Source organism: Microbacterium hanjuni (genome assembly GCF_043556395.1).
Lineage (GTDB): Bacteria > Actinomycetota > Actinomycetes > Actinomycetales > Microbacteriaceae > Microbacterium.
This window is the reverse complement of the sequence record NZ_JBIGIK010000003.1, coordinates 169,985-226,437: the sequence shown is the minus strand read 5'-3', so window position 1 is coordinate 226,437 and position 56,453 is coordinate 169,985. Positions and strand designations below refer to the sequence as shown.

The 56,453-nt window shown below is 69.9% G+C and carries 53 protein-coding genes and 1 tRNA gene (2 of these 54 running past the window's edge); 34 read left to right on the top strand and 20 right to left on the bottom strand.

The window, feature by feature from the left end; translation table 11 throughout:
- From ACFXP5_RS13285 to ACFXP5_RS13270, 4 genes are all read left to right on the top strand, one after another.
- A protein-coding gene (locus tag ACFXP5_RS13285) for a TMEM175 family protein (RefSeq protein WP_394544963.1) crosses the window boundary here: on the top strand, positions 1-109 show its 3' end. It extends 500 nt beyond the left edge of the window; 109 of the gene's 609 nt are visible here — the last part of the coding sequence; its start codon lies beyond the left edge, outside the window; it ends in the stop codon at positions 107-109.
- A gap of 251 nt (positions 110-360) precedes the next feature.
- Entirely contained in the window at positions 361-825 is a 465-nt protein-coding gene (locus ACFXP5_RS13280; protein ID WP_394544962.1) for a DUF3817 domain-containing protein, read from the top strand.
- A 52-nt stretch (positions 826-877) separates the two neighbouring features.
- Positions 878-2,368: an HNH endonuclease signature motif containing protein gene (locus tag ACFXP5_RS13275; RefSeq protein WP_394544961.1), complete on the top strand. Its 1,491-nt coding sequence runs from the start codon at positions 878-880 to the stop codon at positions 2,366-2,368.
- A 194-nt stretch (positions 2,369-2,562) separates the two neighbouring features.
- Positions 2,563-2,967: a hypothetical protein gene (locus ACFXP5_RS13270; protein ID WP_394544960.1), complete on the top strand. Its 405-nt coding sequence runs from the start codon at positions 2,563-2,565 to the stop codon at positions 2,965-2,967.
- Between the two features lie 5 nt (positions 2,968-2,972).
- On the opposite strand, the gene ACFXP5_RS13265 is transcribed toward ACFXP5_RS13270, so the two are convergent.
- Positions 2,973-3,137 carry a hypothetical protein gene (locus ACFXP5_RS13265; RefSeq protein WP_394528888.1) on the bottom strand — a complete coding sequence of 55 codons (165 nt, stop codon included), beginning with the start codon at positions 3,135-3,137 and terminating at the stop codon, positions 2,973-2,975.
- A 117-nt stretch (positions 3,138-3,254) separates the two neighbouring features.
- On the opposite strand from ACFXP5_RS13265, the gene nhaA reads away from it, so the two are divergent.
- Complete coding sequence (gene nhaA / locus ACFXP5_RS13260) at positions 3,255-5,165, top strand: Na+/H+ antiporter NhaA (protein WP_394544959.1); 1,911 nt, start codon at positions 3,255-3,257, stop codon at positions 5,163-5,165.
- Here nhaA and ACFXP5_RS13255 read toward each other — a convergent pair.
- Positions 5,149-5,904, bottom strand: coding sequence for an EI24 domain-containing protein (locus ACFXP5_RS13255; RefSeq protein ID WP_394544958.1), 756 nt, complete (start codon positions 5,902-5,904; stop codon positions 5,149-5,151). The two genes, nhaA and ACFXP5_RS13255, sit on opposite strands and share 17 nt — an antisense overlap.
- A gap of 62 nt (positions 5,905-5,966) precedes the next feature.
- Positions 5,967-6,344 carry a VOC family protein gene (locus ACFXP5_RS13250; RefSeq protein WP_394544957.1) on the bottom strand — a complete coding sequence of 126 codons (378 nt, stop codon included), beginning with the start codon at positions 6,342-6,344 and terminating at the stop codon, positions 5,967-5,969.
- A gap of 121 nt (positions 6,345-6,465) precedes the next feature.
- On the opposite strand from ACFXP5_RS13250, the gene ACFXP5_RS13245 reads away from it, so the two are divergent.
- Positions 6,466-7,326, top strand: a complete 861-nt coding sequence (locus ACFXP5_RS13245) for a hypothetical protein (RefSeq protein ID WP_394544956.1) — start codon at positions 6,466-6,468, stop codon at positions 7,324-7,326.
- A gap of 9 nt (positions 7,327-7,335) precedes the next feature.
- Here ACFXP5_RS13245 and ACFXP5_RS13240 read toward each other — a convergent pair whose 3' ends face one another.
- Entirely contained in the window at positions 7,336-8,460 is a 1,125-nt protein-coding gene (locus tag ACFXP5_RS13240) for a class I SAM-dependent methyltransferase (protein WP_394544955.1), read from the bottom strand.
- A 158-nt stretch (positions 8,461-8,618) separates the two neighbouring features.
- Between ACFXP5_RS13240 and ACFXP5_RS13235 the strand changes: the two genes are divergently transcribed.
- The 6 genes from ACFXP5_RS13235 (at position 8,619) to ACFXP5_RS13210 (ending at position 15,929) form a co-directional block, all read left to right on the top strand.
- Positions 8,619-11,183: an ATP-dependent Clp protease ATP-binding subunit gene (locus ACFXP5_RS13235; RefSeq protein WP_394544954.1), complete on the top strand. Its 2,565-nt coding sequence runs from the start codon at positions 8,619-8,621 to the stop codon at positions 11,181-11,183.
- 144 nt (positions 11,184-11,327) lie between these two features.
- Positions 11,328-12,308: an aldo/keto reductase gene (locus ACFXP5_RS13230; RefSeq protein ID WP_394544953.1), complete on the top strand. Its 981-nt coding sequence runs from the start codon at positions 11,328-11,330 to the stop codon at positions 12,306-12,308.
- The gene (locus ACFXP5_RS13225) at positions 12,305-12,745 is read left to right on the top strand and encodes a DoxX family protein (RefSeq protein ID WP_394528880.1); all 441 of its coding nucleotides are present in this window, start codon (positions 12,305-12,307) and stop codon (positions 12,743-12,745) included. The genes ACFXP5_RS13230 and ACFXP5_RS13225 overlap by 4 nt, the downstream gene beginning before the upstream one ends.
- Positions 12,742-13,713: an epimerase gene (locus ACFXP5_RS13220; RefSeq protein ID WP_394544952.1), complete on the top strand. Its 972-nt coding sequence runs from the start codon at positions 12,742-12,744 to the stop codon at positions 13,711-13,713. The genes ACFXP5_RS13225 and ACFXP5_RS13220 overlap by 4 nt, the downstream gene beginning before the upstream one ends.
- Positions 13,714-13,752: 39 nt before the next feature.
- On the top strand, positions 13,753-15,276 hold the full coding sequence (locus ACFXP5_RS13215; protein ID WP_394544951.1) for an ATP-dependent DNA ligase: 1,524 nt from the start codon (positions 13,753-13,755) through the stop codon (positions 15,274-15,276).
- Between the two features lie 29 nt (positions 15,277-15,305).
- Complete coding sequence (locus tag ACFXP5_RS13210; protein WP_394544950.1) at positions 15,306-15,929, top strand: alpha/beta fold hydrolase; 624 nt, start codon at positions 15,306-15,308, stop codon at positions 15,927-15,929.
- Positions 15,930-16,156: 227 nt separating this feature from the next.
- Here ACFXP5_RS13210 and ACFXP5_RS13205 read toward each other — a convergent pair whose 3' ends face one another.
- The gene (locus ACFXP5_RS13205) at positions 16,157-17,020 is read right to left on the bottom strand and encodes an NYN domain-containing protein (protein WP_394528876.1); all 864 of its coding nucleotides are present in this window, start codon (positions 17,018-17,020) and stop codon (positions 16,157-16,159) included.
- Between the two features lie 18 nt (positions 17,021-17,038).
- Positions 17,039-18,022: a Gfo/Idh/MocA family protein gene (locus tag ACFXP5_RS13200; protein WP_394544949.1), complete on the bottom strand. Its 984-nt coding sequence runs from the start codon at positions 18,020-18,022 to the stop codon at positions 17,039-17,041.
- A 34-nt stretch (positions 18,023-18,056) separates the two neighbouring features.
- On the opposite strand from ACFXP5_RS13200, the gene ACFXP5_RS13195 reads away from it, so the two are divergent.
- A complete protein-coding gene (locus ACFXP5_RS13195) occupies positions 18,057-19,385 on the top strand; it encodes a M20/M25/M40 family metallo-hydrolase (protein WP_394544948.1) in 1,329 nt (442 codons plus the stop codon).
- Here the strand turns inward: ACFXP5_RS13195 and ACFXP5_RS13190 are convergent.
- A complete protein-coding gene (locus ACFXP5_RS13190; protein ID WP_394544947.1) occupies positions 19,372-19,941 on the bottom strand; it encodes a hypothetical protein in 570 nt (189 codons plus the stop codon). The genes ACFXP5_RS13195 and ACFXP5_RS13190 overlap by 14 nt on opposite strands.
- Before the next feature lie 163 nt (positions 19,942-20,104).
- Here ACFXP5_RS13190 and ACFXP5_RS13185 point away from each other — a divergent pair, with 163 nt between their 5' ends.
- From ACFXP5_RS13185 to mmsB, 5 genes are all read left to right on the top strand, one after another.
- Positions 20,105-21,124: a LacI family DNA-binding transcriptional regulator gene (locus ACFXP5_RS13185; protein ID WP_394528872.1), complete on the top strand. Its 1,020-nt coding sequence runs from the start codon at positions 20,105-20,107 to the stop codon at positions 21,122-21,124.
- A 115-nt stretch (positions 21,125-21,239) separates the two neighbouring features.
- Positions 21,240-22,037 carry an L-ribulose-5-phosphate 4-epimerase gene (locus tag ACFXP5_RS13180; protein ID WP_394528871.1) on the top strand — a complete coding sequence of 266 codons (798 nt, stop codon included), beginning with the start codon at positions 21,240-21,242 and terminating at the stop codon, positions 22,035-22,037.
- Positions 22,038-22,132: 95 nt separating this feature from the next.
- Positions 22,133-23,212 carry a multiple monosaccharide ABC transporter substrate-binding protein gene (chvE, locus tag ACFXP5_RS13175; protein ID WP_394528870.1) on the top strand — a complete coding sequence of 360 codons (1,080 nt, stop codon included), beginning with the start codon at positions 22,133-22,135 and terminating at the stop codon, positions 23,210-23,212.
- A gap of 73 nt (positions 23,213-23,285) precedes the next feature.
- Entirely contained in the window at positions 23,286-24,812 is a 1,527-nt protein-coding gene (mmsA, locus tag ACFXP5_RS13170) for a multiple monosaccharide ABC transporter ATP-binding protein (protein ID WP_394528869.1), read from the top strand.
- Positions 24,813-24,832: 20 nt separating this feature from the next.
- Entirely contained in the window at positions 24,833-26,053 is a 1,221-nt protein-coding gene (gene mmsB / locus ACFXP5_RS13165; protein WP_394528868.1) for a multiple monosaccharide ABC transporter permease, read from the top strand.
- A gap of 57 nt (positions 26,054-26,110) precedes the next feature.
- On the opposite strand, the gene ACFXP5_RS13160 is transcribed toward mmsB, so the two are convergent.
- Together ACFXP5_RS13160 and ACFXP5_RS13155 are read right to left on the bottom strand one after the other, a co-directional pair.
- Positions 26,111-27,403, bottom strand: a complete 1,293-nt coding sequence (locus tag ACFXP5_RS13160) for a glycoside hydrolase family 76 protein (RefSeq protein ID WP_394544946.1) — start codon at positions 27,401-27,403, stop codon at positions 26,111-26,113.
- 11 nt (positions 27,404-27,414) lie between these two features.
- On the bottom strand, positions 27,415-31,437 hold the full coding sequence (locus tag ACFXP5_RS13155; RefSeq protein ID WP_394544945.1) for a DUF3418 domain-containing protein: 4,023 nt from the start codon (positions 31,435-31,437) through the stop codon (positions 27,415-27,417).
- A gap of 80 nt (positions 31,438-31,517) precedes the next feature.
- Between ACFXP5_RS13155 and ACFXP5_RS13150 the strand changes: the two genes are divergently transcribed.
- Positions 31,518-32,354, top strand: a complete 837-nt coding sequence (locus ACFXP5_RS13150; protein WP_394544944.1) for an aldo/keto reductase — start codon at positions 31,518-31,520, stop codon at positions 32,352-32,354.
- Between the two features lies 1 nt (position 32,355).
- Positions 32,356-34,194, top strand: coding sequence for a thioredoxin domain-containing protein (locus ACFXP5_RS13145; protein WP_394545419.1), 1,839 nt, complete (start codon positions 32,356-32,358; stop codon positions 34,192-34,194).
- A 302-nt stretch (positions 34,195-34,496) separates the two neighbouring features.
- On the opposite strand, the gene ACFXP5_RS13140 is transcribed toward ACFXP5_RS13145, so the two are convergent.
- Both ACFXP5_RS13140 and ACFXP5_RS13135 read right to left on the bottom strand, forming a co-directional pair.
- On the bottom strand, positions 34,497-35,258 hold the full coding sequence (locus tag ACFXP5_RS13140) for an AAA family ATPase (protein ID WP_394544943.1): 762 nt from the start codon (positions 35,256-35,258) through the stop codon (positions 34,497-34,499).
- Positions 35,259-35,261: 3 nt separating this feature from the next.
- Positions 35,262-36,815 (bottom strand): dolichyl-phosphate-mannose--protein mannosyltransferase, encoded by a 1,554-nt coding sequence (locus ACFXP5_RS13135; RefSeq protein ID WP_394544942.1) that lies wholly within the window; start codon positions 36,813-36,815, stop codon positions 35,262-35,264.
- A gap of 80 nt (positions 36,816-36,895) precedes the next feature.
- On the opposite strand from ACFXP5_RS13135, the gene rsmI reads away from it, so the two are divergent.
- From rsmI to ACFXP5_RS13120, 3 genes are all read left to right on the top strand, one after another.
- A complete protein-coding gene (gene rsmI / locus ACFXP5_RS13130) occupies positions 36,896-37,714 on the top strand; it encodes a 16S rRNA (cytidine(1402)-2'-O)-methyltransferase (RefSeq protein ID WP_394544941.1) in 819 nt (272 codons plus the stop codon).
- 387 nt (positions 37,715-38,101) lie between these two features.
- Positions 38,102-39,673, top strand: coding sequence for a methionine--tRNA ligase (gene metG, locus ACFXP5_RS13125; protein WP_394544940.1), 1,572 nt, complete (start codon positions 38,102-38,104; stop codon positions 39,671-39,673).
- 22 nt (positions 39,674-39,695) lie between these two features.
- A complete protein-coding gene (locus tag ACFXP5_RS13120) occupies positions 39,696-40,577 on the top strand; it encodes a TatD family hydrolase (protein ID WP_394544939.1) in 882 nt (293 codons plus the stop codon).
- Positions 40,578-40,635: 58 nt separating this feature from the next.
- Here the strand turns inward: ACFXP5_RS13120 and ACFXP5_RS13115 are convergent, their stop codons facing one another.
- On the bottom strand, positions 40,636-41,388 hold the full coding sequence (locus tag ACFXP5_RS13115) for a PspA/IM30 family protein (RefSeq protein WP_394528859.1): 753 nt from the start codon (positions 41,386-41,388) through the stop codon (positions 40,636-40,638).
- Positions 41,389-41,467: 79 nt separating this feature from the next.
- On the bottom strand, positions 41,468-43,573 hold the full coding sequence (locus ACFXP5_RS13110) for a TPM domain-containing protein (RefSeq protein ID WP_394544938.1): 2,106 nt from the start codon (positions 43,571-43,573) through the stop codon (positions 41,468-41,470).
- A gap of 111 nt (positions 43,574-43,684) precedes the next feature.
- Between ACFXP5_RS13110 and ACFXP5_RS13105 the strand changes: the two genes are divergently transcribed.
- The 4 genes from ACFXP5_RS13105 (at position 43,685) to ACFXP5_RS13090 (ending at position 47,646) form a co-directional block, all read left to right on the top strand.
- Positions 43,685-44,521, top strand: a complete 837-nt coding sequence (locus ACFXP5_RS13105) for a DUF3097 domain-containing protein (RefSeq protein ID WP_394544937.1) — start codon at positions 43,685-43,687, stop codon at positions 44,519-44,521.
- 47 nt (positions 44,522-44,568) lie between these two features.
- Positions 44,569-45,369, top strand: coding sequence for a tRNA (guanosine(46)-N7)-methyltransferase TrmB (gene trmB, locus ACFXP5_RS13100; protein WP_394544936.1), 801 nt, complete (start codon positions 44,569-44,571; stop codon positions 45,367-45,369).
- Entirely contained in the window at positions 45,366-46,226 is an 861-nt protein-coding gene (locus tag ACFXP5_RS13095; RefSeq protein WP_394544935.1) for a CPBP family intramembrane glutamic endopeptidase, read from the top strand. The genes trmB and ACFXP5_RS13095 overlap by 4 nt, the downstream gene beginning before the upstream one ends.
- 130 nt (positions 46,227-46,356) lie before the next feature.
- Entirely contained in the window at positions 46,357-47,646 is a 1,290-nt protein-coding gene (locus ACFXP5_RS13090) for a glycosyltransferase family protein (protein ID WP_394544934.1), read from the top strand.
- Between the two features lie 51 nt (positions 47,647-47,697).
- On the opposite strand, the gene corA is transcribed toward ACFXP5_RS13090, so the two are convergent.
- Complete coding sequence (gene corA / locus ACFXP5_RS13085) at positions 47,698-48,696, bottom strand: magnesium/cobalt transporter CorA (RefSeq protein ID WP_394528853.1); 999 nt, start codon at positions 48,694-48,696, stop codon at positions 47,698-47,700.
- 140 nt (positions 48,697-48,836) lie between these two features.
- Between corA and ACFXP5_RS13080 the strand changes: the two genes are divergently transcribed.
- Positions 48,837-49,685, top strand: coding sequence for a phosphatase PAP2 family protein (locus tag ACFXP5_RS13080; protein ID WP_394544933.1), 849 nt, complete (start codon positions 48,837-48,839; stop codon positions 49,683-49,685).
- Here the strand turns inward: ACFXP5_RS13080 and ACFXP5_RS13075 are convergent.
- On the bottom strand, positions 49,668-50,591 hold the full coding sequence (locus ACFXP5_RS13075) for a DUF5996 family protein (protein ID WP_394544932.1): 924 nt from the start codon (positions 50,589-50,591) through the stop codon (positions 49,668-49,670). The genes ACFXP5_RS13080 and ACFXP5_RS13075 overlap by 18 nt on opposite strands.
- A gap of 95 nt (positions 50,592-50,686) precedes the next feature.
- Here ACFXP5_RS13075 and ACFXP5_RS13070 point away from each other — a divergent pair, with 95 nt between their 5' ends.
- The gene (locus ACFXP5_RS13070; protein ID WP_394528850.1) at positions 50,687-51,862 is read left to right on the top strand and encodes a sensor histidine kinase; all 1,176 of its coding nucleotides are present in this window, start codon (positions 50,687-50,689) and stop codon (positions 51,860-51,862) included.
- Here ACFXP5_RS13070 and ACFXP5_RS13065 read toward each other — a convergent pair whose 3' ends face one another.
- Both ACFXP5_RS13065 and ACFXP5_RS13060 read right to left on the bottom strand, forming a co-directional pair.
- Positions 51,863-52,531 (bottom strand): pyridoxal 5'-phosphate synthase, encoded by a 669-nt coding sequence (locus ACFXP5_RS13065; RefSeq protein ID WP_394544931.1) that lies wholly within the window; start codon positions 52,529-52,531, stop codon positions 51,863-51,865.
- An 80-nt stretch (positions 52,532-52,611) separates the two neighbouring features.
- Positions 52,612-52,806 carry a hypothetical protein gene (locus tag ACFXP5_RS13060; protein ID WP_394544930.1) on the bottom strand — a complete coding sequence of 65 codons (195 nt, stop codon included), beginning with the start codon at positions 52,804-52,806 and terminating at the stop codon, positions 52,612-52,614.
- A gap of 122 nt (positions 52,807-52,928) precedes the next feature.
- Between ACFXP5_RS13060 and ACFXP5_RS13055 the strand changes: the two genes are divergently transcribed.
- From ACFXP5_RS13055 to ACFXP5_RS13045, 3 genes are all read left to right on the top strand, one after another.
- Complete coding sequence (locus ACFXP5_RS13055; RefSeq protein ID WP_394528847.1) at positions 52,929-53,468, top strand: YaeQ family protein; 540 nt, start codon at positions 52,929-52,931, stop codon at positions 53,466-53,468.
- A gap of 83 nt (positions 53,469-53,551) precedes the next feature.
- Positions 53,552-53,743, top strand: a complete 192-nt coding sequence (locus ACFXP5_RS13050) for a hypothetical protein (RefSeq protein ID WP_394544929.1) — start codon at positions 53,552-53,554, stop codon at positions 53,741-53,743.
- Positions 53,744-54,033: 290 nt separating this feature from the next.
- A complete protein-coding gene (locus ACFXP5_RS13045) occupies positions 54,034-54,765 on the top strand; it encodes an alpha/beta fold hydrolase (RefSeq protein WP_394544928.1) in 732 nt (243 codons plus the stop codon).
- Between the two features lie 10 nt (positions 54,766-54,775).
- Here ACFXP5_RS13045 and ACFXP5_RS13040 read toward each other — a convergent pair whose 3' ends face one another.
- Positions 54,776-55,453: a hypothetical protein gene (locus ACFXP5_RS13040; RefSeq protein ID WP_394544927.1), complete on the bottom strand. Its 678-nt coding sequence runs from the start codon at positions 55,451-55,453 to the stop codon at positions 54,776-54,778.
- 48 nt (positions 55,454-55,501) lie between these two features.
- On the opposite strand from ACFXP5_RS13040, the gene arr reads away from it, so the two are divergent.
- On the top strand, positions 55,502-55,912 hold the full coding sequence (gene arr / locus ACFXP5_RS13035) for an NAD(+)--rifampin ADP-ribosyltransferase (protein WP_394544926.1): 411 nt from the start codon (positions 55,502-55,504) through the stop codon (positions 55,910-55,912).
- A gap of 27 nt (positions 55,913-55,939) precedes the next feature.
- Here the strand turns inward: arr and ACFXP5_RS13030 are convergent.
- Positions 55,940-56,012: transfer RNA gene (locus tag ACFXP5_RS13030), tRNA-Arg, on the bottom strand.
- A gap of 64 nt (positions 56,013-56,076) precedes the next feature.
- On the bottom strand, positions 56,077-56,346 hold the full coding sequence (locus tag ACFXP5_RS13025) for a DUF2188 domain-containing protein (RefSeq protein WP_394544925.1): 270 nt from the start codon (positions 56,344-56,346) through the stop codon (positions 56,077-56,079).
- Positions 56,347-56,431: 85 nt separating this feature from the next.
- Between ACFXP5_RS13025 and ACFXP5_RS13020 the strand changes: the two genes are divergently transcribed.
- Positions 56,432-56,453: the 5' portion of a transglutaminase-like domain-containing protein gene (locus ACFXP5_RS13020; protein ID WP_394544924.1), read on the top strand. It continues 791 nt past the right edge of the window; the window shows 22 of its 813 coding nt (coding positions 1-22); it begins with the start codon at positions 56,432-56,434; its stop codon lies off the right edge, out of view.

Below are 56,453 nucleotides of genomic sequence, written 5' to 3'. Positions count from 1 at the left end.
GGTCATCTCCCTCCTGCTCTTCGTGGCGATCCCGGTCTATTTCCTCTACTCCACCTCACGTGCGCGCCCCGTCGCGGTAGAGGGTGCCCGGGGAGATCGCCCTGGGTGAGCTTGCGGCCATCGGGAGTTCATCCGGCTTTCTCTTCCGGCTGCGCCGGCCCGTCCCTAGGCTCGACGTATGGACCAGGAAACGTTCGAGGTGTACGCCTCCATGGTGGCCTTCGCCGGGCTGTTGATCCTGCTCGTTTCGATCGGGATCGCGGCCGCCCGCCGGCGTTGATGTCTCGACGGCACGGTAAACGGCTGGGCGCTGCCGCGCGCCCTTCGTAGGGTGGAATCTCCGAGCCTCCGAGGAGACCCGTGTTTCGCACCCCGATGTCCCTGTTTCGTATCCTCGCGATCGCGGAGATGATCTCGTGGACCTTGCTGATCGTGGGGCTGATCGCTCGGGCGCTGTTCGATGTGAGCCTTGCGGTGACGGTGGGCGGCAGCATCCACGGCTTCGTGTTCCTCGCGTACGGGGCGACCGCGCTCGTGGTCGCCCTCAACCAGCGGTGGGGCCTCGGAACGGCGTCGGTGGCGATCGGGAGCGCGATCGTTCCCTACGCGACCCTGCCCGTCGAGCGGTGGCTGCAGCGGACTGGTCGGCTGGGCGGCGAGTGGCGAGTGCGGGCATCGGACGACCCTCGTGATCAGCGTCCGGTCGACCGGGCGTTGCGCTTCCTTCTCGCCCGGCCCGGGGTCCTGGCAGCGGTGGTGATCGCCGCGGTGGCCGCGGTCTTCGTCGTCCTCCTGGTGATCGGACCGCCCGGCGGTCGCGGCTGAGGTCACCTCGGACATTCGAAGCAATGTCCGAGGTTGGTGAGAAGCTCTTCTCATGAGCGAAACCCCCTCCGACGCCCGCCATCCGGCGGTGGCGACCGACGCGGAACTGTCGGCTCTGCAATCGTTGGTCACGATCATCGAGGAGACGCAGCGAGGGATCGCTTCACTCGAGGCATTGCGCGTTCATGCTCTGGCAACGCTCGGCTCGCTCGCCGACCAGCAGCGCGACCGTCTCGGCGAACGGCGAGCAGTGCGCGAGATGCCGCTGCGTGAGATCTCAGCCGAGGTGGCGGCTGCCGTGCGCGTGAGCGATCGGGTGATGCAGGGCTTCATCACGGATGCCGCGCAGACGGTCGCGCTCTTCCCGGCCACCGTGACCGCTCTCGCCAAAGGACGCATCTCGCGCGGTCACATGACGGCGCTCGTCGACGCCGGTGCCGGCATCGACGACCCCGAGGCGCGAGCGGCGTTCGAGGCCGCCGCGCTCGAGGTGGCCGAGAGGGAGTCGGTGGGGCGGTTTCGCGCTGCGGTGCGTGGGATGGGGGAACGCCTGAACCCGCGCTCGATGACCGAGCGGCATCTGCTCGCCCGCGAGCAGCGCGCGGTGAGCGTGCTCGACCTCGCCGACGGGATGTCGCGGCTCTCCGCGGTGATGCCCTCCGTGCACGCCTACGGCATCCAGGACCGGCTGACCCAGCAAGCGAAGATCGTCAAGAACCACGCGAAGGCCGACGGTGATGCCCTCCGTGCTGCCGTCGCCGCCGGAGATGCGGTCGATCTTTCGGCGGTCGACGAGCGCACCCTGGGTCAGATCCGGGTCGACGTGCTCACCGATCTGCTTCTCGCCGCAAGTCCGGCGCTCGATCCCACGCGCTCGGGTGACGGGGACGGGGAGTTGGGGGCGATTCGCGCGCTCGTGCAGGTCACCGTTCCCGTATTGACGCTGGCCGGGGTCGAAGATGAGCTGGTCGAACTCGACGGGCGGTGCCCGGTCGATGCGGACGCCGCCCGCGAGCTCGCCGGTGATGCGACCGGCTGGGATCGCGTCTTGACGCACCCGATCACGGGCGCCGTGCTCGCTGTCGACCGCTATACGCCGAACGCCGACCTGAAGCGCTACCGATCGGCGACGGACCGACGATGCCGATGCCCCGGGTGTCGGATGCCGGCGCACCGGTGCGATCTCGACCACAACGTGGATGCCGCGTTGGGAGGTGCGACCGAGGCCTGCAACCTCTCGTACTTCTGTCGACGACATCATTCGCTCAAACACATGCCCGGGTGGGGAGTCGAACAGCTCCCGGGAGGACGCATCGAATGGACGACGCCGACCGGCCGCGTCTACGTCGATGAGCCGCCGCCACGATCCGCCTACATTCCCGACCCGCCGGCGAAGCGGGCGTTGCAGCCATGGGAGATGGGCGCCGCCGACCGAGGTCGGCCGGCCGGGTCTCGACGGGGGCTGCGTGAAGCTGCCGGTGTCCGTTTCGTCGCCGAGGCCGATCACCCGGAACATCCACGGGGGAGCAGCCCGCCGTTCTGATGGTCGCGGTCCCGGATCGACGGATCGCTGCGGCGTTAGAAGGCAGGAATTGCCGCGACCTGGATGGCAGGCACTGCTGCGGCGTTGACAGGCAGCGTCTGCCGGGACATCGAACGGCAGAAACCGCCGCGACGTTGCACGGCAGGACCCCGCAGAAGCGTTGCGCGGGAGGAAGCGCCGCGGCACCCTGAATCATGACGAGATTCGCGATCGATGCCCCGACGGCTCTGTTGATCGTTCGGGAGCGGATACCGGTCGCGGCGGGGGACCAGCTCGTCGCCCCGTCGGTCCTTCGCTCTCACGCGCTGTCGCTGCTCTACCGGGAGGTACGCGACGGCGATCTCGATGAACGAACGGCGCAGGCACAGCTGCGTGATCTGGCGGGCCTCACCGTGCGGCTGCTCGGAGACCGGGTGTCTCGGGCGACGGCGTGGAAGCTGGCCGCGGAACTCCAGTGGGATGACACGCCGCTGGCCGAGTACCTGGCCGTGGCCGTTCTGCAGGCCGACGTGCTCGTCACCGATGATGCCGAGCTGAGCTCCGGGGCGAGCGGGCGGATCCCCGTCTCACCGTCGGCGTCGTTGGACGAGCGGCCGTGACCGGCTCAGCGGTGGGACTTGGCCCCGCTGAAGTGCACCGGAATGGCAAGGGCTCCCGCGACGCAGAGGATACCGAGGATGAACACCAGCGCCTGCACCGGGACCAGTGAGAACGAGATACCCACGAGGAAGATGCCGCCCAGCAGCAGGATCAAAGCGATGATGTACATGTGTCGTGCCTCCTCAGGCCAGGCTACCGTGCGCTCCAGCCACGCGGAGCCGGGCCGGCCGCCGGGTGTTCTCGGTGGCGTGAGCCAGAGCGGCGCTGAAGACGCCAGGATGGAACCGTGACAGCGCTCTCCCTCCACCCGACGGGCCCGCCCCGAAGCGCCCCCGTGCGCAAGAAGAAGGCGATCCGCGGGGGCGACCGCCTCTCGGCCACCTTCATGCTGGCCGGAGTCGCGATCGCGCTGATCTGGGCGAACCTCCCGGGCGATACCTACGAGCATTTCTGGGAGATCCCGCTCGGCGTCTCGATCGATCAGATGTCGTGGACGTTCACCTTGCACGCCCTCGTCAACGAGGGCCTCATGACCCTCTTCTTCTTCCTCGTCGGTCTCGAGGTGAAACGCGAGCTGACGATCGGTCAACTCACCGACCGCTCGCGCGCGGTCGTCCCGATCGCGGCAGCCGTCGCCGGCCTCATCGTGCCGGCCGCGATCTTCATCCTCTTCAACCTGTCGGACGGGGATGCGGGCGCCTGGGGTGTGGTGATCTCCACCGACACCGCCTTCCTCCTCGGCGCTCTCGCGCTGATCGGTCCGACGTTCTCGGCGCGCCTGCGCACCTTCCTGCTGACCCTCGCCGTCGTCGACGACATCGGCGCGCTCCTGGTGATCGGGCTGTTCTACAACTCGGGCCTCAACCTGCTGCCGTTCGTCATCGCGGTCGCCCTGATGGTGCTGACCGCGCTCGTCCGCTTCCTCCCGGTCGGCCGCGGCTTCGCCTACGCGGTGCTGGGCGCCGCCCTGTGGGGCGCCGTCTTCCTCTCCGGGGTGCACCCGACCCTCGCCGGCGTCGCCGTCGCGCTGCTCATCCCCGTCTTCCCACCGCGCCGCAGCGACGTCGAGCGAGCGGCCCAACTCACCCAGGCGTTCCGCGAATCCCCCAGCCCCGGCTACGCGGCCGCCGTCACCCGCAGCCTCCGCGACTCCATCTCGATCAACGAGCGGATCGACACCGGCTGGCGCCCCTACATCTCCTACGGGGTTCTTCCCCTGTTCGCCCTCGCCAACGCCGGCGTCCCCATCGACGGCGCCACCCTGCGTGACGCGCTGATGTCGCCGGTCGCCTGGGGCATCGTCGCCGGCCTCGTACTCGGAAAGTTCATCGGCATCACCGGCGCCACCTGGCTCGTACGCCAGACCGGGTGGGGACAGCTCGCCCCCGGTCTCAGCCTGCACCGGGTCGCGGGCGGCGCGGCGCTGTCGGGCATCGGGTTCACGATCTCGCTCTTCCTCGTGCCGATCGCGATCTCGGACCCGCACACCCAAGATCTCGCACGCGTCGCGGTACTCGCCGCTTCCGTCATCGCCTTCGGCTTCGGATGGGCCATCATCTCGATCGGCGATCGGATCGCCCCGCCTCACCCGGTCGGCTTCAAACTCGCCCGCCCGGTCGACCCCCACCGCGATCACATCCGCGGTCCGATGGACGCGCCCTACGAGATCGTCGAGTACGGCGATTTCGAATGCCCGTTCTGCAGCCGCGCCACCGGTTCGGTCGACGCCGTGCGCGACTACTTCGGTGAGCGCGTGCGGTGGGTGTGGCGTCACCTGCCGCTGGACCAACCGCATCCGCACGCCCAGGAGGCGGCGCAGGCCGCCGAGGCCGCAGGGATGCAGGGCAAGTTCTTCGAGATGGCGGTCACCCTCTTCGCGCACCAGAAGAAGCTCGAACGCGACGACCTGTTCGCGTACGCGGCCGACCTCGGGCTCGACACCGAGAAGTTCGCCGAAGACTTCGGCTCGCCCAAGGTCGATCACCACATCCAGGACGACCGGCTCGATGCCGAGATCATGGACCTCAACACGACGCCCACGTTCTTCCTGAACGGACGCCGCCACATCGGGCCCTACGACTCGGCGAGTCTCATCCGTGCGCTCGAAGCCGGACCTGCCCGCGAGATCCATGTCCACAAGAAGCCGGATGCCTCAGCATCAGGCGCTGCGGAGCCGCCGGTCACGAAGAAGGACTGAGCGGCGCCGGCTCGTCCTTGCGCACGAGCGACTGCGCGAGCAGGGTCGAGCCGGCGACGGCGGCGGGCATGACGATCACCGCGCCCAGCGGCACGAGGAAGCACAGCTGCGTGGCCACGCCGAACCCGATGACGCGGGCGCGCGAGCCGCGCAACAGGGCGGAGCGCCGCCGCGCCGAGATGCCCCGGGCCACGAGGGCGCGCGAACTGAGCTCCTCCGCGAGCAACCACCCCGTCAGACTCACTCCGACCACGAGACCGGCGACACCGCCGACGAAGGGGATCAGTCCGATCAGCCAGGCGAGCGCGGCCGCGGCGATGCCCTTGAGCACGAGTCGGATGCTGTCGCCGACCGCCTGCCAGAAGCCGCCGTCCGATTCCGGGGCCCCGCCGGTCGTCTCCCGCTCGACGGCTCGCCAGAGGCGCTCGTAGAACGGATCGCCTACCGCGAGGGTGACCGCCGTGAACGACACCGCGGCCAGCAGCATCCCGGCACCGAATGTCGCGAGACCGATGATGAGGCGCACCGCTTGCGCCCAGAACGGCGTCCATCCGTCGGCGAACGGCGTCACCGCGTCGGCGATCCCGGGCACGAGGAAGCCCCAGGCCACCAACGCGCCCGCGAACACCAGCGCCACGAGCACCGCGGGCAGCAGCCCCAACGCCATCGCGCGCGGAATGCGTCGCCACATCCCGAACCCGCGCAACAACAGACCCACCCCGGCACCGAACTCGCGCATGGCGCCAGCCTAGGTGCGGTGATCCCGGAGGCTGTACCGACCGTGCCGACGGCGCTCCCGCGTCAGGCTGCTGCGGGTTCGGGCAACTGCTGAAGCGTCCAGGTGTTGCCGTCGGGATCGTCGAACGAGACGAAACGCCCCCATCCGAGGTCGTCGACACCGCGCGCCGGCACACCGGCGGCCCGCAGGTCTGCCAGTGCCTGGTCGGCGTCGGGCACGACGACTTGGATCGTGTTCTGACGCCCCGGCTCGAGATCGATCCCCAGACCCGTGCCGAACGCGATCGAGCACGCCGAGCCGGGCGGGGTGAACTGCACGAATCGCAGCTCGTCCGACACCCGCTGATCGTGATCGGCGTGGAATCCGATCCTGGTGTAGAACTCCTTCGCGCGGTCCACGTCGGTGACGGGGACGAAGATGAGCTCGATCTTCCAATCCATGATGCGCACCTCTCTGTGTGACGATGTGCGGCCACGGTAACGGGGAGGTCGGACACGGGGAGGGCCCGGCGGGGGAGAGCCCGCCTGGCAGGATGGCGAGCACAGGCGGAAAGGGGCAGACATGCGGGTGCGCACGACATCCACCCAGCGCACCTACCGCTACGTGCGGCTCGCGCTCATCGCCGTCCTGGTGTTCCTCGCCGTCGGTATCGCCGTCCAGGTCGCCCGGGACGGCGCCCTCCCTTCGGTCAGCGCGGCGTACTACACGTCGTCGCGCGACGTGTTCGTCGGTGCGCTCTGCGCCGTGTCCGTGGCGCTGTTCGCGCTCTCGGGACGCAGCCTCGAACAGGCTCTCCTGGATCTCGCGGCGGTGTTCGCTCCGGTGATCGCCCTCGTCCCGACCACCGTGATCCCCACGGCCGTCCCCGGCCTCGCCGCCACCTGCCCCGACGCGCGCGCCTGCGTGCCGGACACGCTGCTGCCGACGGTGTCGACGAGCGTGACCTCGCTGCTCGTGTTCGGCGTCCTCGGCATCGCCGGTGCCCTGATCCTCGCCCGCGTGCAGGGCACGCTCGGCCGCGGCGTCGGTGCGACCGCGGCAGCGGCAGCCCTCATCGTCATCGGCGGGGGCGCCTGGTGGCTGCTCGATGCGCCGGGCTTCACCCGCGCAGCGCACGTCAGCGCGGCAGTCGCGTTCTTCGTGCTCATCGCGACGGTCGCCGCCCTCGCCGCCCTCCGTCCCGTCGGGGTCCACGACCGCCGGCGGCGATGGCTCCGGGTCGCCTACGCGCTCATCGCCGCCGGGATCGTGGGGGCGCTCGCGCTCAACCTCGTCGCGGTCGCCGCAACGGAGCCGACCGCGATCGCCGGCATCCCTCTCTTCTTCCTCGGCGAGGCCCTGGCTCTCGCGCTCTTCGCCGCCTTCTGGGTGGTGCAGACCGTCGAGCTGTGGAACGAGCCCGACCCGAGCCTCCTCGCCTGAGTCGCCGGCTCAGGATCCTCGGCGCACCGACGCCGTGACGGTGAACTTGGTGTTGCGTGCGATCTGGCGCGTCGGCCCGATGATGCGCTCCAGGGCGGGGCGGTACGCGAGGGCCGAATTCCACACGGTCCACAGCTCCCCGCCCGGCCGCAGCACGCGAGCCGCATCGGCGAACAACCGCGGAGCCACCCCTTCGAAGACGGCTGCGCCGACGTGGAACGGGGGGTTCAGCGCGATGAACAGGGCGCTGGCGTCGGGGCGCCGCGACAGGGCATCATCCTGCTCCACCTCGACCAGGTCGGCGACACCGTTCGCGCTCGCCGTGGCGCGGGCCGAAGCCACGGCCGCCGCGGACTGATCCGAGGCGTACACGTGGTGCCCGCGGCGCGCGAGGACCGCCGCGACGACGCCGGTGCCGCACGCCATGTCGATGAGGGGGTCGTCGGCCCCGCCGCCCGGCAGCTCGGCCGGCAGGTTCTCGAGCAGGAAGCGGGTGCCGATGTCGATCGAGGTGCCCGCGAAGGCGCCCCCGTAGGCGCACACGATCAGCCCCTCGTGCTCGGCGCGACGAGCCAGCGGATCACGGCCGCCTTTCGGCCCGCGCGCGATGAGCACCCGCGACTTCTGACGCGCGTGCGTCACATCGATGGTGGTGAACCATCGCCCCAGCACCTCGTTCATCGCCCGCGTCATGTGCTTGAGCCGACCGCCCGCGAACACGACCACCTCCGGCGAGGCGTGCGCGGCGATCAGCCCGGCGATGTCGTCGAGCTCGTCGAGCGAACGCGGCAGGCGCAGCAGCACGACGCGGGCGCCCGCCACCAGCTCGGGTCCGAGGGGGAGGGAGCGGAACGTCGCCGCGTCGACGTCGAGGCGCCCGGCGTTCGCCGCGAGCGCGCGTTCCCCCGTGAGAAGGTCCTGATGAACCCGGATGCTGTTGGCCCCCGCGGCGGCGGCGGCGGCCAGGGTCAGTGCGCCGAACCCGTCGCCGATCACCGTGAGGTCGCCGGGCGCGATCCCGCTCCGTTCGGCGACGGATTCATCCAGCAGAAGGCGATCGGCCGCGTCGGCGGCCAGCAGGTCGGTCGCCTCGACGTCGGGCCAGCGCCGCAGGGCATCGAAGGGAAAAGTCACTCCGCAACGGTAGCCCGCCCGCCTCCGGACAGCCGTCCGGCAACTCGGAACGGCACCCGGGAATACCCTGGGGGAGTATCCGTTTAACTTGATACGGGTTCGCTCAACTCTTAAAGTTGAGTCAACTCCACTCACCTTATTCAGGAGACATCAGGGACATGCCCGAAGATTTCACACCTCGTAACGACGAAGGCTCGAGCGCCTTCGACGACTTCCTCGCGCGCTACCTCGCCGGTGAGCGCGCCCGCGCTGAGCGTTCGATAGACCTCAGCCGATTCCTCAGCGCCCGCACCCAGGAGGCGCTGCAGCAGGCCGGCCGCTTCGCTCTCGAGCGCGGCCAGCGCGAGCTCGATGCTCTGCACGTGCTGCGCGTCCTGATCGACGCCGCTCCCGCGAAGGACGCCGTCGAGCGCATCGGCGTCGACCCGCGCGCGATCGCCCGGGCCACCGAAGGCCGGTTGCCCGCAGCATCCACCGCCGCCGACATCGATGGCGCTGTCGTGACCACCTCGGTGCAGCGCGCGCTCTTCCTGGCGTATCAGGTCGCCCGCTCCGCCGGATCGACCTACGTCGACCCCGAGCACCTGTTCTTCGCGCTCGTGCTGGCACAGGACGCTCCCGCCGGTCAGATCCTCGCGCAGGCGGGTGTCACCGCCGAGGCTCTCACGCAGGCGGTCCGCGAGACCGTCACGCCCGGCGCCGCTCCCTTCACCGGGGAGTCCGAGGGCGCTGAGTCGGAGTCGCCGATGCTCGACAAGTTCGGCACCGACCTCACCGCTCAGGCCGCCACCGGCGACCTCGACCCTGTGATCGGTCGCTCGGGCGAGATCGAGCAGACCATCGAGATCCTCAGCCGCCGCACCAAGAACAACCCGGTGCTGGTGGGCGAGGCGGGCGTCGGCAAGACCGCGATCGTCGAAGGCCTCGCCTCCGCCATCGTGGCCGGCGACGTGCCCGAGCAGCTGCTCGGCAAGCGCGTCATCGCTCTCGACCTGCCGGCCATGCTGGCGGGCACCCGCTACCGCGGCGACTTCGAAGAGCGCCTCACCCAGACGATGGACGAGGTGGCCGCCCGCAAGGGCGAGGTCATCGTGTTCATCGACGAGGTGCACACGGTCGTCGGCGCCGGTGGCGCGGGAGACGGTGGCATGGACGCGGGCAACATCCTGAAGCCCCGTCTCGCCAAGGGTGACCTCCACCTCGTCGGCGCGACCACGCTGAAGGAGTACCGCACGATCGAGAAGGACCCGGCGCTGGAGCGTCGCTTCCAGCCGGTGCGCGTCAACGAGCCGCAGATCGAGGACGCGGTGCTGATCCTGCGCGGACTCCGTTCGGCCTACGAGGACCACCACGGTGTCACCTACACCGACGAGGCGCTGCGCGCCGCCGTCGAGCTGTCGGACCGTTACCTCACCGACCGGGTGCTGCCCGACAAGGCGATCGACCTCATCGACCAGGCCGGCGCACGCCTGCGCCTGCGTCTGGGTGTGAAGGTCGACGTGTCCGGATTGATGGCCACGCTGGCGACCCTCGAGGCCGACAAGAACGCGGCCGTCTCGGGCGAGCACTACGAGGAGGCCTCGCGCATCCGCGACGAGATCGCCGCCGTCCAGGACAAGCTCGAGAAGGCCACGGCCAAGAGTTCCGCCACCGCGTCGGCCACAGCATCCACGATCGTCGACGAGCCCGAGATCGCCGCCGTCATCAGCCGCTCCACCGGCATCCCGGTGAACCGGCTGACCGAGAGCGACCGCGAACGCCTCGCCGCGCTCGAGGAAGAACTGCACGGACGCGTCATCGGCCAGGACGGCGCGGTCTCCGCGGTGTCGACGGCCGTGCGACGCAGCCGCACGGGCATGGGCGATGCGAACCGCCCGGTCGGATCGTTCCTGTTCCTCGGCCCGACGGGCGTCGGCAAGACCGAGCTCGCCAAGGCCCTGGCCGCGTCGCTCTTCGACGACGAGACCGCCGTCATCCGCTTCGACATGAGCGAGTTCGGCGAACGGCACACGGTGTCGCGTCTGGTCGGTGCCCCTCCGGGATACGTCGGCTACGACGAGGCGGGTCAGCTCACCGAGCAGGTGCGCCGCAACCCGTACTCCATCGTGCTGTTCGATGAGATCGAGAAGGCCCACCCCGACGTGTTCAACCTGCTGCTGCAGGTGCTGGACGACGGTCGGCTCACCGATGGTCAGGGACGCACGGTCGACTTCCGCAACACGGTCGTCATCATGACCTCGAACATCGGCAGCGAGTTCCTCGCCTCCCGCTCGGGCGCCATCGGCTTCATCGCCGACGGCGGCGGAGCGACCGGTTTCGGGTCGGAGAAGGACCTGCGCGACCGGGTGATGGGACGCCTCCGCGAGGCCATGCGCCCCGAGTTCCTCAACCGGATCGACGAGATCGTGCTGTTCCGCAAGCTCGACCAGCCGCAGCTGCGGCAGATCGTGCGGCTCATGCTCGGTGCGACCGAGAAGCGTCTCGCCAAGCGCGAGGCGACGATCGAGATCACCGAGGCCGCCGTGGACTGGCTCGGCGAGCACGGCTACGAGCCCGAGTACGGCGCTCGGCCCCTGCGCCGGCTCATCCAGCGCGAGGTCGATGACCGCATCGCCGATCTCTTCGTCACGGGCGCGCTCGTCGACGGGGGAGCGGTGACGGTGGATGCTGCCGACGGAGCCCTGGTCATCCGCTCTGCGGAGAGCCTCGCCACAGCAGCCTGATCCCCGCCAGAAGGTCGGCCCCGGTGAACGCGTCCTGCGTCCACCGGGGCCGACCTTTTCGTGTCGTACCGGAAAGTGATGGCCTCCGGCGCGGGTTTGTCGAGGGCCCGGTCGGTGTCGCGGTCGATGGATAGGCTCGCGATCATGGAAAAGCGAGTACTCGGAAGGATGGGACGCGACGTCTCCGTCATCGGATTGGGCACCTGGCAGCTCGGAGCCGACTGGGGTGACGTCGACGAGAGCGCCGCGTTCGACGTGCTCGGCGCCTCCGTCGACGCGGGCGTCACCTTCTTCGACACCGCCGACGTGTACGGAGACGGCCGCAGCGAGCAGTTCATCGGCCGCTTCCGCCGGCAGCATCCCGATCTCGATCTCACGGTCGCGACGAAGATGGGCCGACGCGGTGCGCAAGATCCCGCCGAGTTCACGCTCGACAACTTCCGTGCGTGGACCGACCGCTCCCGCGAGAACCTCGGCGTCGAGACGCTCGACCTGGTGCAGCTGCACTGCCCGCCGACGCCGGTGTTCTCCTCGGACGCCGTGTACGACGCGCTCGACACCCTCGTCGAGGAGCAGCGCATCGCGGCCTACGGCGTGAGCGTCGAGACCAGCGACGAAGCGCTCGCCGCCATCGCCCGGCCGGGTACGGCCACGGTGCAGATCATCCTGAACGCGTTCCGGCTGAAGCCGCTCGACGCTGTGCTGCCCGCGGCCCGCGAGGCCGGCGTGGGCATCATCGCTCGCGTTCCGCTGGCCTCGGGCCTGCTCAGCGGCAAGTACACCGAGGACACGACGTTCGCCGAGAACGACCACCGCACCTACAACCGCGACGGCAGCGCCTTCGACGTCGGCGAGACCTTCTCCGGGGTCGATTTCGAGACCGGAGTGAAAGCCGCGCGCGAGTTCGCCGCCCTGGTTCCCGAGGGCGTCACTCCCGCGGCGGCCGCGCTCGCGTGGATCGCGCAGCTCGACGGCGTCTCCGCCGTGATCCCGGGTGCCCGAAACCGCGCCCAGGCCGAAGCCAATGCTGCCGCGGCCGACGTCGTGCTGCCGGCGGGCTTCGACGCGGCCGTTCGCGACATCTACGACCGGTCCTTCCGCGACGCGATCCACTCCCGCTGGTGAACCGGCGCCCCCCGACGGCGCCGGTTCGACCGGGCAGTGCGCCGCAGATCGCGGCCCGATTCGTGCTCGCCGCCCTACTGATCGGCGCGGGAGTGTCACACCTCACGTGGGGACGACGGGGCTACCGCATCGTGGTGCCGGAGTGGGCGACGCGCATGCTGCGCCTCGACGTCGACGCGATCGTCGTCGCTTCCGGAGCCGCCGAGATGCTGCTCGGCGGCGCTCTCCTGACCCTCCCCCGCGAACGGCAGCGCCTCGGCGGGTTGATCGCTGCCTTCTTCGTCGCGGTCTTCCCCGGCAACGTGCACCACTGGCGCACCGGTCGCTCCGTACCGGGCCTCAGCACCGACACGGCCCGTTTCGCCCGGCTGTTCCTGCAGCCCGTGCTCGTCGCGTGGGCGCTGTGGTGCACCGCCGCTCCGCGGAGCGCTCGGTGACCCGGCGCGCGGTCGTCGCGGGAGCGAGCGGCTTCGTCGGGACGGCGCTCGTCGCGGCGCTGCGGGACGACGGCTACGTGGTGGCCCGCATCGGCCGCGACGGCCCCGACGCGCGCTGGGGCGACCCGGCAGCCATCCGCCGGGCGGTCGACGGCGCCGAGGTGCTGATCGGCCTGGCCGGCAAGAGCGTGAACTGCCGGTACACCGACGCGAATCGCGCGGAGATCCTGCGCTCGCGGGTCGACACCACGCGCCAACTGCGCGAAGCGGTGGCGGATGCGGCGTCCCCGCCCGCGCTCTGGCTGAACGCCAGCACCGCCACGATCTACCGGTACGCGCTCGACCGCCCGCAGACCGAGTCCGCCGGTGAGCTCGGCAGCGGATTCTCCGTGGATGTCGCGCGGGCGTGGGAGGACGAGTTCTTCGCGGGTGACCTCCCCGGCACCCGGCGGGCGGCGCTGCGGATGGCGATCGTGCTCGGCGACGGCCCCGCCACCGCACTCCTCCTGCGTCTGGCGCGACTCGGGATCGGCGGGGCCCAGCACGACGGCGCCTGGTTCCCGCATCGGCGCTACCGCGGCATCGGACCCCGTCCCTCGGGCGACGGCCGGGCGCCGGCGCACCACTCGGGCGGCCGCCAGCGCTTCAGCTGGATCCACCTCGACGACGTCGTGGGAGCCGTCCGCTTCGTCCGCGACCACGACGAGCTCGACGGTGCGATCAACCTGTCGTCGCCGCATCCCGTCGACAACCGCACGCTGATGGCCACGATGCGCCACGTCGTCGGTGCGCCGATCGGGCTGCCGGCCGCCCGCTTCATGCTGGAGCCGGCGATGTGGCTGCTGCGCACCGAACCGGAACTGGTGCTCAAGAGCCGGTGGGTGCTGCCCGAACGGCTGCTCGGCGCCGGCTACGTCTTCTCCCACCCCGAGCTCGAACCGGCGCTGCGCGACATCGTCGGACGCTGAGGGGGCGGGGTGTCGGAGGGGAGTGGAAAACTGTCGATCATGCTGCTCGCCGATGTCGTCGCCACCACCGAGGCGCTCATCGCCACGCGCTCGCGGCTCGCGAAGGTGCAAGCGCTCGCCGAGCTGTTGAGAGCACTCGCCCCCGACGAGATCGTGCCGACGATCGCCCTGTTGACCGCTGCGCCGCGGCAGGGGCGGCTGGGCATCGGGTGGCGCTCGCTCGGATCGCGCGAGGTCGTGCACGCCGCAGCCGCGTCGCTGACGGTCCACGACGTCGACGCGGCCTTCGACGGCCTGTCCCGGGTCGGTGGCGCAGGGTCGGTCGCCGAGCGGGGCGCCCTGCTCGACGACCTCGCCGCTCGCGCCACCCCGGCGGAATGGGATTTCCTCACGCGCGTGATGCTCGGTGAACTGCGCACCGGAGCGCTCGAGGGGGTGCTCCTCGACGCGGTCGCGAAAGCGGGCGACCGTGACGCGGGGGAGGTCCGCCGCGCCGCGATGCTCACCGGAGATCTCGGTGAGACCGCCGCACTGGCGCTGACGGGCACGCCCGACGCGCTCGCCGAGGTCGGGCTGGTGGTGGGCAGGCCGGTGATGCCGATGCTCGCTGCGACCGCCGCGACGGTCTCAGAAGCCGTCGAGACGGCGGGGCGGGCCTCGATCGAGTACAAGCTCGACGGCGCCCGTGTGCAGGTGCACCGTCATGGTGACGAGGTGCGTGTCTACACCCGGTCGCTCGCCGAGGTCACCACCCGCGTGCCCGAGATCGTCGAGGTCGTCCGTGCGCTACCGGTCACCGATGTGATCCTCGACGGTGAGACGCTGTCGCTCGACGACGACGGCAATCCTCGCCCGTTCCAGGACACCATGGCCCGCTTCGGCGCGGAGACGGCGCGCGAGATCGCCCTGCGCCCGTGGTTCTTCGACATCCTCCATGTCGACGGGGTCGACCTGCTCGACGAGCCGCAGTCAGTGCGCGCGGCCGAGCTCGAGCGTGTCGCCGCGGCGTGGCGGGTTCCCGCCCTGGTCACCGACGATCCGGCGACGGCCGAGGCGTTCGCCGACGACGCACTCGCGGCCGGACACGAAGGCGTCATGGTGAAGTCCGTCGACGCCCCCTACGCCGCGGGCCGCCGGGGCAAGACGTGGCTGAAGGTCAAGCCGGTGCACACGCTCGACCTGGTCGTGCTCGCGGTGGAGCGCGGCTCGGGGCGCCGCGCGGGGTGGTTGTCCAACCTGCACCTCGGCGCGTACGACCCCGACGGGGAGTTCGGCGAAGCGGGCGGGTTCGTCATGGTCGGCAAGACCTTCAAGGGGCTCACCGACGCACTGCTGAAATGGCAGACCGAGTACTTCCCGACCATCCAGACGGGGGGCAACGGATACGAGGTGACGGTCGCCCCGGTCACGGTGGTCGAGATCGCGATCGACGGCGTGCAGCGCTCCTCCCGCTATCCCGGGGGCGTCGCGCTCCGCTTCGCCCGCGTCAAGGCGTACCGGCCGGACAAGTCCCCTCGCGACGCCGATACCGTGCAGACCCTGCGAGGGATGCTTCGGGGCTGAGCGCACGCGGACCGTGTCAGGATGTGGACATGACGCGTGCGCAAGGTCCTGGCTCCGAGCTCGAGTACCGCAGCTTCGGAACACCCGGCGGAGAACGCACCGTGATGGTGCTGCGCACCGGGCCCGTCGCCACCACCGATCCCGACAACGCGATCACAGCCCGCCGCGACGTCTGGATCGTCGCCGTGGAGCTGCAGGCGCCCGAGCTCGAAGACCCGCCCGCCTACGCCGGAGAGACTCCCGCCGAGAGCACGATCGAGGCATTGGCGATCCTCGCCGAGCGCGAGAGCGGGGGCCGGCCCATCGGCCTCGTCGCCGAGCGCAGCACGGGGGAGATCGCGATCCTCCTCGCCTCCCACGAACCCGGTCGCATCGACCGCCTCGCGCTGGTGGGGGTTCCCGAACCGGCCGATGCCCTGGCGGGCGAGCGCGTGGGCGCGATGCTCGCCGCCATCGAAAGCCCGACCTTACTGGTCGACGCGCGCGGTGAGGGCGAAGAGCCGCCCGCGGCCGCGTGGTACGCCGAGCGCCTCCCGCACGCCGAGGTCGACCTGCTTCCCCCGACCGACGGTGCACTCGACGGTCGGCCGGGGCTGACCGACGCTTGGGACGCGGTGCTCGACCACGTCGCGCCCGGCGCTATCCGCGGCTGACGTCCGCGGCTGGGTGGCGCCCAGCATCCATCACCCCTCGCCGCGCACCACCGAAGTCGGCGAATCGGTCGAACTCGGTGCGGTTTCGCGCACGATCGCACCGAGTCGGGCCGATTCTCCGATCTGGTGAGAGGAGATTCGGGCGAGAAGAGGAGTTATCGGGCCGGAAAGTCCTCTTCCGGGTCGATTCTCCTCGCGCGAGCGGGGGAGACCGGGTCTGCCCGAACTCAGACCGGGCGAGCGACGCTGCGCAGCAGCACGACGTTCGACGCCTCGTCGACCTCGACGGTCTCGGGGTGCGCCTTGACGAAGTCCGAGAAACTGCGGAAACCGAGGCCCTTCTCACTGAACGCCGGGTCGAGCCGCTTCATCAGGTCCTTGAGCGCGGAGGCGTGCAGCCACTCCTCGTCGTTGCGCTCGTTCTCGAGCTGCAGAGCGCGCTCGAGCAGGTTGACGGCCGGGTCCGACGAGCGCTTGCGCGCCCGCGGTCGGGACGGCGTCGAATCCTTCTTGGTCGTCGGTTCGCGCACCACCCCGGGGAGGGAGTCGTAGGCGTCGAAGCGGTCGCACGCGGCGGCGAGCGACTTGGCGGTCGACCCGGCGACGCCGACGCCGACCACGTAACGTCCGAGGCGCTTGCAGCGCTGCGCGAGGGGCACGTAGTCGGAATCGCCCGCGACGATCACGACGTGGGTGAGGTCGGGCAGGCGGAACATGTCCTCGACGGCGTCGACGGCCAGGCGGATGTCCGCACCGTTCTTCGCGTACGCCGCGGCCGGGAACAGCTGCACCAGATCGACCGCGCGCGCGACGAGCTGGCTGCGGTACTCCGCGTTCACGGTGGACGACCAGTCGGCGTAGGCACGCGTCAGCACGAGGGTGCCGAAGGATGCTGCGTAGTCGATGATGGCGCCGACGTCGATCGTCGCTGCGGCCAGGCGCTCGGCGACCTCGGGGGCGATCGGGTTCTCGGCGATCCGCTGGCGGTCGCGGGAGTAGGCGTTGCGGCCGTGCACCCGGTCGTACCAGGACATCACGATGTTGTCGAAGTCCAGGTAGACGGCGACGCGGGCGGTCTGGGATTCGGGCATGACCTCTAGTCTCCCCCCTCAGTGCTCGCCGGGGTAACGCAGACCGATCTGTGCGCGCACCTCGTCGAGCGTGGCCATGATCGCCACCGTCTCGTCGATCGGCAGGATGTCACCGTCCGTGCGCCCCTCGCGCAGCAGCTGCTCGGCGTACAGCGCCTGGAACTGCATGCCGCGCCCCTCGATCTCCGTGGTGAACTCCTCGATCACGTCGCCCTCGGGCGTGGTGACCCGAAAACTCGTCGGGGTGTACCAGACCCGGTCGATGTCGATCCGGGCGGACGTGCCCACGATGTGGGCCGTGTTCGGACCGGCCGCCCGAGACGAGGACACCGTGGTCGAGAGCGCTCCGTTGTCGTGCTGGAAGATCGTCGCCACCTCGCTGTCGGTACCGGCTTCGGAGAACCTCCCCTTCGCGGTCACGGTGAGCGGGGCTCCCAGGATGTCCCACGCGAAGGAGACGGGGTAGATGCCGAGGTCGAGCAGTGCGCCCCCACCCAGCTCGCGCGCATTCAGCCGGTGAGCGGGGTCGTCGGAGATCTTCTGCGTGTGATCGGCGAAGAGCGTGCGCACATCTCCCAGGGCGCCTTCGGTCACCAGGTGGCGGATCCGCACCATGTGGGGGAGGTAGCGACTCCACATGGCCTCCATCGCCAGCAGGCCGTTGGCTTCGGCGCGATCGCGCACCGCGGCGGCCTCTTCCGCGTTCAGGGTGAACGGCTTCTCGACGAGCACGTGCTTACCCGCGTCGAGGGCCATCAGTGCGTTCTCGGCGTGGAACGGATGCGGAGTCGCGATGTACACGATGTCCACATCGGGGTCGGCCACGAGCGCCTCGTAGGAGCTGTGGGCGTGGGGGATGTCGTACTCCGCGGCGAATGCGGCAGCGGCCTCCGCCCGGCGTGAGCCGACGGCGGTGATCGTGAGACCGGCGGTGAGCAGGTCACGGGTGAAGGAGTGGGCGATTCCGCCCGTGGCGAGGATGCCCCATCGAATGTCGTCCATGATTCCGACAGTAGCCGGGGCGTAGTGTCGTGGGGTGACGTCTGCGGTCGAGCGGTTTCGCGAACTCCTTCGAATCCCGACCGTATCGTCGCTCGACTCGACCCGCGTGGATGTCGCCGCGTTCGAGCGGTTCACCGCCACCCTCGCCACGCTCTATCCGCTGATGTACGCCGAGCTCGACCGCGAGGTGGTCGGGGAAGGCTCGCTGCTGTACCGCTGGCGGGGGGCTCGCAGCGATGACCCTCTCGTGCTCATGGCGCACATGGACGTCGTCCCCGTCGCCGCCGGGGAGTGGCAGCATCCGCCGTTCGCCGCCGAGCTCGTGGGCGAAGGCGCGAAGGCGACCATCCACGCCCGGGGAGCGATCGACGACAAGGGCGCTCTCGTCGCCATCGCCGAAGCCGTCGAGGGCCTGCTCGCCGACGGAGTGGTTCCGCCCCGCGACGTGTACCTGGTGTTCGGCCACGACGAGGAGACCTCCGGAAGCGGAGCGCGAGCGATCGCGGCCCTGCTCGAGTCGCGCGGCGTGCGCCCCGCGCTCGTGCTCGACGAGGGCGGCGCCGTCGTGTCGGGGGTGCTGCCAGGAGTGGACGTTCCCACGGCCATGATCGGTGTCGCCGAGCGGGGGATCCTCGCGGTGGGCCTCAGCGTGACCGAGCGCGGCGGTCATGCCTCCACACCTCCGGCGATACCGGCGACGGCGCGGCTGGCACGCGCGATCGACCGCTTGCGGCGTCGCCCGTTCCCTCAGCGTCTCGCCCCACCGGTGCGCGCGATGCTCGCCACCGCCGCCCCGCACGCGCCCGCCCCCCTGCGCGCCGTGCTGCAACGTCTCGACGTTCTCGGCCCGCTCGTCGCGCGCGTGCTGTCCCGGCTCGGGCCGGAGATGAACGCGGTCGTCCGCTCGACCGCCGTCGTGACCGAACTTTCGGGCTCCGCCGCTCAGAACGTGCTCGCCACCCGGCCTCGGGCCACCGTCGACATCCGCCTGCTGACGGGCGATACCGTCGCCGGCGCCGTCGAACACGTGCGCCGCGCCATCGCAGATCCGCAGGTCGAGATCGAGGTGCTGCGCGCGAGCGAACCGTCGCCGGTCTCGCCCTGGCGAGGGCCGGCCTGGCAACGCGTGGCCGCCACCGTCCGCGAGACCCTCGGCGACGACGTGGTGCCGCTCCCGTACGTGCAGTTGGGAGCAAGCGACAGCCGGTGGTTCACGGGGATCGCCGACGCGGTGTACCGCTTCGCCCCGTTCGCCCTCTCGAGCGAGGAGCGGGCGGCTCTGCACTCGCACGACGAACGGATCGGCGTGCAGACTTGGCTGCGCGGTATCGAGTTCTACCGCGCTTTCATCATCCGCCCGTGACGCGGGGCGGGCGGGGCGGTTCGTCCGAGGTGCCGAGCAGGAAAGCGGCGATCTGCGTAGCGGGGGCTTCCAAGAGCGGACCCCGCCCGAACGACCAGTCGGCGTCCGTCGCTCGAACGGTGTGACCCTTCACCGCAGCCCGTCGATCGAACGGGCCGGCGCCGGCGAGATAGAGGGCGACCGCCCCGGCGATGTCGGGCGGGAGTTCGACGGGGGCGTCGACGGCCTCGGCCAGCTGCAGCAGGGCGCGGCACGCGGAAGCGAGGGCCCGTACGGAGCGCCGCTTCCCGGTGCGCACGGCGGCGGCGACGGCGTCCAGGGCACCGGGCGATCCGCCCGGGTGGGCGGCGGCCTCGGCACGCAACTGCGCCGCGTCGATGAAGGCCTCGATGAGCGCGGCGGTGTCGCGCCGCTCACCGGAGAGGGCAGCGGCGGTCACCCGTTGCGCCGCCTGTTCGACAACGTCCGCCACCGCCGCACGGCGGTCGGAGGACACATCCGATTCCGAGCCGGAGGAACGCTGACTCAGCGGGAGGAAACTGCCGAAGTCCGCCATCGGGCCAGTGTAGACGCGAGCCGAAGGTGTGGCAGACTCCCATCCTGACAACGAGCGTGCGGCACCCGGGACGTCCGGGTGTGACGGTCACACGCCGGTCGACGTCGGCAGTGGGCTCGCCCGCGTCGGCGTAATGTGACCGTGCACATGCCGGAGGCACCGAATGAGCGATGACGCGAACGGGCGACGCCCGAGCATCCGCGACGTCGCGCGCCTCGCGGACGTATCGCATCAGACCGTGTCGCGGGTGCTCAACAACCACCCGAGCATCCGCCCCGAGACCCGGGCGCGCGTGCTCGAGGTGATGACACGGCTGTCCTACCGCCCCAACCGCGCGGCACGTGCGCTCGTCACCTCCCGGTCGCAGACCATCGGTGTGCTCACGAGTTCGTCCATCCAGTACGGCCCGGCCTCGAGCATCGCCGCGATCGAAGCGGCCGCCCGCGCCCGGGGTTACTGGGTCAGCACGGCCACCATCGACGCGCACGACCCGGAGGCGATCGCCGAGGGGATCGCCCACCTCATGGCGCAATCGGTCGAGGGACTCGTCGTCATCGCTCCGCAGGTGCGGGTCATCCGCGCGCTCGCCGCCGAGCAGCTGGACGTGCCCTACGTCACCCTCCAGTCCACGGACCTCGACCCCGGTCATACGCTCTCCGTCGACCAGATCGCCGGCGCGCGGCTCGCCACCCGCCACCTCATCGATCTGGGGCATCGGTCGATCTACCACCTCGCCGGGCCGCAGGACTGGGTGGAGGCCGAGGCGCGGATGCGGGGCTTCCTCGAGGAGATGTCGGCGCGCGACATCTCGACCACCGCACCGATCCTGGGGGATTGGACCGCGGAGTTCGGGTACTACGCGGGGCGCGAGTTGCTGCGCGTGCGCGACTTCACCGCGATCTTCTCCTCGAACGACCAGATGGCGCTGGGGCTCCTGCATGCGATCCGCAGCGAGGGGCTCGAAGTACCGCGCGACGTGAGCATCGTCGGCTTCGACGACATCCCCGAGGCCGCCCACTTCTGGCCGCCCCTGACGACCGTCCGGCAGGATTTCGCCGAACTCGGGCGCCGGTGCGTCGAGCTGCTCCTCGGCCCGATCGACGGCGGCCCTCCCGTCACGGCGGAGATCATCATCCCCGAGCTGATCGTCCGCGCTTCCGCGGGCGCGCCGAGCGGCCGCTGAGGCGGCGTTACCAAGACGAGACCCGCTGGTTTGACTTTTGCCCGCAGGAAGTGGCTATAGTCATCCAATGTGAACGGTCACATGACCGCCCACGGGGAAGACGAAGGAGTCGAGGATGGGCGCTGGCATCGATGCCGAGCGGCACGACCCCTACGTAGCAGGTGTCAGGACCGAAGTCGCTGTCGCGCGCGTCCGCGCCGAAGTGGCCGCCCTGCACGCTGAACTCGTCGACAACGGCCTCGTCGTCTGGACGGGCGGAAACGTGTCGGCACGAGTACCGGGAGCCGACCTCTTCGTCATCAAGCCGAGCGACGTCTCGTTCGCCGCCCTCGCCCCCGAGAACATGATCGTTTGCGACTTGGACGGTGTCGTGGTCGAGGGCACCCCCGGCAGCGAACGGGCGCCGTCGAGCGACGCCGCCGCCCACGCTTACGTGTACCGCAACATGCCCGAGGTCGGCGGTGTCGTGCACACCCACTCCACGTACGCTGCGGCCTGGGCGACCCGCGCCGAGGCGATCCCCTGCGTGACGATCACGATGGCCGAGGAATTCGGCGAGTCCGTGCCCGTCGGGCCCCTCGCGGTCGTCGGCGACGAGTCGATCGGCCGCGGCATCGTCGAGACCCTCCGCGACGCACGCTCCCGTGCGGTGCTCATGCGCAACCACGGCCCGTTCACCCTCGGCGTCACCCCCCGCGAAGCGGTGCGGACCGCCGTGATCCTCGAGGACGCCGCGCGCACGGTCCATATCGCTCGCGACGGCGGAGAGCTCGCACCGCTCCCGACCGAGACGATCGACGACCTTTTCTCCCGCCGCACCCGCAGCGGGACACAGACCACCGACGAACGCCGACCTAGCAACGGCGCGAAGCGGTCGTCGAGCGCAGATCTCTTGCGCTCGGGCACCAGATAACTGAATACCGAACACCAAGACGAAGAAGTCCTATGAAAGGGAATCACGTGAAAGGCAAGAAGTTTCTTCTCGCTGCGGTAGCCGCAGGAGCTCTCATGCTTTCGGCATGCTCCGGTGGAGGCACCACCGGCGGCGGTAGCGGCGAGGGCGAGGGCGACGGTGGACTCATCGGCGTCGCGATGCCCACGCGCAGCTCCGAGCGCTGGATCCAGGATGGCGACGCCGTCAAGGCCGCCCTCGAGGACCAGGGCTACACCGTCGACCTGCAGTACGCCGAGGACGACATCCCCACCCAGGTCTCGCAGATCGAGAACATGATCACCAAGGGCGCCCAGGCGCTCATCGTCGCCTCGATCGACGGCACCACCCTCACCGAGGTTCTGCAGAACGCCGCCGACGCCGACATCCCCGTCATCGCGTACGACCGGCTCCTGCGCGACACCGACGCGGTGAGCTACTACGCCTCGTTCGACAACTTCCTCGTCGGACAGCAGCAGGCGTGGTCGGTTCTGAACGGCCTCGGTCTGACCGAGCTCGACGGCACCCCGATCGAGGGCGCACCGGCCGGTCCGTTCAACATCGAGCTGTTCGCCGGTTCGCCCGACGACAACAACGCGACGTTCTTCTTCAACGGTGCGATGGAGGAGCTTCAGCCCTACATCGACGACAAGACGCTCGTCGTCAAGTCGGGTCAGACCGACTTCCAGCAGGTCGCGACGCTGCGCTGGGACGGCGAAACCGCCCAGAGCCGTATGGAAGACATCATCACGGCCAACTACTCCGACGGCTCGACGGTCAACGCCGTGCTGTCGCCGTACGACGGCATCTCGCGCGGCATCATCTCCGCGCTCACCGACGCCGGTTACTCGGTCGGCGCTTCGTGGCCGATCATCTCCGGCCAGGACGCCGAGATCGACTCGGTCAAGGCAATCAACCGCGGCGAGCAGTACGCGACCATCTTCAAGGACACCCGCGAGCTCGCGGACGTGGCCGTGAACATGGCGGTCGCCCTGCTCAACGACGAGGAGCCCGAGGTCAACAACACCACGGACTACGACAACGGCGTGAAGGTCGTGCCGTCGTTCCTCCTCGACCCGGTGATCGTCGTCAAGGACAACATCACCGAGGTGCTGGTGGACAGCGGCTACTGGACTGAAGAAGAAGTCCAGGGCTAAATCCGAATGATTGACCCGGCCGGGCAGCGCGAGCTGCCCGGCCGGGTCATGGGAAGAAGGAGACGGGATCGGGATGACCGACAACATTCTGGAGATGCGCGGGATCACCAAGACGTTCCCGGGCGTGAAGGCACTGTCCGACGTGACGCTGGCCGTCGCGCGCGGTGAGGTGCACGCCATCTGCGGCGAGAACGGCGCGGGCAAGTCCACGCTGATGAAGGTGCTGTCCGGGGTCTACCCCGCCGGTACCTACGAAGGCGCGATCGTCTTCGAAGGCGAGGAGATGGCGTTCAAGAACCTCCGCGACAGCGAGGCGAAGGGCATCGTCATCATCCACCAGGAGCTGGCGCTCAGCCCGCACCTGTCGATCGCGGAGAACATCTTCCTCAACAACGAGCGTTCGCGCGGCGGACTCATCGACTGGAACAAGACCAACCAGGAAGCCGCGGCCCTGCTCAAGCGCGTCGGTCTGCGCGACAACCCGACCACGAAGATCAACCAGATCGGCGTCGGCAAGCAGCAGCTGGTCGAGATCGCCAAGGCACTGTCGAAAGAGGTGAAGATCCTCATCCTCGACGAGCCCACCGCGGCGCTGAACGACGAGGACTCCGCGCACCTGCTCGACCTCATCCTCCAGCTCAAGCAGGAGGGCGTGACGTCGATCATCATCAGTCACAAGCTCAACGAGATCAAGCGCGTCGCCGACACGGTCACCGTGATCCGCGACGGCAAGACCATCGAGACGATCGCGAAAGACGACGTCACCGAGGACCGCATCATCAAGGACATGGTGGGCCGCGACCTCGAGCACCGCTACCCCGATCACGAACCGCAGATCGGCGAAGAGCTGCTGCGCGTCGAGAACTGGACCGCGCACAACCCGCAGGACCCCTCCCGCGTGATGGTCGATGACGTCTCGATCACCGTCCGTGCGGGCGAGATCGTCGGTATCGCGGGGCTCATGGGCGCCGGCCGCACCGAATTCGCGATGAGCCTGTTCGGTCAGAGCTACGGCACGCGCATCACCGGCAAGGTGTTCATGCGCGGCAAGCAGATCAAGACCCGCACCGTCGCCGAAGCCATCGACAACGGTCTCGCCTACGCCACCGAGGATCGCAAGACCTACGGGCTGAACCTCATCGACGACATCAAGCGCAACATCTCGATGGCGTCGCTGAAGAAGTTGGAGTCGCGCGGACTCGTCGACGACAACAAGGAGTACCAGGTCGCGAACGAGTACCGCCGCGACATGAACATCAAGGCGCCGAACGTGCTCGTCAAGACGGGCAAGCTCTCGGGCGGCAACCAGCAGAAGGTCGTGCTGTCGAAGTGGATCTACTCCGATCCCGACGTGCTGATCCTCGACGAGCCCACCCGCGGCATCGACGTCGGGGCGAAGTACGAGATCTACACGATCATCAACCGGCTCGCAGCATCCGGTAAGGGGATCATCGTGATCTCCTCCGAGCTGCCCGAGCTGCTCGGCATCTCCGACCGCGTGTACGCGCTGTCGGAGGGTCGGATCACCGGCGAACTCCCGATCGCCGACGCGACACCCGAATCCGTTCTGAAGCTCATGACCATGGAGAAGCCCCGCTGAGGCGGGTACAGGAGTACGACATGACCAATTCCAACGAGGCCGTCGGCGCGATCATCCAGCCGCCGGACAACAAGGCCACTCGCTGGCTCAGCCATGTGCTGGCCGATCTCGGCAAGAACGGTATTTTCCTCGCGCTGATCGCGGTGGTGGTGCTGTTCACGATTCTGACCAACGGCATCCTGCTGCGACCGCAGAACATCTCCAACCTGGTGGTGCAGAACGGATACATCCTCGTTCTGGCCATCGGCATGGTGATGATCATCATCGCCGGTCACATCGACCTGTCGGTGGGTTCGGTCGCCGCCTTCATCGCCGCTCTCTCGGGCGTGTTCTCGGTGCGGATGGGGATGCCCTGGTGGCTCGCCATCCTGCTCTCGCTGCTCATCGGCGCCCTGGTGGGTGCGTGGCAGGGATTCTGGGTCGCGTTCGTGGGGATTCCCGCGTTCATCGTGACCTTGGCGGGCATGCTGATCTTCCGAGGGCTCGCGCTCGTCGTGCTCGGCAACGCGAACATCGGATCGTTCCCCGACGAGTACCGCGCCCTCGGTAACGGCTTCCTCGGCGGGTTGTTCGGGGAATCCGAGCCCGACCTGTTCACCCTCGCCGTCGGCGCGATCGCGATCGTCGCCCTCGTCGTGCAGCAGCTGCGCACCCGCTCGGGTCGCCGCAAGTACGGCCAGGACGTCGAGCCGCTGGTGTGGTTCGTCGTGAAGCTCGTGCTGATCGCCGCGGCCATCGGATTCTTCGTCTACTCGCTCGCGAGCTACCGCGGCATCCCGGTCACGCTGATCGTGCTGGCCGTGCTGGTGCTGGTCTACGGCATCGTGATGAACCGCAGCGTGTTCGGCCGTCACATCTACGCGATCGGCGGCAACCGCCACGCGGCCGAGCTGTCGGGTATAAAGACCCGCCGGGTGGACTTCTGGCTGTTCGTCAACATGGGCGTGCTCGCCGCCCTCGCCGGCCTCATCTTCACCGCTCGACTGAACCTCGCCGGCCCCCGCGCCGGTGACGGCTTCGAGCTCGAGGCCATCTCCGCCGCCTTCATCGGAGGAGCTGCGGTGCAGGGTGGTGTCGGCACGATCGGTGGCGCCATCATCGGTGGTCTGATTATCGGTGTGCTGAACAACGGCATGTCGATCCTGGGCATCGGTATCGAGTGGCAGCAGGCCGTGAAGGGCCTCGTGCTCCTTCTCGCCGTCGCCTTCGACGTCTACAACAAGCGCCGCTCGGGCAACTGAGCAGCTGAGCGAAAGCCCCGCCCGATCCCTCGGGCGGGGCTTTCGTCATCCCCCGGCTCAGCTGTGTGGTGCCGCCGCCGAGTCGACATCATCGCGCCAAGACGACATGCCCGCGGCGGCGCTCAGGTGTCGTCTCGGCGGCGACGTGTCGACTCGGCGAGTGGTCGCGTCGACGGCGGCTTCCAGGGCCAGCCACCCGCCGAGCTGCACCGAGAGGTCGTGCTCGGGCGAGGCGGCGTCGGCGTCGGCGTCGCGGCCCCAGTCCGCGGCGAACAGGGGGCGGCCATCGACCTGGGCGCGTCCGCTCCACACGGCGGCGGCGTTGGCGAGTACAAGACGCCGAGCGGATGCTGCTGCCCGAAGCCGCGGCGGAAGGTCACCGGCCGTGTCGCCGGGCGCGTCGGTCGAGCCCTCGGGCTGGGCCGCAGCATCCGCCCCGTCGAGATAGTGCGCAGCATCCGCCAGGTAGCGGCACGTGATCGCGGCGAAGAGGCCACCGTCGCCGCCGCCCGAGCCGGGCAGCACCCCCGACGGTGCGGTCCACGTGGCGATCGCGTCGATCAGGGCGATCGCGCGATGGAGCGGTCGCGTTCCGGGCTCGGCGCGGGCGAGCGCGATCTCGGCTCCGAGCGCGACGCCCTGGCAGTAGGTGTACAGCTCGGTGACCCGGCGCACCGCCCCGTCCTCGACCTCGATCCCGTCGATGACGAGCCCGCTGGCGGGATCGCGCAGGGTGTCGTCGATCCAGTCGGCGAGAGCGTGCGCTGCCCCCAGCCGTCCGGTACGGGCGAAGAGGATCGCGGCCGGACCGTTCGCCGGGGCGTTGAAGAGCCGGCTGTCCACCCGCCAGGGGAGGGCGCCGACGGCAGGGTCGATCGCTCCGGCCAGGCGGGCCTCGAGTTGCCGAGCCGCCCGGCGTTGCCCGACCACGTCCGCGCCGCGCTGGAAGGCGAGCGCGAGCCACGCGATGTCGTCGTAGAACGGGCGCGACCAGCTCGCGCCGTTGCGCAGCCACACGCCCCGGGCGAGGGAACGGGCCCGTCGGCGAGCAACGGCGGAGGGACGGTGGCGGGCGGCGTCGATCGCCGCGTCGATGAGCTGTGCGCTCCACCAGTAATGCCACCGGGGGCCGCTCGCGCCGTCGCCGACGAGCGGCAGACGCGGCCAGACCGCCCGCGCCCACGTCAGACCGGGAATCCCACCGCCGAAGCGGGCGAGGACCGCTTCCTCCGCGGCGCGCGCACGGTGGTTCCACTCCGCCTGTGCCACATCGTCGTCCGAAACGCCGGCGGGAAGGTCTGCGCTGATCGCCATGCCGCTCATCATCGCGGGCACGATCGCATGATCCACCGGGGTTGCGTTCAGCCGCGCAGAGCCTTCGCGATCCGCTGGAGCGACACCGGAACGGGCGTTCCCAACCGCTGCGCGAACAGGCTCACGCGCAGCTCCTCGAGCAGCCATCGAGCCTGTGCCAGCGTCGGGGGAGCATCGGCCGGAAGGGGGATGCTGCCGCCGGCCTCGCTGTAGAGGATCGCAGCACGCTCGAACTCGGTCATGCGCTGCCGGTCGCGGCCGGGGTTGTCGGCCAGGCCCTGGACGCGCTCGAGGGCGCCGGCGAGGTAGCGCGGCACCTGGGCGAGGCGGGTGGTGCCGAGACGCGACAGGAACCCGGGGAAGACCAGCCCGGCGAGCTGGCCGCGCACGTCGTTGAGCGCCGACAGCAGGGTCAAGGCGTTCTGCGCCTTCAACGCCCGCTCGACGTTGCGGGCAGCGATCAGCACCCGAGCGGCGAGGGAGACCGTGGCGAACGTCTCTTCCACGACGGCCGCCGAGAACGCATCGCGCACCTTTTCGAAGGCAGCGTGCGTGCGCACCACCCCGTCGGGGGCCACGCGCTGCAGCACGGCGTCGGCCACGGCGACGCGAGCGTCTTCGATCAGCGCCTTCGCGTTCTGGTACGGCGATGCCGCGAGCGCGAGCTTCTCGGTGGCGGTGAGGTGCTCGAGCACATAGGAGGCGGGGGAGGCGACGGCGAGCAGTAGCAGCCGGCGCACCCCCGCGCGGGTGAGGGCCGCGGCCTGCTCGGGGCTGGTCTCCAGCCGCACGGTGACCGAGGCGCACGCGTCGACGATGGCGGGGTATCCGCGCACGACCCCGCCTGCGACGCGGGTGTCGACCACCTCGGGCAGGTCGCCGAAGCCCCATGTCGTGAGGCCGGTGCGCTCGGGGAATCCTCCGCCCGTGGTGGGCTCGCCGCCGCTCGCCGCGACCCGGCTCGCACTCCGGTCGATCGTGGCGGCGACGCTCGTGCGCGCCTTGTTCGCCAAGCGTTCCTGCAGCTCCGGGAGGTCGCGCCCCGACCCGACCGCCCGGCCGCGCGCATCGACCGCCCGGAACGACATGAGCAGGTGGGCGGGCACCCGCTCCATCTCGAAGTCGGCGGCGCTCACCTTCTGGTTCGCGACGCGTTGCACGAGCCCCGCGAGCACCTCGACGAGCGAGGCGGACGGAAGCCCGTCCGTGCTCTCGGGTCCTCGTTCGGCGAGGTCGCCGGCGAAGCGCTCCGCCCAGTCGGCGGCGGGCACGACATTGCGACGGATCGCCTTGGGGAGAGCCCGCAGCAGCGCGGTGACGAGCTCGTCGCGCAGCCCCGGCACCTGCCAGTCGAAGCCGTCGGGGCGGAGAGCGGCCAGCAGGGCGAGGGGGACGACGACGGTGACCCCGTCGTCCTCGGCGCCCGGCTCGAACCGGTACGCGAGCGTCAGCACCTGATCGCCTTGACGCCAGCGTGGCGGGAAACCGCGGTCGTCGCCGCGGCCGGCGCCCTCGGTCAGGTCGGACTCGGTGAGATCGAGCAGATGGGGAGTGCGGGGGGATGCTTCGCGCCACCAGGTCTCGAAGGATCGCGCATCGAACACGTCGGGCGGGAGGCGTGCGTCGTAGAACGCGAAGACGGCTTCATCGCCGACGAGGATGTCGCGGCGCCGCTCACGCTCTTCGATCTTCTCCAGCAGTCGGCGCTGCTCGACGTTGCGCCGGAGGAACGCGGTGAGGCGCTTGTCGAGCGCGGACGGATCCCACTCGCCTTCGACCAGGGCATGGCGCACGAACATCTCGCGCGCGAGGGGTCGGTCGAACCGCGCGAGTTGCACCCGTCGCTTCGGCACGATCTCCACCCCGAAGAGCGTGACCTTCTCGTAGGCGGAGGCGGCCCCCGCCGCCTTCGACCAGTGCGGCTCGCTTAGCGACCGCTTCGCGAGGTCGCCGGCCAGCGGCTCCGCCCACTCCGGATCGATCGCGGCGACGGTGCGGGCGAACAGGCGGGACGTCTCGACCAGCTCGGCGGCCATCACCGCAGCGGGGCGCTTCTTGCGCAACCCCGACCCGGGGAAGATCGCGAAGCGGGCGCCGCGCGCACCGAGGTACTCCCCGCGCGCCGCGGCGCCGCCGCGCGCACCGCTGTCCCGCGGCGACTTGCGATCCTGCGGCGGTTGCGCCGTGCGCGCGTCGAGCAGCCCGATCTGCGACAACAGACCCGAGAGGATCGCGCGGTGCACCTCATCGGCGTTCTCCGCGCCCCCCTCGCCGGCGGTCCCGGAGCTTGCCCCTGGGCCGAGGAGTGACCGCAGCTGGCGGTGAACGTCGACCCACTCGCGCACCCGCACGTAGTTGAGGTGCTCCGAGCGGCAGAGGCGCCGGAAGGCGCTCGAGCCGAGCTCCGCCTGCTGCTCGAGCAGGTAGTTCCAGAGGTTGAGCAGGGTGAGGAAGTCGCTGGTCGGATCGACGAAGCGCGCGTGCAGGCGGTCGGCCTCCTCGCGTCGTTCCTCCGGCCGTTCGCGGACGTCCTGGATCGACAGGCCCGCCACGATGGCGAGCACATCCCGCTCGACTCCCGAGCGACGGGCGTGCACCAGCATCCGCGCGAACCGCGGGTCGATCGGCAGGCGCGCGATCTCGCGGCCGATGTCGGTGAGGCGGGGCGGATCGTTGCGCGCCTGCGAGCCGCGGGCGCTCGAGGCCGGCCGGATCGCACCGAGTTCGAGCAGCAGGTCGAGCGCCGCTTTGACCCCGCGCGAATCGGGCGGGGTGAGGAAGGGGAACGAGGAGATGTCGCCGAAGCCGAGCGACAGCATCTGCAGGATGACCGAGGCCAACGATGTCCGCAGGATCTCCGGCTCGGTGAACTCCGGGCGCCGGGTGAAGTCCTCCTCCGAGTACAGCCGGATGGCGATGCCGGCCGAGGTGCGCCCCGCGCGTCCCGCGCGCTGTTGGGCGGATGCTTGGGAGACGGCCTCGATCGGAAGCCGCTGGATCTTCGAGCGGGCGTTGTAACGGGAGATGCGGGCGGTGCCGGTGTCGATGACGTAGCGGATGCCGGGGACGGTGAGGCTCGTCTCGGCGACGTTCGTGGCGAGGATGACGCGCCGACGCACCCCGGCGACCCGGGAGGGTTCGAAGACGCGGTGCTGTTCGGCGGAGCTGAGACGGCCGTAGAGCGGCAGCACCTCGGTGGGGGAGGATTCCCGCGCAGAGGCGCCGCGCACGGCGTCGGCGGCGTCGCGGATCTCGGCCTCACCGGGCAGGAACACCAACACGTCGCCCGGTGCTTCGCGTTCGAGTTCGCGGAGGGCCGCGACGATCGCGCCGACGTCGTCGGGTTCTTCTTCGGTCTTGCGGGAGGGGCGGGGCTGCGCGCCGTTGCGGGACGTGCCGGGCTTGCGCGGCGCGGGAGCGGGCGCTGCGTCGTCCTCGTCGGCCTCCGTCTCCGCGTCCGGCACGAGCGGACGGTACCGGATGTCCACCGGGTAGGTGCGCCCCGACACCTCCACGATCGGTGCGGGCACGCCGGCGGCATCGGCGAAGTGCTTCGCGAAGCTCTCCGGGTCGATCGTCGCCGAGGTCACGACGACTTTCAGATCGGGGCGCTCGGGCAGGATGCGCCGGAGGTAGCCCAGGAGGAAGTCGATGTTGAGGGAGCGCTCGTGCGCCTCGTCGATGATGATCGCGTCGTAGCGGCGCAACAGCCGGTCGCGGTGGATCTCGTTGAGCAGGATGCCGTCGGTGAGCAGGGCCACCCGGGTGTCGGCGGTGACCTTGTCGGTGAAGCGCACCTTGTAGCCCACCGTGGTGCCCAGCGGTACCTGCAGCTCCTCGGCGATGCGCTCGGCGATCGTGCGCGCGGCGAGGCGGCGGGGCTGGGTGTGGGCGATGCTCGTGCGACCGAGCTCGAGCAGGATCTTCGGCAGCTGCGTCGTCTTGCCCGAACCGGTCGCCCCGGCCACGATGACCACCTGCGACGCTTCGATGGCACGCGCGATCTCGTCCCGCGCGGCGCTGACGGGCAACTCCGGCGGGAAAGCGATCACGGGTTCTGGCGCAGACACAGCCTTCGATGATATCGCGGGTTCGAGCAGGGCCGGCAGTGCCCGCGACACGGCCGATGACCGCTCCTAGGCTGAGGGGTATGACAGTTCCCAACGTCGCGTTGAACGACGGCCACACCATCCCCCAGCTCGGCTACGGCGTCTTCAAGGTGCCCGCCGATGAGACCGAGCGCGCCGTCACCGAAGCCCTCGAGGTCGGCTACCGCCACATCGACACCGCGGCGATCTACGGCAACGAAGAAGGAGTGGGACGCGCGATCGCCCACAGCGGCCTCGGGCGCGACGAGCTCTTCGTCACCACCAAGCTCTGGAACAACCGTCAGTCGGGCGACCAGCCCTTCGAGGCGATCACCGAGAGCCTCGACAAGCTCGGTCTCGAAGCCGTGGACCTCTACCTGATCCACTGGCCCGCGCCCCAGAACGACACCTTCCTGAACGCGTGGCAGCACCTCATCGAGATCCGCGACAACGGCCAGGCGCGCTCGATCGGTGTGTCGAACTTCCTCGTTCCCCAGCTCGAGCGCATCGTCGAGGCCACGGGAGTGACCCCGGCGGTTAACCAGATCGAACTGCACCCCGCCTACCAGCAGCGCGACATCACCGCGTGGGCCGATGACCACGATGTGCGCATCGAGGCGTGGGGCCCGCTCGGACAGGGCAAGTACGACCTGTTCGGCACCCCGGCGGTCGCCGATGCCGCGGCCGCTCACGACAAGAGCCCCGCGCAGGTCGTGCTGCGCTGGCACCTGCAGAAGGGCTTCATCGTCTTCCCCAAGTCGGTGCGGCGCTCGCGCCTCGAGGAGAACTTCGACGTGTTCGACTTCGACCTGAGCGGCCCCGAGATGGTCGCCATCGATGCGCTCGACCCCCGCGACGGCAGCGGCCGCGTCGGGTCGCACCCCGACGAGGTGAACTGACCTGAACCAACGCCTCGCGGAGTCCTCGAGCCCCTACCTCCGGGCCCACGCCGACAACCCCGTCGCGTGGTACCCGTGGGGGCCCGAGGCCTTCGCCGAGGCCGCGCGCCGGAACGTGCCGGTGATGGTGTCGATCGGCTATGCGACCTGCCACTGGTGCCACGTCATGGCGCGGGAATCGTTCTCGGATGCTGCGACCGCCGCGGTGATCAACGACGGCTATGTCGCGGTCAAGGTCGACCGGGAAGAACACCCCGACGTGGATGCCGCCTACCTCGAGGCGGCGTCCGCCTTCACCCCGCACCTGGGCTGGCCGTTGACGGTGTTCACGACGCCCGAGGGTCGGGTCTTCTACGCCGGCACCTATTGGCCGAACGAGCCCCGGCCGCCGCTCCCCGCGTTCCGCGAGGTGCTCGGCGCGGTGAGCGAAGCGTGGACCGACCGTCGCGACGAGGTCGAGCGCACCGGCGCGGCTTTGCGCGACGCGCTGGCCGCCGCGGGTGCGGCTTCCGCGGCAGCATCCGATCTTCCCGATCTCGACCGCATCGCCGAGGCCGCGCGGAGTCTGGTGGCGCGTGAGGACCGGGAGTTCGGCGGCTTCGCGGCCGGTGCTGCCCTCGCGACGCCGAAGTTCCCCAGCGTTCCGGCGCTGCGTTTCCTCCAGGCGCGGGCCGTACGTCCGATCGTTCCGGAGGCGGCGGCCGTCGCCCGGCGCGCGCTGTCGGCCATGGTGGGCTCCGACCTCCACGACCCCGTCGAGGGGGGCTTCTTCCGTTACGCGACGCGGCGGGATTGGAACGTGCCCCACTACGAGCGGATGCTGACCGACAACGCCGGTCTCATCGACGTCGCGCTCGCTGCCGGCGACGATCAGGCGGCGATGGATGCGGCGCGCTTCCTCGTCGATGTCCTGCAGCAGCCGTCGGGCGGCTTCGCTGCCGCGCAGGATTCGGAATCGGTGATCGACGGCGAGCGCAGCGAAGGCGGTTACTACGACCGCGACGCCGAGGGTCGGGCGACCCTGCAGCCCCCGGCTCTCGACGGGAAGGTCGTCACCGGCTGGAACGGCTACGCGATCGGGGCGCTCGCGTGGGCCGGAACCGCCCTCGGCGAACCGCGCTTCATCGAGGCCGCGCGATGGGCGGCCGACGCCGTGCTCGAGACGAACCTGACCGAGGATGCGACGCTCCGGCGGGCATCGCTCGATGAGGTGGTGTCGCGGGCTCCGGCCACCCTCGAGGATTACGGCGGGCTCGCGCAGGGTCTCGCGCGGCTCGCCGCCGCCACCGGTGAGCCGGCGTACGCGCGCACCGCACGCGGCCTCGTCGACGCCTGCCTGCGCCCCGAGGGAATCGGGGTCCCCGGGGGCGGTGACCCCGTGCTCACCGCGCAGGGCATGGCGGTGCAGGGCGCGCAGTCCGACGGCGCGTCACCGTCGCCCACCGCCGCCTTCGCCGGGGCGTGCGTCGCATTGTGGCAGCTGGGTGCGGGAGAGCGGTACCGGGATGCTGCGGCAGCCGTCGTGCGCTCGGGCGCCGAAGCTGCCCTCGAGCAGCCGATCGCGCACGGGGCCCTCCTCGACGTCGCCGCCCAGCTCGCCGAGCCGCCGCGGCAGGTGGTGGTCGTCGGAGATCGCGAGGGCGCCCTCGCCGCGGCAGCCCTGCGCCTCCCCGCCGACGTCGCCGTGGTCGTCAGCGCCGGTCAGGCCGCCGCTTTCGCCGACGCCGGGTTCACGCTGTTCGAAGGCAAGACCGCGCCCGGCGGGGTCGACACGGCCTACGACTGCGAGGCCTTCGTCTGCCGGCTGCCCGTGACCGACCCCGCCGCGCTCCACGCCTGACCCGCGCTTCCGCCCGGGCGCCGGCATCCACCCCACCGAACCCGGAGAATCGGCCGAACTCGGTGCGAAACAGGGTCGAACCGCACCGAGTTGTCCCGATTCTCCGAACTCGCGCGAGGAGAATCCGTCGGCGCGAGGACTTTCGCGGCCCGAATCTCCTCCACTCGCCCGATCCTCCTCTCCCACGCCGAGACCCGGAGCCCGAGACCCGGAGCCCGAGACCCGGAGCCCGAGACCCGGAGCCCGAGACCCGGAGCCCGAGCCCGAGACCCGGAGCCCGGCGGGTGGTCAGTGCGGGCCGGTCAGTCGAGCAGGTGGCGCAGGAACCGCCCGGGTGCCTCGAGGAAGCCGCGGTGCAGTCGCACCAGGTCGAGGTCCTCCCACGCGGAAGGGCGGATGCCCCACTCGCCGAGTTCGAGGATCGTCGCGCCCGGCAGTGCCGCCAGTACGGGGGAGTGGGTCGCGCAGATCACCTGCGTTCCCCGGGACCGCATGCGCTCGAGGGACGCGAGCCACCGCAAGGTCGAGGAGAACGAGAGGGCCGCTTCGGGCTCGTCGAGGCACGCGAGTCCGGTGACGGAGCGGGGGTGGTCGAGTTTGTCGTCGAGCAGCGCGTTGAACGACTCGCCGTGGCTCATCGTGTGCAGACCGCCACCGCCGCCCAGGTCGTCGAGGTACGAGTAGTAGCCGTGCATCGTCTCGGCGCGGAGGAAGAACCCCCAACGCGGCGCGCGGGGACTTCGATCGATCCGCAGCCACTGACCGAGCGGCGACTCGGTCGCCCGCGTCGAGGGGCCTCCGTTGTTCGTTCCCCCTTCGGCGGGCAGCCCAGCGGCCTCGGCGATGCCTTCCAGCAGGGTGGACTTGCCCGAGCCGTTCTCGCCGACGAGGAACGTGACGCCGGGCCCGAATTCCCACCCGTCCGCCCCGGCGACCGACAGGAACTGCGCGATGGCGGGGATGCTGGCGGGCCAGGCGCTGTCATCGATCGCCGCGTCCTGGTACACCCTGACGCGTTGGATCGGACGGGTGTCGTCGAGCCAGGCCTCGGTGTCGGCAGCCACGCTTCACACCCAGGTGGTGAGCCAGTTGTGCAGCCGCCAGAACTCGTAGGGCACGGTGATCCCGGTCCACACCGGGTACCAGAACGCCGAGATCGCGACGACGACCACGAGGAAGACGATCACCACGTTCTGCCCCGTCGCGCGACGGTGGGCGCCGGCATCCGCTCCTCCGACGATCTCCCGCAGCGCGAACGTGAGAGCCAGCACGAGGAAGGGCAGCATCGCGACCGTGTAGAACTGGAAGATCGTGCGCTCGGGGTAGAGCAGCCACGGTACGTAGGTCGCGACCAGACCGGTGAGCACCGCGGCGTACTGCCACCGGGTCGTGAGGGCGAAGCGCACGATCAGGAAGAGGGCCGCTGCCACGCCCGCCCACCAGATGAGCGGGTTGGGGATGCTGGAGACGGCCTCGACACCCGCGTCGGTCTGGTTCCAGTACATCGAGGTGGGGCGGATCAGGAGCGGCCACTGCCACGCTGGGCTCTGGTAACCGTGCGGAGTGGTGAGTCCGACGTGGAAGCCGTAGATGTCCTGGTGGTAGCGCCAGAGGTTCTGCAGCGGCAGCGGCACCCAGCTCCAGAAGCCCTGCGCGGGCGATGCGTCGACGGAGTGGCGGTCCCACCCGTCGTCGGTGACGAGCCAGCCGATCCACGACGCCAGATACACCAGGAGCGCGGCCGGGACGAGGAGCAGGAACGAGGCGATCCCCTGCCGGAACGCGGCAGCGGCCGGCCACAGGCGCACCCCGGCGCGCCGGCGCGCGAGGGCATCCGTGACCACCACCCAGATGCCGAAGGCGGCCAGGGCGTACAGCCCCGACCATTTGACGGCCGAGGCTGCGCCGAACGCCGCGCCCGCCGCCACCAGCCAGGGTCGGTTCCACAGCACCGGACCCCACGCCGGCGGCTCGCCGTCCGGCCGCTCCAGGGCTGCTGTCAGCCGCTCGAGGTGGCGACGGCGGTCGAGGAGCAGAAACCAGAACGCCAGCAGGAGGAAGAAGGTGAGGATGCCGTCGAGCAGCGCGATGCGGCTCATCACGATCGCAAGGCCGTCGATCGCGAGCAGTCCGGAGGCCACCGTCGCGAACACGACCGAGCCGGTGAGGGTGCGCGCGACGAGGTACAGCAGCAGCACGGTGGCGGTGCCGAAGGCGGCGACGGCGAAACGCCACCCGGCCGAGGAATCCGCCCCGAACAACGCCATGCCCGCGCCGATGAAGAAGCGGCCGAGCGGGGGATGCACGACGAAGCTGCCCTGGTCGAGGAAAGCGTCGGTGCCGCCGTTGAGGAAGAGGGCGTCGGCGTCGTCGGGCCACTTGGCGGGGAAGCCGAGTGCCCACTGGCTCCAGGAGTCCTTGACGTAGTAGGTCTCGTCGAACACGATCGCGCGCGGGTGACCGAGGTTCCAGAACCGCAGTACCGCGGCCAGCAGGGTCACGAGGGTGGGTGCGAGCCAGGCGTAGAGGCGCGCGCGCCGGGGATCCGAGGCGATGCGCTGTCGCCGGCGATCGAAGGGCGCGAGGCGCGACGCGGGGAGCAGCGGCTCGACGGTCGTCACGGGCACCAGCCTACTTTCCCGCCGCCCGGGGGTGAGAGCGTCCCACCGACCGCGCCCCGGGCGAAGCCTAAGGTGGGACGGTGATCATCCTCGCGGCGACGCCGATCGGCAATCTGGGCGACGCCTCCCGCCGGCTCGTCGAAGCGCTGGAGGCAGCGACGGTCATCGCCGCGGAAGACACCCGCACCACGGTGCGCCTGCTCAGTGCGCTGGGGATCGTGAACCGTCCGAAACTGATCGCGCTGCACGACCACAACGAGAAGGAGCGCGCCGGCGAGATCGTCGAACGCGCGCGCACCGAAGACGTGCTCGTGCTGAGCGACGCCGGCATGCCCACGGTGAGCGATCCGGGGTACGGCCTGGTCTCGACCGCCGCCGCGGCGGGTGTCGCCGTTACCGTGCTGCCCGGACCGAGCGCCGTCCTCACCGCGCTCGCCGTGTCGGGGCTCCCCACCGACCGGTTCGCGTTCGAGGGCTTCCCGCCTCGCAAGCCCGGCGAGCGTCGCGCGGCGTTCACCGCGCTCGCCGCGGAGCCCCGCACGCTGGTGTTCTTCGAGGGTCCGTCGCGCCTGGCCGCTACCCTCCGCGACATGGCTGCGGCCTTCGGGCCGGAGCGTCGCGCAGCGGTCTGCCGCGAGCTGACGAAGCTGCACGAAGAGGTGATCCGCGGCCCCCTCCCCGAGCTCGCCGAATGGGCCGAGACCGGCGCCCGCGGTGAGATCGTCGTCGTGGTCGAAGGCGCCCCGCGGCGCGAGGTCGCCTTCCCCGACGCGGTCGCGCAGGTGCTCGCACTGGTCGGCGACGGCGTGAGGCTGAAGGATGCGTCCACCGAGGTCGCCGCGCACACCGGCCACCCTTCGCGCGAGCTCTACCGCGAGGCGCTCGCGGCCAAGCGCTGACGCCGCCGACGTCGGCGCCGCGCGCCTGACCAACGTCGGAGATTCGCACCGACGTCGGAGGATTCCGGCCGGATGCTCCGACATTCGCGCGATTCTCCGACTTCCGTGCGGGCGGGGCGCAACATCCGTTCTCCGCGCGACGTGCGGGCGGGGCGCAACATCCGTCCTCCGCGCGCCTCACCAGCGTCGGAGATTCGCGCCACCGTCGAGCCGCGCGCCTCACCAACGTCGGAGATTCGCACCGACGTCGGAGGATTCCGGCCGAATGCTCCGACATTCGCGCGATTCCCCGACTTTCGTGCGGGCGGGGCGCCAGCGCGGAGCCGCGCGCGGGCACCGGGGGCGGACGCTGAATCCGGCAGCATCCCACCCCCGTAGAATCTCGGGGTGAGCAACGGCCGTTCCTTCTACGTCACGACGCCGATCTACTACCCCAGCGATGTTCCCCACATCGGCCACGGGTACACGACGGTCGCCGTCGACACGCTCGCGCGTTGGCACCGGCAGGCCGGGGACGACACGTGGATGCTGACGGGCACCGACGAGCACGGACAGAAGATGCTGCGTGCCGCCGCGGCGAACAACGCCACCCCGCAGGAGTGGGTCGACAAGCTCGTGAGCGAGTCGTGGTACCCGCTGCTCGAGACCCTCGACGTCGCGAACGACGACTTCATCCGCACGACGCAGCCCCGCCACGAAGACCGCGTGCGCCAGTTCGTGCAGGCCATCTACGACCGCGGGTACATCTATGCCGGCGAGTTCGAGGCGCTGTACTGCGTGGGCTGCGAGGAGTTCAAGACCGAAGCCGAGATCGTCGACGGCACCGGCGCCTTCGAGGGGCTGAAGGTCTGCGCGATCCATTCCAAGCCGCTCGAGTTGTTGCAGGAGAAGAACTACTTCTTCAAGCTCAGCGAGTTCCAGGACCGCCTGCTCGAGCTGTACCGCGACGTTCCCGACTTCGTGCGTCCCGAGTCTGCGCGCAACGAGGTCGTCTCGTTCGTGAAGAACGGGCTCAAGGACCTCTCGATCTCCCGCTCGACCTTCGACTGGGGAATCGGCGTGCCGTGGGACCCCTCCCACGTCATCTACGTCTGGGTGGACGCGCTGCTGAACTACGCCACGGCCGTCGGCTACGGCAGTGACCCCGAGCAGTTCGAGCGCCGCTGGCCGGCGTACCACGTGGTGGGCAAGGACATCCTGCGCTTCCACGCCGTGATCTGGCCGGCCATGCTGATGGCCGCGGGCGTCGAGGTGCCCCGCGGCGTCTTCGCGCACGGCTGGCTGCTCGTCGGCGGCGAGAAGATGTCCAAGTCGAAGCTCACCGGCATCGCGCCGACCGAGATCACCGACGTCTTCGGCTCCGACGCGTACCGCTACTACTTCCTCTCCGCGATCGCGTTCGGTCAGGACGGGTCGTTCTCATGGGAAGACCTCTCGGCGCGATACCAGGCCGAGCTCGCCAACGGCTTCGGAAACCTCGCCTCGCGCACGATCGCGATGATCGAGCGGTATTACGAAGGCATCGTGCCGGTCGCCGGCGCGTACACCGACGCCGATCGTGCGATCCAGCAGACGGTAGCGGATGCTGCGAACGCGGCCGACGCTGCGATGGAACGCTTCCGTATCGACGAGGCCATCCACGCCATCTGGACGATCGTGGACGAGCTGAACGGCTACATCACGGCGAACGAGCCGTGGGCCCTCGCCAAGGACGACGCCCAGCGGGAGCGCTTGGGCACCGTGCTGTACACCGCGGCGGAGGGGCTCCGCGCCCTCGCGGTGCTGCTGTCGCCCGTCATGCCGCTCGCGACGGAGAAGCTCTGGGTGGCACTCGGCGCGGCCGAGACGATCGGCCGCCTGCAGGAGCAGCCGCTGCGCGAAGCCGGCGGCTGGGGGGTCCTGCGTCCCGGATCGTCGGTCAACGGCCTCGCTCCGCTGTTCCCCCGGGTCGAGAAGTGATCCGCGCGTCCCAGGCGCCGGCATGAGCGACCCGAGCGCCTACGTGCGCGAGCGCTCGGTCGACGGCCGGCGTGACGTCAGCTACCCCCCGGCGCCCGAGCCGCTCCCCGTCGGCGTGTACGACAACCACACGCACCTCGAGATCGCGGACGGCGACGTCGGCCTCTCGCTGACCGAGCAGCTGCAGCGCGCGCTCGAGGTCGGCGTGCTGGGCGTCGTGCAGGCCGGGGGAGACGTGGATTCCTCTCGCTGGTCGGCCTGGGCGGCAGCATCCCACCCCCGCGTCCTGGCAGCCGTCGCCATCCATCCGAACGAGGCCCCCGCCTACGAGGCGTCGGGAGAGTTGGATGCTGCGATCGCCGTCATCGATGAACTGGCCGCGCAACCGCGCGTGCGGGCCATCGGGGAGACGGGGCTGGACTTCTTCCGCACCGAGGAAGACGGATTCGCCGCGCAGTTCCGCTCTTTCGAGGCGCACATCGCGGTGGCGAAGAAGCACGACCTGGCGATGCAGATCCACGACCGCGACGCGCACGACGCGGTGCTGGAGACGCTGCTGCGGGTCGGTGCGCCCGAGCGGACGGTGTTCCACTGCTTCTCGGGCGACGCCGAGATGGCGCGGATCGCGGCCGACCGTGGCTACTACCTCTCCTTCGCGGGGAACGTGACCTTCAAGAACGCGCAGAACCTGCGCGATGCGCTCGCGGTGACGCCGCGTGAGCGCATCCTCGTCGAGACCGACGCCCCGTTCCTCACCCCGGTGCCGTACCGTGGCCGCCCCAACGCGCCCTACCTCGTGCCCACCACGATGCGCTTCCTGGCGGACGAGCTCGGAGCCGAACTCGACGAACTCTGCGCCCAGGTGGCGGCGAACACCCTCGAGGTCTACGGCTCGTTCGACTGACGGGTACGACATGACGGAGGGGGCGCCGCCGAAGCGACGCCCCCTCTCTCGTGCGAGGTCAGACCGCGTCGGGGCTCGGCGCGTCGAGCGCCGCGCGCTGCGGGCCCCCCGACTTGAGCATCGCGAGGCGTGCTTCGACCTCGGTGAGCTCGCCGACGTCCTCGAGCTGGTTGAACTGGGCGTCGATGCTCGACGCCGCCAGCTCCTGCTTGCCCGCGGCGAGGGCTTCCTCGCGGCGGATCTTGTCTTCGAACCGGCCCAGCTCGCTGGTGGGGTCGAGGATGTCGACCGACTTCACGGCGTCGTGCACGCGGTTCTGCGCCTCGGCGACCTTCGAGCGGGCGACCAGCTCGCTGCGCTTGGAGCGCAGCTGCTCGAGCTTGCCCTTCATGCCGTTGAGGCCGTCCTTGAGCTTGTCGACGACCTCGGTCTGCGAGGCGATCGTCGGCGCGGCCGACTTGGCTTCGTTCTCGGCCGAGATCTGACGCTGCAGGGCGATCTTGGCCAGGTTGTCGAACTTGTCGGCCTCGACGGCGTTCGTGGCGCGGATCGAGTCGGCGCGCTTGCTCGCGGCGAGGGCCTTGTTGCCCCACTCCGCTGCGGCCTGCACGTCCTCCTGGTGGTCGCGCTCGAGGAGGCGCAGGTTGCCGATGGTCTCGGCGATCGCCGACTCCGCGTCGTGGATGGAGTTCGTGTAGTCGCGAACGAGCTGGTCGAGCATCTTCTGCGGGTCTTCCGCCTGATCGATCAGCGAGTTGACGTTCGCTCGGATGAGAGTGGAGATGCGACCGAAGATGGACTGCTTGGCCATCGGGGTTCCTTCCTGTTGAAAGTCTGTGTCGAGTCTGTAGATGGATGCTACGAGTTGTCTGTGATCGGTGGGCAGCCGTTCAGAAGCGTCCTCCGCCGCTGCGTCCGCGGGAACCGCCGCCGAAGCTTCCGCCGCCACTGCGTCCACGCGAGCCGCCACCGCCGAAGCCACCGCTGCGTCCGCGCGAGCCTCCGCCGAATCCTCCGCCGAATCCGCCGCCGCCGAACCCGCCGCCGAACCCGCCACCGCGGCTCCGTGATGAACCGCCGGTCATGGCGCTTCCTACGATGCCACCCAGCAGCGCACCGAGGAAGCCGTCTCCTCCTCCGCCACCGCCCGACATCATGCCGCCCGATCCGTAGCCGGAGCCGAACCCCTCGACGTCCGAGCGAGCCGCGGAGGTTGCCCGTCCGGCGAGATCCGAGGCGCGCTGGGCCTCGGTGAGTGCCTCCTCGGGGGCGGCCGTCTGCAGCTGCTGCGCACGCGTGAGGGCGGCGCCGGCCTCGGCGAGGCGCGTGCGCGCCTCGGCCCCGACCGCGCCGCGGCGCGAGACGACGTAGCTCTCCGCGGCCGACACCTGGGCGCCCGCCTGGGAGATCGCGGACTGCAACTGCTGGGTGAGGCGCACCGAGCGATCCTGTTCGTCCCTCACCGACTGCACGACCTCGTCGATGCGCTGGTCGGTCGCCTGCAGGGACTGCAGGGAGTGCAGAGGCCGACGCGCGGCGCTCGCGAGGTCGGCGCGCGCAGCGTCGAGATCGCCGCGTGTCACCTCGATCGCCGCGGCCACGCGGCCGTCGGGGTCGGGGAGGGTCATCGCGGTGCGGACGTCGCGCTCGACGCCCTCCAGCACGGCGGCGGCGTTGCGTTCGGCATCGGCCAGATCGCGAGCCAGGGTGTCGATCGCGTCCTCGAGCAGCACGGCTTGACCGACGGCCTCCTCCGCGCCGCGGATGTGCACCGCGGCGGCCCCCGTGTCGCCGCCGGCAAGGGCGGTCTGCGCTGCGGTCAGCTGCTCATCGGCGAACGCGATGCGCGCCCGCGCCTGATCGATGTTGTCGTCGACGGTCTCGAGCGCCTCCGGGGCGTACGAGAGGCGCAGGGCGGCGAGCTTCTCGCCGGAGGCGTCGATCGCGGATGCTGCAGCCACCCGGCTCTCGCGCACTCGGGCGAGGGCGGCCGGTGCGTCCTGCTCGAGCTTGCGCAGTTCGTCGAAGTCGGCGATCTTGTCGTCGAGTCCCGCGTCGGCCTCGTCGCAGAGGCGGATGATCTGCTCGTTCCACGCGCGCACCTGTTCTTCGGTGTCGGCCACGTCGTCATCGAGCTGCTGCTGCAGAGAGAAGGCCTGCGCGAGCTTCTCGCGTGCACTCTGCAGCGCCGCCGCGAATTCGACGGTTGCCGCTTCGCCGAACTGCGCGGTCGCGAAGCCCAGTTCCTGCTCGCTGCTGCGCACGGCGTCGTCGGTGGCGATGAGAGCGGATGCCGCCTGCTGCTGCAGGTCTGCGGTGGACACCTGTGGCGCCTCGGGTGCGCCGGCCGCGGACGGCCTTTTCCGGCGACGCACCACGACCACCACGATGACGGCGATCACGGCGAGCGCGGCCAGCACGGCGAGGAACAGGGTCAAGCCGCTGCCGGAGGTTTGGCCCCCGGTGTTCGGATCGTCAGCGGCCCCTGCGCCGTCCGCCTCCTCGAGGCCCTCGGCGGCAGCATCCACCGCCCCCGCCCAGTCGCTGTCGGAAAGCGCGGGGATGAGGCGATCCTGTTCGATCGCGCTCACCTCGGATGTGGTGAGGGGGCCGTCGGAATCGGCCGAGAGATAGAACTGGCGGGAGGTCACGGCGACGGCCAGCAGGTACTGGGTCGGACCGAGCCCGTTCTGCTCCGCCGTCTGGTTGGCCCACTCCTCCGCGTCGGAGGGATCGGTGAAGGTATCGACGAAGACGACCCAGAGATCGAGCCCGGTCGCGGTGCGCAGCTGCTCGATGCGCGATGCGGCGGCGTTCTCCTCCGTCGGCGAGAGCGCGTCGATCTCGTCGAGGATCCGGCCCGTTCCGAGATCGACGGGTTCGGTCGCCGTCGCGCTCAGCGCGGGGCCGGCGAAGACGAGGGCGAGGGCGGCAGTCAGGGCGACGGCCGTGCGCGCGCGCAGCCGACCCCCTCTGCGTAGAGCGCGGACAGCCACGCCTCGAGTCTATGCACCGCGGCGCATGCGAGATAGGCGGGATACCCCCCGGCGTGGGGGAGGAGGCCCGCGCGGTGGGCGGTCTATGCTCGGCCGGTCGAGGGGAGATCGATGGACGATCGGTACGGCGCGGATGTGCTCGCGCCCGGGTGGCGCGATGCCGCAGCGAAGAAGGTCGCGCGGGTCCCAGCATCCCGCGACCTCGTCGTCGAGGTCGCCGCCGACGGCTACGTCGGTGCGGTGGTCGGTCTCTCGTCCGGCGCGGTCGAGCTGGAGGACCGTCGGGGCAAGCGGCGCCTGTTCCCCCTCGGCCCCGGGTTCCTCGTCGACGGCCAGCCGGTGGTGCTGGTCGTACCCGAGGCCCAGCCGAGCGGAAAGCGCCGCACGGCCTCGGGGTCGTTCGCCGCTGAGTCGTCGCGGGCGCGGGTCGCTCGCGCGAGCCGCATCCTCGTCGAAGGACGCCACGATGCCGAGCTCGTCGAGAAGGTGTGGGGCGCAGATCTCCGCGCGGAGGGCGTCGTCGTGGAGTACCTCCAGGGCGTGGACCTGCTCGCGGACCTCCTCGATGCCGAGCCGCCGACCAGCGAACGCCGCTACGGCGTGCTCGTGGATCACCTCGTGCCGGGCTCGAAGGAATCCCGGATCGCCGAGGCGGTCGCCCGCGGTCGACACGGCGCTCACGTGCGCATCGTGGGTCACCCCTTCGTGGACGTGTGGCAGTGCGTGACCCCCGAGACGATGGGCATCGCCCGCTGGCCGGAGGTGCCGCGCAGCATCGAATGGAAGGTCGGCATCTGCCGCGCGTTCGGCTGGCCGGCCGAAGACCAGGCCGACATCGCCCGGGCCTGGCAGCGCATCCTCGGACGCGTGACGACGTTCCGCAACCTCGAGCCCGCGCTCCTCGGCCGTGTGGAAGAGCTCATCGACTTCGTCACCGTCGGCCCGTAGCGCGCCGCCGACCGGGCGGCGGGGCGGGCCTCGCGTAGCCTGGGACGATGCCCGATCCCACCGACGCGCCGCGCGCGTTCCGCGACCGGCCGGTGTCGTTCGTCCGGCGCGGCGGACGGATGACCGACGGGCAGGAGCGGGCCTGGGCCGCGCACGCCGACTTCTACGTGATCGACGTGCCGCGCGGTGAGGCCGAGACCAGCGTGCGGGCCGGCGCTGCGATCGACCCGTCCGCCGTGTGGGGACGCTCGGCGCCCCTGATCGTGGAGATCGGTTCGGGCCAGGGTCACGCGATCGTGTCGGCCGCCACCGCGCGCCCCGACGCCGACTTCCTCGCGGTCGAGGTCTTCACGGCCGGCCTTGCCCGCACCATGCTGAACGCCGACCGCGCGGGCGTGCGCAACCTCCGCCTGGTCGAGGCGAACGCGCCCGAGGTGTTGCGGCACCTGTTGCCGCCGGCATCCGTCGACGAGGTCTGGGTCTTCTTCCCCGATCCCTGGCACAAGTCCAAACACAACAAGCGTCGCCTCATCGCACCGGAGTTCGCCGGGGTGGCGGCTCACGCGATCCGAGAAGGGGGGATGCTGCGCCTCGCCACCGATTGGGAGGCGTACGCGCGCCAGATGCGCACCGTCCTCGACGACGCCCCCGGTTTCGAGCGCGCCTTCGACGGGCAGTGGGCGCCGCGTTTCGAGGGGCGTGTGCTCACCGCGTTCGAGGAGAAGGGCGAGCGAGCGGGCCGCAGCATCCGCGACCTGGTCTACCGCCGCACCAGCGAAGCGCTCGATCTCGCGCCTGAAGCGGTCGATCTCGCGCCCGAGACGGAAGAGGGAGCGGACAGCGCATGAAGACCCACGCGGCCGTCAGAGCTCCCACCGCCACCTGGACCTGGTCGCTCGGACCGGCGCTGCTGGTCTGCCTCGCCGCTCCCGCCTTCTTCGTGCTGCGCGTGCCGTGGCTCGGGTGGATCCTGCTCGCGGCCGCGCTCGTCGGCGCGTGGCTCGTGGACCGCCACCACCACGTGTCGGTCATGCCGGGCGGGGAGGAGCCCAGCCTGCTGCGCGACCTCTCGCTCGTCGCCGTGGGGCAGTTGATCGTCAGTTCCATCCCGCTGCACGCCGAGTTGGACAACCTCGCGATGGTGCGATTCACCCTCGCCCTCGGCGGGGCCGTGGTGGTGCCCTACCTCATCTCGCGTTTCGTCTACCGCGACTATGCGATCCGCTTCCCCTGGCGCGGCGGCGGGAAATGGACGCGCCTGCAGTGGGGCTGGTTGGTGGGCGTGCTGGCGCTCGGCTGGTTGATCCTGCCGTTCTACTTCCTCACCTCGGGGGTGTACCAGAACTGGCCGGTGGTCAACACACCCGAACTCATCGCCCGTCTGTTCGTCGGGGTCGGGGCGGTCGGCATCTGGGACGAGCTGTTCTTCATCTGCACGGTGTTCGTCCTGCTGCGTCGCCACTTCGTCATCTGGCAGGCGAACGTGCTGCAGACCGTCGTGTTCGTCGCCTTCCTCTGGGAGCTCGGCTACCAGGCGTGGGGCCCCGTGCTCACCATCCCGTTCGCCCTGGTGCAGGCGGTGGTGTTCCTGCGCACGCGCTCGCTGGCCTACGTCGTGAGCGTGCACCTGCTTTTCGACGCCGTGGTCTTCCTCGTGCTCGTGCATGCCCATAATCCGGGCGCGATCTCGGTTTTCCTGGTCTGATCGCACCGGAATGCTGGAAGCTCACAGGGGCCGCGGGCTACAATTCGGTAGCCGTAACGTCGCGGGGCTGCCTCTTCGCGGTTGCCCTCGCGCTTCGGACCGCCGCAGTCCCCGTGCGAAAGGCCCCCGCGTGAGCGCACCGCAGAGCGATCTGATCACCCCCGTGGTCGCCTCGACCCGTGTTCGGCGATCCCGCCTGCACCGCTCGCTGCGTCTCGCCGCAGCAGACCTCTTCCGCTCGCCCCGCGGCGCGGTTCCCGGCATCACCCGGGCGACGCTCGGTCGCCTCGTGCTGCTGTGGGCGGTCGCGCGCGCCGTGAGCCTCGGCTTGCTGTGGGGCGCGTACCAGATCGCCAGCGCGATGAAGCTCACGCACGGACCCGATGGCAACCGCATCGGCACGTTCCTGGATTACCTCACCGAGTGGGACGCCGACCGGTACGGGCAGATCTCGCAGGACGGTTATCCGATATCCCTGCCCATGAACGTGCAGGGCGACATCCTGCCGAACAACTGGGCGTTCCTTCCCGTCTTCCCGACCCTCGAGCGTTTCGTCGCCCCTGTCTTCGGTGGGTCCTGGCAGTTCGCCGGCGTCACCCTGAGCATCCTCGCGAGCCTCGGCGCAACGATCGTGCTCTTCGTGCTGCTGCGGCGCACCACGACCCCGACCGCGGCCTGGTGGGCGGTCGTGTTCTTCTCCTTCGCGCCGCTGTCCTTCGTCTTCGTGCTCGGCTACGCCGAGTCGCTGTTGATGCTCCTCGTCTTCACGGCGTTGCTGCTCGCACAACAGCGGCGCTACTGGTTGATCGCCCCGATCGGCGTGATCGCCGCCTTCACACGGCCCGGAGCCCTGGCCATCGCCCTGGCCCTCGGCATCCTGTTCCTCGTCCGCTTCTTCCGCCGCCGCGTCGACCCGTTCCCGCTGAGCCAAGCCGGCGGGATCATCGTCTCCGGCATCCTGTCTGCCACGGCGGGCCTGCTGTGGCCGATCATCGCCCAAGCGGTGACGGGTACGCGGGACGCCTACATCCGCACCGAGACCGGCTGGTGGCTGAAGTCGGTCGGCAACGACGACTTCATTCCGCTGACCCCGTGGTTCCGCCAGGCGGGCACGCACCTCGGCATCATCGGGATCATCCTCGTCATCGCGCTGATGGTGGGATTCGGGATGCTGCTGTGGTCGCGCTCGGTGCGCCGGCTCGGCATCGTCATCGTCGCGTTCGCCTTCAGCTACGGCCTCTACCTCTTCGCGGTCTTCCTGCCGCAGCAGAGCACGTTCCGCCTGATGGTGCCGCTGTCACCGCTGCTGGGTGATCAACGACTGTCCTCGACGCCGCGACGCCGCGGCGCGATCCTGGTCGGGTGCATCGCCCTGCAGGCGCTGTGCGTCTGGGCGTTGTGGACGGTCAACCACCCCTGAGTCGGCTCGTGCTCGCGCAGCGCCGGGGCCCGATCCAAGCCTGCGCCTGTGTCAGAGCCAGTGCTTGCGCTTGAACACGGCGTAGAGGGTGACCGATGTCGCCACCATCAGGGTGAGCGCGTACGGGTAGCCGAATTCCCAGTCGAGTTCCGGCATGTGGGTGAAGTTCATGCCGTAGATGGTTCCGACCAGGGTCGGTCCGAACAGGATCGCCGCCCACCCCGAGATCTTCTTGACCTGTTCGCCCTGCTCGAGCGAGGTCTCCGTTTGCCGCTGCGCGACTAACGTGGCGTTCACCGTCAGCGCGTTCTGCAAGATCTCGCGGAACGAGCGGAGTTTGTCGGTCACCTGCACCACGTGGTCGAGCACGTCGCGCAGCGATCGCTGCAGCTCGAGATCGACGTGGTATTTGTCGGCGCCCCGCCGAAGGGCGTCGAGCATCGCGGGGAGCGGCTCCGTGGCCCGCTGGAACGCGATCACCTCGCGGGAGAGTTCGTAGATGCGCCGCGAGAGCCCGGTGCCGCCGCCGCTGAAGAGGGAGTCCTCGATCTCGTCGATGTCGTTCTGCACGCCGGCGACCACCGGGGAGTATTCGTCGACCACCTCGTCGAGGATCGCGTACAGCACGGCCTCCGGTCCGAGGGCGAGCAGCTCGGGCTGCCCCTCGAGGCGGCGGCGGACCCGCGCCAGGTCGGGGGTCTCGGCGTGGCGGATGGTGACCACGAAATCCGGTCCGACGAACATGTGCAGCTCACCGAACTCGACCGTCTCGGCGGCATCCATGTACTGGGCGGGGCGGAGGACGGCGAAGAGGATGTTGCCGTAGCGCTCGAGCTTCGCCCGCTGGTGTCCGGCCAGGGCGTCTTCGACGGCGAGCGGATGCAGGGAGAACTCGGCGGCGACCTGCTCGATCTCGTCCCGCGTCGGGCGGAACAGGCCGATCCACGCCATGCCGTTGTTCGAGCGCATGTACTCGAACGTCTGCTCCAGGCTGTCCGGGTTCTGGATGCGCTGACCGCCGACGTAGACGGCGTTGTCGATGAGGGGCATCCGCTCATTCTTTCCTACGAGACGGTGGCCTCCGCACGCCCCTCACGCAATCCATACGGCGGGCACGCCCCGGCCTACAACACGCGTGCGGCGCGGACAATGACCGAGCGCGAAGCCGCCGGTTGCGCAAGAGTGTGGTGATGACGCGCCCCACCCCCGACGATCGCGCCCCCGGCGTCGAAGCGGAAGTGACCCGCGACCGCTATGTCGGCGCCCGCGACCTGACGCGCTGGCCGAAACGCATCGAGGCGGCCGTGGTCGCCGTCGCCCAGTGGGCCGCCGCGCGGCTCGGCCCGTACACCACGCTCGTCATCACCCTCGTCCTCGGGATCACCGCCGTCGTCCTGCTGAGCGTCGCCGCCGTCGAGGTCTACGACGCCGTCGCCGATGAAGACGGGGTGGCAGGTATCGATGAGCCCCTGCTGATGGCCATGATGTCGGTGCGGAGCCCCGGACTGAACATCGCCGTCACAGCCTTCACCGACCTGGCGGGGGGCATCGTCATGCCGATCATCGCGGTGGTCGCAATCCTCGTGCTCGGGATCAAGCGCCGGTCGTGGACCCCACTCGTCATCATCGCGGCCGCGGGAACCGGTTCGCTGCTCATGACGATCGCCGGCAAGGAGATCATCCAGCGGCAGCGCCCGCCGCTCGCCGACGCGGTTCCGCCGTACGAATTCTCCCCGTCGTTCCCGAGCGGGCACACCCTCAACGCCGTCGCGGTCATCGGAGCGATCACGTACCTGCTGGTTCTACGACGCACCTCCCGCGCCGCCCGGATCGCGCTCATCGCCAGTGCGAGTGTGTTCGCCTTCCTCGTCGGAATGAGCCGGGTGTACCTCGGTCACCACTGGTTCACCGACGTGCTGGTCGGGTGGATCCTCGGTGCGCTGTGGCTCGGCCTCGTCATCCTCGCCCATCGGCTCTACCTCACGATGCGCGCGATCCGGCAGAGCACCCACCCCGCCGTCTCACCCGGCGCGAACTGAACCGGCGCCGGCGTCGAGGTCGGCCAGGGGAGAGGCATCCCACCCCCCGTCCCGGTAGGCGGCCGCGTACGTGGCATCCAGGAATTCCAGGACGACCGCCCGGGGGTCATCGCTTCCGCGTGCGCGCTCGAGTGGGAGGACGAACTCACCCAGCTCTGCGTTGAAGAACCCGCGCCCGGCCGGGGCGCGGGAGAACTCCGCGGTCGCCGGGTAGACGTAGGAATAGAAAGCGCCTTCCTCTCCGCCGCCCGGCCAGAATCCCGCACTGCTCAGCTCGTGCGAGTACCCCTCGCGCATGACCGAGTCGGGGCAGTTGGGCACGCCACCGGGATGCGGGGGAGCCTCCCGGCCGGAGAACCGGGTGACCGCGAGGTCCATCGCGCCCCAGAAGAAGTGCACCGGGCTCGCCTTGCCGTCGAAGCCGGAGCGAAAAGTGGACAGGACGCCGTTCGCGTAGACCAGTTGTTGCCAGAACGCGGTGGCGGAGGAGGCGTCGTAGCTGGCGTGCACGGTGTCTTCGGCGAAGGGGATGGCATCGGCGACTTCGTTCGGCGTCGCGAAGATGGGGATGCTGAGACCCCATCTCGACAGGACGTCGAGCACAGCGCGGTAGAACTCCGCGACGGTCACGGGTCGGAGGGGGATGCTCTCCTGCCGTCCGTCGCTCGCGCGGAAGACGAGCTCGTGTGCCACGAAGTCGAACTGAGCCTCCCAGACGAGGTCTTCGTAGGGCACCGCGCCGGTGGTGAGGCCGCGCGCATTGACGAAAAGCGCGACGTGCCACCAGTGGTTGATCGGCGGCGTGCAGGCCATGCGCAGTTTGCCGATGATCTGCAGCCACATGTGCAGGGTGTCCCGGGTATCGGTCCAGGTCTCGACGAGTAGAGGCGGGGGGACGTTCGGCATGGTGCGAAACTACCCGCCGGCGTCGTCGCCCCGGCGGCGGCGAGCGAAATCAGCGGGACCGACCACCTATCCTGGGCAAGGAAGCGAGGACGCGCGTGAGCACAGTCGAGGATGTGGCGAGGCGGGAAACGATCGCGGGGTACCGCGTCGTGGGTCATCCGCCCGAGGCCGACCTTCAAGGTCTGGTGCAGCTCGCCGCGCGGGTCTGCGGCGTCTCCACCGCGGTCATCAACATCATCGATGACCGCCAGCAGCATCAGATCGCGGCGATCGGGGTGCAAGCGTCGGTCTGCAGCCGCGAGGACTCGATGTGCGCCGTGGTGTTCCGCGAGCCGGGCCACATCGTGGTCTCGGATGCGAGCCTGGATCCCCGCTTCGCGAACAACCCGTTCGTGACGGGCGAGATCGCCCACGTGCGCTTTTACGCCTCGAGCCCGCTCGTGTCGCCCGACGGCATCGCGATCGGCACGCTGTGCGTCTTCGACGAAGAGCCGGGGGAACTCGCCCCGGAAGACAGCCGTGCGCTCGCCCTGCTTGCCAGCCAAGTGGTCGACGTGCTGGAGCTGCGCCGAATGACCCGTGAACTCGGGCAGTCCAACGTGCAGTTGGAGAACTTCGCCGCCCAGGTCAGCCACGACCTGCGCAACCCGCTGACCGCGCTCGCCGGTTTCATCGAGATCGCAGCGGACAGTCCGGAGCTGGCCAACGCCCCGCAGGCGGCCCGCGCGCTCGCCCGAGCGGAGTCGGCCGCCGACCGGATGGCGGGCATGATCAGTAACCTCCTCGACTACGCCCGGATGGGAGGCGCGCAGCCGGGTTCCGACGAGGTCGATCTCGGCGAGGTGGTCGGCGCCGCCCTCGAGGATCTGTCCGCCGCCATCGAGAAGAGCGGCGCGACCGTGCTCGTCGACGCTCACGTGCAGGTCATCGGAGATGCGACCCTGCTGCACGCTCTCATGCAGAATCTCCTTGCCAACGCGATCAAGTTCTCCCAGGCGGCAGGGGTGACCCCCCGCGTCGAAGTGCACGCCCATGAACTGACCGGCGGGTGGCGCATCACCGTCGACGACAACGGCCCCGGCGTGCCCACCGAATCTCGCGAGCGGGTCTTCGAGCTCATGGAGCGGGGAGAAGCCACCGAAGTGCCGGGCCTCGGCATCGGACTCTCCACGTGCCGACGGATCGTCGAGGCGCACGGCGGCCGCATCGGTCTCGAAGAATCACCCCTCGGGGGAGCCAGCGTCTGGGTCGTGCTGCCCGACGCCGCCTGATCAGGGCTGCAGGCGCTCCACCCGCCATCCGTCAGAATCCCGCGTGTACTGCAGGCGTCGGTGCATGCGGTCGCGGCTGCCGTGCCAGAACTCCACGGTGTCGGGAACGAGGCGACAGGCCACCCAGCTCGCGGGGCGGGGAACCGCCTCGCCGTAACGCTCGAGCAACGCGTTCGCGTCGTCGATGAGACCCGTCAACGTTTCGTCCGCGCCGCGGTCGAAGGGCTGGGATTGCCTCGCCACCGCCGTCGCCGCCCGGGAGGCGGGCGATCGATCGGCGAAGAGGGCGTCGGATTCCTCGTCGGAGAGGATCTCGATCCGTCCCTCGAAGCGCAGCTGCTGCATGGTCTCGCGCCAGTACACCTGGAGGGCGGCTTGGGGGTTCTCGCGCAGCTGGGCGCCCTTGCGGCTCTGGGTCGACGTGCCGAAGACCAGTCCCGCCTCGTCGATCCGCTTGACGTCGACCGTGCGTGCGCTGACGGCGCCGTCCGCTGCCGCGGTCGCGAGGGTCATCGACAGCGGCTCGCGGATGTCGCCGGCGCGGGCTGCGGCGAGCCACTCCTGGGCGAGCGGCAGCGGGGCGGGAGGGGGCGTGTCGAACTCGGGCAGGACGAGCGACGCGTCACCGGATAGGGGAGCGGGGGTGGACGGTTGATCGGCGGAGCTCATGACGTGACAGTACCTCCGCGTCGGCGGGTGAGCGGCACGGCCGTGCGGCTGTTCACGCCGCCATCGCTCGGCTGACGGCGTCAGGTGAGCTTGAGCAGCGCCTCACCGAAGACCAGGACGGCTGCCGCTGCCACGAGCAGCGCGCCCGAAGCGATGATGACGATCGCCAGGATGTTGCCGGCCACCGCGAGAACGGCGGCCAGGGCGACGGGCATCTCGCCCTGTTCGCTCCTGACGAACCGGTGCGGGAGAGCCGTGTTCGCTGTGTGGGTCATGCTTCGAAGCTACGAGCGCTTCGTCGTGCGCGCGTCCGACCACAGTCGCATCCTCGTCCGTCGCAAGGATGATCGTCGGTCCGGCGTCGTCTCTCCGTGAGCACCCCGTAGGCTCGAGCGCTATGGCTACCGGCGCGACGATGTACACATTCGAGGTGCAGTTGGCCGACGTCGACCGCAGCGTCTACGAGCAGTTGACGCTGAGGGTGGCCCGCCATCCCTCCGAGACCGCGCAGTACATGATCACGCGCCTGCTGGCCTACTGCCTGGAGTACGAGGAAGGGATCGCGTTCAGCGACGGATTGTCCTCCACGGAAGAGCCGGCCGTGATCGTGCGCGATCTGACCGGCACCATCCTCGCCTGGATCGAGGTCGGTGCCCCGGACGCCGCGCGTCTGCACTACGGCAGTAAATCCGCCGAGCGCACCGTCGTCTACACCCACCGTGATCCGGCCAAGGTCGCAGCCCCCTGGGCCGGAAAACGCATCCATCGTTCTGAAGACCTGGTGCTGCGCAGCTTCGATCCCGGATTCATCGATGCGGTCGCGGCGGCCCTCGATCGCCGCAACACCATGACGGTCTCGGTCACCGAGAGTCAGCTCTACGTCGAGCTCAATGGCGTGACGGTCGACTCCGCCGTTCACGCCTCGCCCGTCGGCTAAGCGCGGGAGCACCCGCCGTCAAGCCGGTGCCCGCGGAGGGCCGGGCGTGACAGCGTCGGTGGCATCCGATGAAGGGATGCGTCATGGCCACCGAGGCGAAGCACGAGAACGACGACGAGATGCCGACGCGGGATGAGCTCATCGAGCCCAGCACCGAGAAAGCGCCCGGCAACGAGCCGAAGGCCAAGGAGAACTCCCAGCCCGAGGCCGACCACGAGGCCGTGGGGATCGGCGTCGTCGGTCGCCCCCAGGTCGACGACGAGGCCGGCGCCTGAGCGTTCCGCCCTCGGCGCGGAGGCCTTCGGGTCCTCCAACGCAAACTGCCCCGGTATGTCGCGATTGCGACACGCCGGGGCAGTTCGGTGCGGGCGCTGCTACCAGATGCGTGAGCATCGCGGGCACGGTCTCCGGCTGACTGCATTCGCTCTCCTGGGGCGCCTCGCGTCGCTGCCCCACTGGTAGAGCCCGCAGAAAGGCCCTACTTTGTGTGGTGCGTCTGGACAGCACTGGCGCGACTCACTCACCGTTGCCTGCGGGCCGGGCGACATGCCTGAAGGGAAGTCGAATGTCACAGAGCAAGCCGACCATCGTCCTCGTGCACGGCGCGTGGGCCGACGCCTCGAGTTGGAACGCGGTGAGCGTCCCCTTGCAGGCCGAGGGCTACACCGTGCTGGCTCCGCCGAACGAGTTGCGCGGGCTCACCTCTGATGCGGCATACATCGCGTCGTTCCTGGCTCAACGCACGACCGGGCCGGTCGTCCTCGTCGGACATTCATACGGCGGAGCGGTCATCACAAACGCCGGCGCGCAGGGGGGAGACGTCCGCGCCCTCGTCTATGTGGACGCGTTCATCCCCGACGAGGGGGAAACGATCGTGCAGCTCCTCGACGGGTCGGGGTCCGCACTCGCGGTGGCCGACCCCACCACGGTTCTCGATGTCGCCGGGTACCCGGGTGCCCCCGAGGGAGCGGCCGAGGCCTTCCTCAAGCCCGAGACGGTTCACACCGCGTTCGCGCAAGATCTGCCTGACGCCGAGCGGTGGACGATCGTCGCCACCCAGCGGCCCGCGTCCTTCGTGGCGAACGTGACGCCTTCGGGGCCGCCCGCCTGGAAGACCATCCCGAGCTGGGCCGTGCTTGGCACCGACGATCGGGTGATTCCCATCGCTTTGCAGCGGAAGATGGCCGAACGTGCCGGCGCGACGATCAGTGAGGTCGACGCGTCGCACGTGTCGATGCTGTCGCACCCCGATGCTTCGCTCACCGCCATCCGGGAGGCGGCCGATTCGGTCGTTTGACGGCGGGCGGTCAGATGTCGCTGTAGTCGTTCGCGGGAAGGTAGATCGCGGTCACGAGATCGCCGTCGAGATCCAGCCCGATGAACTCGATCCCGACCTCGCCGGGGCGAACGAGCGAGGTCGTGCCGGCGACATCGCGTCCCTCGATACCCAGGTGATCAGCGATGCCGTCGTCGTCCTCGTCCCACTCGTCGAAGGCCTGCGCGGCGAGGGCGGCGGCGCGCGTCGAGCCGACGGCGATGCCGGCCGCGGTGGACACGGGCACGTCGCCGATGCGCGCGGCTCGCACGGTCAGCGAGGCGCGTCCCTCGATCAGCGCCACGATCGCGCCGGGCCACTCGTACCGGGTGCCCCAGAAGTCGCCATTACCCCACGGGTCTTCCATCTCCGAGGTTTGCGGCTCAACCCCGCTGAGCCGGGTCATCAGCGCCACGATGGCCTCGCCGTCCGCGATGGCGACCTCCTCGCTCGCTCCGTCGACCACCGCGGTCAGCCTGTCGAGCGAAAGGGTGAGTGTCGCCTCCTGCGCCGAAGCGGATGGCGACGGCGCGGCCACTGTTCCCGTGGGTGCGGGGGAGGCCGCGGGGGCAGACGCCGACGGGGTCGGCACGGCGTCGACGCTGGCGGAACACCCCACCAGGGTCGCCGCGACGATGCCGAGCAGAACGAGGGTACGAGACGAACGCATGAACGAAATCTAATGGGCGCGGGGGAGGGCTCCGGCTATTCTGTCGGCGTGAGCGACGCGCTGGATGAGGGTCCGTTCTTTCACGGTACGAAAGCGGACCTGAAGATCGGTGATCTCCTTCGAGCGGGGTTCCGATCCAACTATCGCCCGGAGATCGTGATGAACCACATCTACTTCACGGCGCTGGAGGGCGGCGCGGGTCTCGCCGCCGAACTCGCCGCGGGCGACGGCGCTCCACGCGTCTACCGCGTCGAACCGACCGGGCCTTTCGAGAACGATCCGAACGTCACCGACAAGAAGTTCCCCGGCAACCCCACGCGGTCCTACCGCAGCACCAGTCCGGTGAGGGTGGTCGACGAAGTCACCGACTGGACGCGGCTGTCTGCAGAAGCGCTTCGGCAGTGGCGCGACCGTCTCGCCGCACTCCGCGCTGACGGGCGCGACGAGATCATCAACTAGACAGTCGTCCGCGGTGGTGAAGAAGGGTGCCCCCGACTGGAATCGAACCAGCGACCTTTGGTACCGGAAACCAACGCTCTATCCCCTGAGCTACGGAGGCGGACTGAACGAGGCTACCACCGGCGACGCGTGACTCCCGTCCGTCGCCAGGCGTGCAGCATCCCTCAGATCACCGGATCCGAGTCCTCGACCGGCTCCCCGTCTTCGGTGGTGCCGGTCACGGTGTCGTCGTCGGATTCGGGCTCGTCGATGATCGTGCCGGTGGGCTCGGCGTCGTCGACGAGGTGATGCGTTCCCAGCTCGTCGGCGAGGGCTCGACCCTGATCGACCGCTTCTTCCTTGCTCGAGAAGCTGGCCGACAACTCGGGCCGTCCTTCGACGTAGTTCTCCCACTGACCACGGTTCGAACGCGTGTGTACTTCGTCTTGAGCCATGTCGACAGTCAAGCCGTTTCCGACCGCGGAGCATCCGCCCTTGACAGCGTCGTGAGCGGCGTGAGCTGCATGCGAGGATTGCCCGGTGCAGCGCCTCGTGACCGCCG

What these genes read in the sequence shown, in the direction of transcription:
- ACFXP5_RS13120 (WP_394544939.1), top strand. Translation starts at nt 39,696, where the DNA reads ATGAGCGACCCGAGCGCCTACGTGCGCGAGCGCTCGGTCGACGGCCGG.
- ACFXP5_RS13080 (WP_394544933.1), top strand. Translation starts at nt 48,837, where the DNA reads ATGACGCGCCCCACCCCCGACGATCGCGCCCCCGGCGTCGAAGCGGAA.
- ACFXP5_RS13060 (WP_394544930.1), bottom strand. Translation starts at nt 52,806, where the DNA reads ATGACCCACACAGCGAACACGGCTCTCCCGCACCGGTTCGTCAGGAGC.
- ACFXP5_RS13190 (WP_394544947.1), bottom strand. Translation starts at nt 19,941, where the DNA reads ATGGCGGACTTCGGCAGTTTCCTCCCGCTGAGTCAGCGTTCCTCCGGC.
- ACFXP5_RS13230 (WP_394544953.1), top strand. Translation starts at nt 11,328, where the DNA reads ATGGAAAAGCGAGTACTCGGAAGGATGGGACGCGACGTCTCCGTCATC.
- ACFXP5_RS13065 (WP_394544931.1), bottom strand. Translation starts at nt 52,531, where the DNA reads ATGAGCTCCGCCGATCAACCGTCCACCCCCGCTCCCCTATCCGGTGAC.
- ACFXP5_RS13045 (WP_394544928.1), top strand. Translation starts at nt 54,034, where the DNA reads ATGTCACAGAGCAAGCCGACCATCGTCCTCGTGCACGGCGCGTGGGCC.
- ACFXP5_RS13250 (WP_394544957.1), bottom strand. Translation starts at nt 6,344, where the DNA reads ATGGATTGGAAGATCGAGCTCATCTTCGTCCCCGTCACCGACGTGGAC.
- ACFXP5_RS13215 (WP_394544951.1), top strand. Translation starts at nt 13,753, where the DNA reads ATGCTGCTCGCCGATGTCGTCGCCACCACCGAGGCGCTCATCGCCACG.
- ACFXP5_RS13210 (WP_394544950.1), top strand. Translation starts at nt 15,306, where the DNA reads ATGACGCGTGCGCAAGGTCCTGGCTCCGAGCTCGAGTACCGCAGCTTC.
- ACFXP5_RS13180 (WP_394528871.1), top strand. Translation starts at nt 21,240, where the DNA reads ATGGGCGCTGGCATCGATGCCGAGCGGCACGACCCCTACGTAGCAGGT.
- chvE (WP_394528870.1), top strand. Translation starts at nt 22,133, where the DNA reads ATGCTTTCGGCATGCTCCGGTGGAGGCACCACCGGCGGCGGTAGCGGC.
- ACFXP5_RS13235 (WP_394544954.1), top strand. Translation starts at nt 8,619, where the DNA reads ATGCCCGAAGATTTCACACCTCGTAACGACGAAGGCTCGAGCGCCTTC.
- ACFXP5_RS13255 (WP_394544958.1), bottom strand. Translation starts at nt 5,904, where the DNA reads ATGCGCGAGTTCGGTGCCGGGGTGGGTCTGTTGTTGCGCGGGTTCGGG.
- trmB (WP_394544936.1), top strand. Translation starts at nt 44,569, where the DNA reads ATGCCCGATCCCACCGACGCGCCGCGCGCGTTCCGCGACCGGCCGGTG.
- ACFXP5_RS13075 (WP_394544932.1), bottom strand. Translation starts at nt 50,591, where the DNA reads ATGCCGAACGTCCCCCCGCCTCTACTCGTCGAGACCTGGACCGATACC.
- ACFXP5_RS13025 (WP_394544925.1), bottom strand. Translation starts at nt 56,346, where the DNA reads ATGGCTCAAGACGAAGTACACACGCGTTCGAACCGTGGTCAGTGGGAG.
- ACFXP5_RS13270 (WP_394544960.1), top strand. Translation starts at nt 2,563, where the DNA reads ATGACGAGATTCGCGATCGATGCCCCGACGGCTCTGTTGATCGTTCGG.
- ACFXP5_RS13055 (WP_394528847.1), top strand. Translation starts at nt 52,929, where the DNA reads ATGGCTACCGGCGCGACGATGTACACATTCGAGGTGCAGTTGGCCGAC.
- ACFXP5_RS13040 (WP_394544927.1), bottom strand. Translation starts at nt 55,453, where the DNA reads ATGCGTTCGTCTCGTACCCTCGTTCTGCTCGGCATCGTCGCGGCGACC.
- ACFXP5_RS13115 (WP_394528859.1), bottom strand. Translation starts at nt 41,388, where the DNA reads ATGGCCAAGCAGTCCATCTTCGGTCGCATCTCCACTCTCATCCGAGCG.
- ACFXP5_RS13200 (WP_394544949.1), bottom strand. Translation starts at nt 18,022, where the DNA reads ATGGACGACATTCGATGGGGCATCCTCGCCACGGGCGGAATCGCCCAC.
- ACFXP5_RS13095 (WP_394544935.1), top strand. Translation starts at nt 45,366, where the DNA reads ATGAAGACCCACGCGGCCGTCAGAGCTCCCACCGCCACCTGGACCTGG.
- ACFXP5_RS13150 (WP_394544944.1), top strand. Translation starts at nt 31,518, where the DNA reads ATGACAGTTCCCAACGTCGCGTTGAACGACGGCCACACCATCCCCCAG.
- ACFXP5_RS13245 (WP_394544956.1), top strand. Translation starts at nt 6,466, where the DNA reads ATGCGGGTGCGCACGACATCCACCCAGCGCACCTACCGCTACGTGCGG.
- ACFXP5_RS13050 (WP_394544929.1), top strand. Translation starts at nt 53,552, where the DNA reads ATGGCCACCGAGGCGAAGCACGAGAACGACGACGAGATGCCGACGCGG.
- ACFXP5_RS13205 (WP_394528876.1), bottom strand. Translation starts at nt 17,020, where the DNA reads ATGCCCGAATCCCAGACCGCCCGCGTCGCCGTCTACCTGGACTTCGAC.
- ACFXP5_RS13185 (WP_394528872.1), top strand. Translation starts at nt 20,105, where the DNA reads ATGAGCGATGACGCGAACGGGCGACGCCCGAGCATCCGCGACGTCGCG.
- mmsA (WP_394528869.1), top strand. Translation starts at nt 23,286, where the DNA reads ATGACCGACAACATTCTGGAGATGCGCGGGATCACCAAGACGTTCCCG.
- ACFXP5_RS13105 (WP_394544937.1), top strand. Translation starts at nt 43,685, where the DNA reads ATGGACGATCGGTACGGCGCGGATGTGCTCGCGCCCGGGTGGCGCGAT.
- ACFXP5_RS13265 (WP_394528888.1), bottom strand. Translation starts at nt 3,137, where the DNA reads ATGTACATCATCGCTTTGATCCTGCTGCTGGGCGGCATCTTCCTCGTG.
- mmsB (WP_394528868.1), top strand. Translation starts at nt 24,833, where the DNA reads ATGACCAATTCCAACGAGGCCGTCGGCGCGATCATCCAGCCGCCGGAC.
- corA (WP_394528853.1), bottom strand. Translation starts at nt 48,696, where the DNA reads ATGCCCCTCATCGACAACGCCGTCTACGTCGGCGGTCAGCGCATCCAG.
- ACFXP5_RS13275 (WP_394544961.1), top strand. Translation starts at nt 878, where the DNA reads ATGAGCGAAACCCCCTCCGACGCCCGCCATCCGGCGGTGGCGACCGAC.